This window comes from Pseudomonas sp. PS02290 (assembly GCF_029960075.1).
In the GTDB taxonomy this organism is placed as follows: Bacteria; Pseudomonadota; Gammaproteobacteria; order Pseudomonadales; family Pseudomonadaceae; genus Aquipseudomonas.
The window spans coordinates 112,022-167,659 of sequence record NZ_JASCOY010000002.1; the positions used below are offsets into that span (position 1 = coordinate 112,022).

General features: G+C 60.9%; 54 protein-coding genes and 1 other RNA gene (2 of these 55 only partly in view). 23 read left to right on the top strand and 32 right to left on the bottom strand.

Translation table 11 applies throughout. The features are described from left to right. The 3 genes from QMX88_RS02015 to gshA all read left to right on the top strand — a co-directional run. A protein-coding gene (locus QMX88_RS02015; protein WP_282365768.1) for a Tex family protein crosses the window boundary here: on the top strand, positions 1-274 show its end. It extends 2,051 nt beyond the left edge of the window; the window shows 274 of its 2,325 coding nt (coding positions 2,052-2,325); its start codon lies beyond the left edge, outside the window; its stop codon occupies positions 272-274. Then, positions 274-657 carry a PaaI family thioesterase gene (locus tag QMX88_RS02020; RefSeq protein ID WP_192171346.1) on the top strand — a complete coding sequence of 128 codons (384 nt, stop codon included), beginning with the start codon at positions 274-276 and terminating at the stop codon, positions 655-657. Before QMX88_RS02015 ends, QMX88_RS02020 begins: the two co-directional genes overlap by 1 nt. Before the next feature lie 197 nt (positions 658-854). Continuing rightward, positions 855-2,441: a glutamate--cysteine ligase gene (gshA, locus tag QMX88_RS02025; RefSeq protein WP_282365772.1), complete on the top strand. Its 1,587-nt coding sequence runs from the start codon at positions 855-857 to the stop codon at positions 2,439-2,441. A gap of 238 nt (positions 2,442-2,679) precedes the next feature. On the opposite strand, the gene argA is transcribed toward gshA, so the two are convergent. Together argA and argE are read right to left on the bottom strand one after the other, a co-directional pair. Then, positions 2,680-3,978, bottom strand: coding sequence for an amino-acid N-acetyltransferase (gene argA, locus QMX88_RS02030; RefSeq protein WP_192171348.1), 1,299 nt, complete (start codon positions 3,976-3,978; stop codon positions 2,680-2,682). Positions 3,979-4,127: 149 nt separating this feature from the next. Next, positions 4,128-5,276: an acetylornithine deacetylase gene (gene argE / locus QMX88_RS02035; protein ID WP_282365775.1), complete on the bottom strand. Its 1,149-nt coding sequence runs from the start codon at positions 5,274-5,276 to the stop codon at positions 4,128-4,130. Positions 5,277-5,442: 166 nt separating this feature from the next. Between argE and QMX88_RS02040 the strand changes: the two genes are divergently transcribed. Beyond that, on the top strand, positions 5,443-6,810 hold the full coding sequence (locus tag QMX88_RS02040) for a CYTH domain-containing protein (protein WP_282365777.1): 1,368 nt from the start codon (positions 5,443-5,445) through the stop codon (positions 6,808-6,810). 163 nt (positions 6,811-6,973) lie between these two features. Here QMX88_RS02040 and QMX88_RS02045 read toward each other — a convergent pair whose 3' ends face one another. Continuing rightward, entirely contained in the window at positions 6,974-7,444 is a 471-nt protein-coding gene (locus QMX88_RS02045) for an Lrp/AsnC family transcriptional regulator (RefSeq protein WP_192171351.1), read from the bottom strand. Positions 7,445-7,592: 148 nt separating this feature from the next. On the opposite strand from QMX88_RS02045, the gene QMX88_RS02050 reads away from it, so the two are divergent. Then, on the top strand, positions 7,593-7,940 hold the full coding sequence (locus QMX88_RS02050) for a hypothetical protein (protein ID WP_282365782.1): 348 nt from the start codon (positions 7,593-7,595) through the stop codon (positions 7,938-7,940). A 112-nt stretch (positions 7,941-8,052) separates the two neighbouring features. Next, complete coding sequence (locus QMX88_RS02055) at positions 8,053-9,837, top strand: GspE/PulE family protein (RefSeq protein WP_192171353.1); 1,785 nt, start codon at positions 8,053-8,055, stop codon at positions 9,835-9,837. On the opposite strand, the gene QMX88_RS02060 is transcribed toward QMX88_RS02055, so the two are convergent. After that, entirely contained in the window at positions 9,838-10,887 is a 1,050-nt protein-coding gene (locus QMX88_RS02060; RefSeq protein WP_282365785.1) for an L-idonate 5-dehydrogenase, read from the bottom strand. Positions 10,888-10,901: 14 nt separating this feature from the next. Beyond that, positions 10,902-11,672, bottom strand: a complete 771-nt coding sequence (locus QMX88_RS02065) for a glucose 1-dehydrogenase (protein ID WP_192171355.1) — start codon at positions 11,670-11,672, stop codon at positions 10,902-10,904. A 270-nt stretch (positions 11,673-11,942) separates the two neighbouring features. Between QMX88_RS02065 and QMX88_RS02070 the strand changes: the two genes are divergently transcribed. Further along, entirely contained in the window at positions 11,943-12,260 is a 318-nt protein-coding gene (locus tag QMX88_RS02070; RefSeq protein ID WP_065987516.1) for a DUF2388 domain-containing protein, read from the top strand. A gap of 97 nt (positions 12,261-12,357) precedes the next feature. Here QMX88_RS02070 and gcvH read toward each other — a convergent pair whose 3' ends face one another. The 8 genes from gcvH to QMX88_RS02110 form a co-directional block, all read right to left on the bottom strand. After that, on the bottom strand, positions 12,358-12,741 hold the full coding sequence (gene gcvH, locus QMX88_RS02075) for a glycine cleavage system protein GcvH (RefSeq protein ID WP_282365791.1): 384 nt from the start codon (positions 12,739-12,741) through the stop codon (positions 12,358-12,360). A gap of 66 nt (positions 12,742-12,807) precedes the next feature. Further along, a complete protein-coding gene (gcvT, locus tag QMX88_RS02080; protein WP_192171357.1) occupies positions 12,808-13,890 on the bottom strand; it encodes a glycine cleavage system aminomethyltransferase GcvT in 1,083 nt (360 codons plus the stop codon). Between the two features lie 154 nt (positions 13,891-14,044). Beyond that, positions 14,045-15,661, bottom strand: coding sequence for an ABC transporter permease (locus tag QMX88_RS02085; RefSeq protein ID WP_282365797.1), 1,617 nt, complete (start codon positions 15,659-15,661; stop codon positions 14,045-14,047). 201 nt (positions 15,662-15,862) lie between these two features. Next, positions 15,863-16,864 carry an extracellular solute-binding protein gene (locus QMX88_RS02090; RefSeq protein WP_192171359.1) on the bottom strand — a complete coding sequence of 334 codons (1,002 nt, stop codon included), beginning with the start codon at positions 16,862-16,864 and terminating at the stop codon, positions 15,863-15,865. Positions 16,865-17,133: 269 nt separating this feature from the next. Then, positions 17,134-18,354 (bottom strand): 2-octaprenyl-3-methyl-6-methoxy-1,4-benzoquinol hydroxylase, encoded by a 1,221-nt coding sequence (locus QMX88_RS02095; protein ID WP_282365799.1) that lies wholly within the window; start codon positions 18,352-18,354, stop codon positions 17,134-17,136. Between the two features lie 49 nt (positions 18,355-18,403). Next, complete coding sequence (gene ubiH, locus QMX88_RS02100; RefSeq protein WP_282365801.1) at positions 18,404-19,591, bottom strand: 2-octaprenyl-6-methoxyphenyl hydroxylase; 1,188 nt, start codon at positions 19,589-19,591, stop codon at positions 18,404-18,406. Then, on the bottom strand, positions 19,588-20,922 hold the full coding sequence (gene pepP, locus QMX88_RS02105; protein ID WP_074892586.1) for a Xaa-Pro aminopeptidase: 1,335 nt from the start codon (positions 20,920-20,922) through the stop codon (positions 19,588-19,590). The genes ubiH and pepP overlap by 4 nt, the downstream gene beginning before the upstream one ends. A gap of 80 nt (positions 20,923-21,002) precedes the next feature. Continuing rightward, positions 21,003-21,560 (bottom strand): YecA/YgfB family protein, encoded by a 558-nt coding sequence (locus QMX88_RS02110; RefSeq protein ID WP_282365803.1) that lies wholly within the window; start codon positions 21,558-21,560, stop codon positions 21,003-21,005. Positions 21,561-21,709: 149 nt separating this feature from the next. On the opposite strand from QMX88_RS02110, the gene QMX88_RS02115 reads away from it, so the two are divergent. From QMX88_RS02115 to QMX88_RS02130, 4 genes are all read left to right on the top strand, one after another. Next, on the top strand, positions 21,710-21,919 hold the full coding sequence (locus tag QMX88_RS02115; protein ID WP_037016503.1) for a TIGR02449 family protein: 210 nt from the start codon (positions 21,710-21,712) through the stop codon (positions 21,917-21,919). Continuing rightward, the gene (locus QMX88_RS02120; RefSeq protein ID WP_282365809.1) at positions 21,916-22,239 is read left to right on the top strand and encodes a cell division protein ZapA; all 324 of its coding nucleotides are present in this window, start codon (positions 21,916-21,918) and stop codon (positions 22,237-22,239) included. The genes QMX88_RS02115 and QMX88_RS02120 overlap by 4 nt, the downstream gene beginning before the upstream one ends. 31 nt (positions 22,240-22,270) lie before the next feature. Beyond that, positions 22,271-22,449: non-coding RNA, 6S RNA (ssrS, locus tag QMX88_RS02125), on the top strand. Between the two features lie 101 nt (positions 22,450-22,550). Next, a complete protein-coding gene (locus QMX88_RS02130) occupies positions 22,551-23,180 on the top strand; it encodes a 5-formyltetrahydrofolate cyclo-ligase (protein WP_282365810.1) in 630 nt (209 codons plus the stop codon). A 49-nt stretch (positions 23,181-23,229) separates the two neighbouring features. Here QMX88_RS02130 and QMX88_RS02135 read toward each other — a convergent pair whose 3' ends face one another. Next, positions 23,230-23,379: a hypothetical protein gene (locus QMX88_RS02135; RefSeq protein ID WP_282365811.1), complete on the bottom strand. Its 150-nt coding sequence runs from the start codon at positions 23,377-23,379 to the stop codon at positions 23,230-23,232. A 193-nt stretch (positions 23,380-23,572) separates the two neighbouring features. On the opposite strand from QMX88_RS02135, the gene QMX88_RS02140 reads away from it, so the two are divergent. Then, positions 23,573-24,022, top strand: a complete 450-nt coding sequence (locus QMX88_RS02140; protein WP_282365812.1) for an EVE domain-containing protein — start codon at positions 23,573-23,575, stop codon at positions 24,020-24,022. A 17-nt stretch (positions 24,023-24,039) separates the two neighbouring features. On the opposite strand, the gene QMX88_RS02145 is transcribed toward QMX88_RS02140, so the two are convergent. Next, on the bottom strand, positions 24,040-24,450 hold the full coding sequence (locus QMX88_RS02145) for a flagellar basal body-associated protein FliL (protein ID WP_192171367.1): 411 nt from the start codon (positions 24,448-24,450) through the stop codon (positions 24,040-24,042). A gap of 135 nt (positions 24,451-24,585) precedes the next feature. Here QMX88_RS02145 and QMX88_RS02150 point away from each other — a divergent pair, with 135 nt between their 5' ends. Further along, the gene (locus QMX88_RS02150; protein ID WP_282365813.1) at positions 24,586-25,563 is read left to right on the top strand and encodes an NADPH:quinone oxidoreductase family protein; all 978 of its coding nucleotides are present in this window, start codon (positions 24,586-24,588) and stop codon (positions 25,561-25,563) included. Between the two features lie 63 nt (positions 25,564-25,626). On the opposite strand, the gene QMX88_RS02155 is transcribed toward QMX88_RS02150, so the two are convergent. Next, complete coding sequence (locus QMX88_RS02155; protein ID WP_282365814.1) at positions 25,627-26,328, bottom strand: energy transducer TonB; 702 nt, start codon at positions 26,326-26,328, stop codon at positions 25,627-25,629. Positions 26,329-26,515: 187 nt separating this feature from the next. Here QMX88_RS02155 and QMX88_RS02160 point away from each other — a divergent pair, with 187 nt between their 5' ends. Beyond that, entirely contained in the window at positions 26,516-27,658 is a 1,143-nt protein-coding gene (locus QMX88_RS02160; protein ID WP_282365815.1) for an acyltransferase family protein, read from the top strand. Here QMX88_RS02160 and QMX88_RS02165 read toward each other — a convergent pair. Continuing rightward, positions 27,655-28,644: a hypothetical protein gene (locus tag QMX88_RS02165; protein ID WP_282365816.1), complete on the bottom strand. Its 990-nt coding sequence runs from the start codon at positions 28,642-28,644 to the stop codon at positions 27,655-27,657. The two genes, QMX88_RS02160 and QMX88_RS02165, sit on opposite strands and share 4 nt — an antisense overlap. A 217-nt stretch (positions 28,645-28,861) precedes the next feature. On the opposite strand from QMX88_RS02165, the gene glpT reads away from it, so the two are divergent. Next, positions 28,862-30,211 carry a glycerol-3-phosphate transporter gene (gene glpT / locus QMX88_RS02170; protein ID WP_282365818.1) on the top strand — a complete coding sequence of 450 codons (1,350 nt, stop codon included), beginning with the start codon at positions 28,862-28,864 and terminating at the stop codon, positions 30,209-30,211. 49 nt (positions 30,212-30,260) lie between these two features. Here the strand turns inward: glpT and QMX88_RS02175 are convergent, their stop codons facing one another. From QMX88_RS02175 to QMX88_RS02215, 9 genes are all read right to left on the bottom strand, one after another. Next, on the bottom strand, positions 30,261-30,530 hold the full coding sequence (locus QMX88_RS02175) for a type II toxin-antitoxin system RelE/ParE family toxin (protein WP_282365820.1): 270 nt from the start codon (positions 30,528-30,530) through the stop codon (positions 30,261-30,263). Then, complete coding sequence (gene relB, locus QMX88_RS02180; RefSeq protein WP_282365821.1) at positions 30,520-30,714, bottom strand: type II toxin-antitoxin system RelB family antitoxin; 195 nt, start codon at positions 30,712-30,714, stop codon at positions 30,520-30,522. Before relB ends, QMX88_RS02175 begins: the two co-directional genes overlap by 11 nt. Before the next feature lie 75 nt (positions 30,715-30,789). Then, positions 30,790-31,464, bottom strand: a complete 675-nt coding sequence (locus QMX88_RS02185) for a gamma-glutamylcyclotransferase (protein WP_282365928.1) — start codon at positions 31,462-31,464, stop codon at positions 30,790-30,792. Positions 31,465-31,675: 211 nt separating this feature from the next. Beyond that, on the bottom strand, positions 31,676-32,644 hold the full coding sequence (locus tag QMX88_RS02190) for a CDP-6-deoxy-delta-3,4-glucoseen reductase (RefSeq protein WP_282365823.1): 969 nt from the start codon (positions 32,642-32,644) through the stop codon (positions 31,676-31,678). Then, positions 32,644-34,110 carry a 4-hydroxy-3-polyprenylbenzoate decarboxylase gene (ubiD, locus tag QMX88_RS02195; RefSeq protein ID WP_122534102.1) on the bottom strand — a complete coding sequence of 489 codons (1,467 nt, stop codon included), beginning with the start codon at positions 34,108-34,110 and terminating at the stop codon, positions 32,644-32,646. The genes QMX88_RS02190 and ubiD overlap by 1 nt, the downstream gene beginning before the upstream one ends. 70 nt (positions 34,111-34,180) lie before the next feature. Continuing rightward, positions 34,181-36,139, bottom strand: coding sequence for an acyltransferase family protein (locus tag QMX88_RS02200; RefSeq protein WP_282365826.1), 1,959 nt, complete (start codon positions 36,137-36,139; stop codon positions 34,181-34,183). 96 nt (positions 36,140-36,235) lie between these two features. Beyond that, on the bottom strand, positions 36,236-37,495 hold the full coding sequence (gene rho / locus QMX88_RS02205) for a transcription termination factor Rho (protein ID WP_037016529.1): 1,260 nt from the start codon (positions 37,493-37,495) through the stop codon (positions 36,236-36,238). A gap of 228 nt (positions 37,496-37,723) precedes the next feature. Next, on the bottom strand, positions 37,724-38,053 hold the full coding sequence (gene trxA, locus QMX88_RS02210; RefSeq protein ID WP_192171377.1) for a thioredoxin TrxA: 330 nt from the start codon (positions 38,051-38,053) through the stop codon (positions 37,724-37,726). Between the two features lie 123 nt (positions 38,054-38,176). Further along, positions 38,177-38,881 carry a FadR/GntR family transcriptional regulator gene (locus tag QMX88_RS02215; RefSeq protein WP_192171484.1) on the bottom strand — a complete coding sequence of 235 codons (705 nt, stop codon included), beginning with the start codon at positions 38,879-38,881 and terminating at the stop codon, positions 38,177-38,179. Positions 38,882-39,147: 266 nt separating this feature from the next. Between QMX88_RS02215 and QMX88_RS02220 the strand changes: the two genes are divergently transcribed. From QMX88_RS02220 to ppx, 5 genes are all read left to right on the top strand, one after another. After that, positions 39,148-39,933: a transporter substrate-binding domain-containing protein gene (locus QMX88_RS02220; protein WP_282365830.1), complete on the top strand. Its 786-nt coding sequence runs from the start codon at positions 39,148-39,150 to the stop codon at positions 39,931-39,933. A gap of 23 nt (positions 39,934-39,956) precedes the next feature. Continuing rightward, positions 39,957-40,622: an amino acid ABC transporter permease gene (locus QMX88_RS02225; protein WP_282365832.1), complete on the top strand. Its 666-nt coding sequence runs from the start codon at positions 39,957-39,959 to the stop codon at positions 40,620-40,622. Then, positions 40,619-41,269 carry an amino acid ABC transporter permease gene (locus tag QMX88_RS02230; protein WP_282365931.1) on the top strand — a complete coding sequence of 217 codons (651 nt, stop codon included), beginning with the start codon at positions 40,619-40,621 and terminating at the stop codon, positions 41,267-41,269. The genes QMX88_RS02225 and QMX88_RS02230 overlap by 4 nt, the downstream gene beginning before the upstream one ends. Continuing rightward, positions 41,256-41,990 carry an amino acid ABC transporter ATP-binding protein gene (locus tag QMX88_RS02235; RefSeq protein WP_122534109.1) on the top strand — a complete coding sequence of 245 codons (735 nt, stop codon included), beginning with the start codon at positions 41,256-41,258 and terminating at the stop codon, positions 41,988-41,990. Before QMX88_RS02230 ends, QMX88_RS02235 begins: the two co-directional genes overlap by 14 nt. A gap of 347 nt (positions 41,991-42,337) precedes the next feature. After that, positions 42,338-43,840: an exopolyphosphatase gene (ppx, locus tag QMX88_RS02240; protein ID WP_265387608.1), complete on the top strand. Its 1,503-nt coding sequence runs from the start codon at positions 42,338-42,340 to the stop codon at positions 43,838-43,840. On the opposite strand, the gene ppk1 is transcribed toward ppx, so the two are convergent. Beyond that, a complete protein-coding gene (gene ppk1 / locus QMX88_RS02245; RefSeq protein WP_192171381.1) occupies positions 43,827-46,064 on the bottom strand; it encodes a polyphosphate kinase 1 in 2,238 nt (745 codons plus the stop codon). The two genes, ppx and ppk1, sit on opposite strands and share 14 nt — an antisense overlap. Positions 46,065-46,581: 517 nt before the next feature. Between ppk1 and QMX88_RS02250 the strand changes: the two genes are divergently transcribed. Continuing rightward, positions 46,582-47,211, top strand: coding sequence for a DedA family protein (locus QMX88_RS02250; protein ID WP_282365933.1), 630 nt, complete (start codon positions 46,582-46,584; stop codon positions 47,209-47,211). Between the two features lie 135 nt (positions 47,212-47,346). After that, on the top strand, positions 47,347-48,027 hold the full coding sequence (gene elbB, locus QMX88_RS02255) for an isoprenoid biosynthesis glyoxalase ElbB (protein WP_282365842.1): 681 nt from the start codon (positions 47,347-47,349) through the stop codon (positions 48,025-48,027). 42 nt (positions 48,028-48,069) lie between these two features. Here the strand turns inward: elbB and QMX88_RS02260 are convergent, their stop codons facing one another. The 4 genes from QMX88_RS02260 to QMX88_RS02275 form a co-directional block, all read right to left on the bottom strand. Further along, positions 48,070-48,552: a YaiI/YqxD family protein gene (locus tag QMX88_RS02260; protein WP_192171384.1), complete on the bottom strand. Its 483-nt coding sequence runs from the start codon at positions 48,550-48,552 to the stop codon at positions 48,070-48,072. Positions 48,553-48,579: 27 nt separating this feature from the next. Beyond that, positions 48,580-50,472, bottom strand: a complete 1,893-nt coding sequence (locus tag QMX88_RS02265) for a cytochrome c/FTR1 family iron permease (protein ID WP_282365845.1) — start codon at positions 50,470-50,472, stop codon at positions 48,580-48,582. Positions 50,473-51,565: 1,093 nt separating this feature from the next. Beyond that, the gene (locus QMX88_RS02270) at positions 51,566-52,192 is read right to left on the bottom strand and encodes a LysE family transporter (RefSeq protein WP_192171386.1); all 627 of its coding nucleotides are present in this window, start codon (positions 52,190-52,192) and stop codon (positions 51,566-51,568) included. Between the two features lie 140 nt (positions 52,193-52,332). Then, on the bottom strand, positions 52,333-54,243 hold the full coding sequence (locus tag QMX88_RS02275; protein ID WP_282365850.1) for an ATP-binding cassette domain-containing protein: 1,911 nt from the start codon (positions 54,241-54,243) through the stop codon (positions 52,333-52,335). Positions 54,244-54,289: 46 nt separating this feature from the next. Here QMX88_RS02275 and QMX88_RS02280 point away from each other — a divergent pair, with 46 nt between their 5' ends. Then, positions 54,290-54,757, top strand: coding sequence for a TIGR02444 family protein (locus QMX88_RS02280; RefSeq protein ID WP_282365851.1), 468 nt, complete (start codon positions 54,290-54,292; stop codon positions 54,755-54,757). Here QMX88_RS02280 and QMX88_RS02285 read toward each other — a convergent pair. After that, positions 54,754-55,638 carry the 3' portion of an AlgP family protein gene (locus QMX88_RS02285; RefSeq protein ID WP_282365853.1) on the bottom strand. The gene runs 132 nt beyond the window's last position, so 885 of the gene's 1,017 nt are visible here — the last part of the coding sequence; the start codon falls outside the window, past its right edge; its stop codon occupies positions 54,754-54,756. The two genes, QMX88_RS02280 and QMX88_RS02285, sit on opposite strands and share 4 nt — an antisense overlap.

The following is a 55,638-nucleotide window of genomic DNA, read 5'->3' on the forward strand; positions in this document are numbered from 1 at the left end:
GTTCATCAAGGACCCTCGCGAGGCGGTCAAAGCCGGCGACGTGGTGAAGGTCAAGGTGATGGAAGTGGACATCCCGCGCAAGCGCGTCGGTCTGTCGATGCGCATGAGCGACACGCCGGGCGAGAAAGTCGATGGCGCTCGCGGTGCCCGTCCGGGAGCAGCGCCGCGTCAGCAGCAAAGCAATGCCCCTCGCAAGGAAGCCTCGACCCCGGCGCCGAGCAATAACCCGATGGCGTCGCTGTTCGCCAACGCCAAGCAACTGAAGAAGCGCTGATGGATATCCCTGACGAACTGACCCAGAGCGCCTATTTCAAGACGCTCGGCTGCCGGGTAGTGAAACTGGACGAAGGCGTTGCCGTGGTGGCGTTGCCGCTGGAGCCACACCTGCGCAATCGCGGCAACGTCATGCATGGCGGCGCGCTGTTCAGCCTGGTCGACATCACCATGGGCCTGGCCTGCTCCAGCGCCCACGGCTTCGACAAGCAAAGCGTTACCGTGGAATGCAAAATCAATTACATGCGTGCCGTGGCCGAGGGCGAAGTCATCTGCACCAGCACGGTGCTGCATGCCGGACGCCGAACGCTGGTGGTCGAAGCTGACGTTCGCCAGAACGACAAGCTGGTTGCCAAAGCGCAGGGCACGTTCGCGATCGTCTAGCTGTCCGATAGCGTTATGAGTTAATTTCGGCACTGTTCAGCAGTGTCGAAATTTTCTGATTTCCGTGTAGGAACGATCAGCGACGGGCATCGGCGTTAGGGCCATCGACGAGGCGAAAACGCCAGTTCCTTTCTTCACCCTTGTAGACCGCCATATCGCCCCCATATAGGGCCGACTGACGCGTGAAGGATTCCAACTTGAGCGAACTTCTCAACCGCCGCCTGACTCTGCTTGGCGAGCACTCCAACCTCTCCCTTCTGGAGAAGTGCTTGCACGGCATCGAGCGTGAATGCCTGCGCGTTACGGGCGAAGGCCGGCTGGCGCAAACCCCGCACCCGGAAGCACTGGGCGCGGCGCTGACCAACGAGCAAATCACCACCGATTACTCCGAGTCGCTGCTGGAGTTCATCACTCCGGCCCTGGCCAACCCGGCTGACACGCTGGAAAGCCTGGATAAGATTCACCGCTTCGCGTACAGCAAACTGGGCAGCGAGTACATCTGGAGCCCTTCGATGCCGTGCCCGCTGCCGGCTGAGGCAGATATCCCGATCGCCTATTACGGCACGTCCAACATCGGCAAGCTCAAGTACGTGTACCGTCAGGGCCTGGCCTTGCGTTACGGCAAGACCATGCAGTGCATCGCCGGCATTCATTACAACTTCTCCTTGCCCGAAGCTATCTGGCCCGTGCTCAAGCAGGACGCGAAATTCGAAGGCGATGACCGCGATTTCCAATCCGAGAGCTACATCGGCCTGATCCGCAACTTCCGTCGTTACAGCTGGCTGCTGATGTACCTGTTCGGCGCGTCGCCGGCGCTGGACGCCAGCTTCCTGCGCGGCCGTTCCCATCAGCTTGAGCAGTTCGACGCCGAAACGCTGTACCTGCCTTACGCCACCAGCCTGCGGATGAGCGATCTGGGTTACCAGAGCAATGCCCAGGAGGACCTGACGCCTTGCTACAACGACTTGATCACGTACACCGACAGCCTTCGCCGTGCGGTGGCAACGCCCTACGCGCCTTATGTCGAAATCGGTACGCACAAGGATGGCGAGTGGATTCAGCTCAACACCAACGTGCTGCAGATCGAGAACGAGTACTACTCAACGATCCGCCCGAAACGCGTCACCTACTCAGGTGAGCGCCCGATTCAGGCGCTGGTCGCGCGCGGCGTGCAGTACGTGGAAGTCCGCTGCCTGGACATCAACCCGTTCCTGCCGGTGGGCATCGACCTTCAGCAATCGCGCTTCATTGATGCATTCATCCTGTACTGCGCGTTGCACGACAGCCCGCAATTGGCGAACAACGAGTGCGGCAACGCCAGCACGAACTTCCTGACCGTGGTCAAGGAAGGTCGTCGTCCCGGCCTGCAACTGAACCGCAACGACACTACGATCGACCTGAAAGTCTGGGCCAACGAGATGCTGGATACGATCAGGCCGATCTGTGAACTGCTCGACGCCAGCCAGGGCACGGATGAGCACGTCAAGTCGCTGGACGTTCAGCGCGCGAAAGTCGCGGACGCCTCTCTGACGCCTTCGGCACAAGTGCTGGCGGCGATGACCGAGCACAAGGAAGGCTTCACGGCTTTCTCGCTGCGCCAGTCGCAGGTTCACGCTGATCATTTCCGCAGCAATCCGCTGAGTGCCGAGGACCAGACGCATTTCGAGAGCAAGGCGCGTGAGTCCCTGGCTCAGCAGGCGGAACTGGAACAGACCGAAGAGAAAGTGGATTTCGATACGTTTGTGGGTGCGTATCAGGCGAGCATTCTGGCGATCAGCAACTGACGCCAGGCCCGTTGTAAACGGCGGGAGCTCGCTCTCATCAAACAACACCGCAGATGTGTCTGCCGGCGCACGAAATGGTGGGACGACCGAGGTGGCGCTCCACCTTGCTCGCGAAAGCGATGGCTCAGGCGAGAGAGATGTATCGCCTGACCTGGCCCCTTCGCGAGCAAGCTCGCTCCCACAGGGGTTCTATCGAACCGAAAATGCGCGTCAGGCTCCAGGTCCTGACGCGCTTCGCTTAGATCGCCTTCTCGAAAATCTTCGAATTACGCTGATAGTTGTACAGCGACGCACGGGCGCTCGGCAGGCGGTCAACGCTGCTGGCCTCGAAACCGCGCTCTTGGAACCAGTGCGCAGTACGCGTCGTAAGGACGAACAGGGTTTTCAGCCCCAGCGCCCGGGCGCGTTCTTCAATGCGCTCAAGCAGCTCATCGCCGCGCCCACCGTGGCGATACTCGGGGTTCACTGCCAGACACGCCAGCTCACCCGCTTCGGAATCGGCAATCGGATACAGCGCTGCGCAGGCGATGATCAGGCCCTCGCGCTCGACCACGCTGAACTGCTCGATTTCACGCTCCAGCACTTCCCGCGAACGACGCACGAGAATCCCCTGCTCTTCCAGCGGCGTGATGAGGTCCATCAGCCCGCCAACGTCGCCAATCGACGCTTCGCGCACCAGTTCGAATTGCTCCTGCGCCACCAGTGTGCCGCCGCCCGTGCGTGTAAATAGCTCGGAGAGCAGCGCGCCGTCTTCGGCGTAGCTGACAATGTGACTGCGCGCCACACCGCCGCGACAGGCCTGAGCCGCCGCATCCAGCAGCTCCGCCTGGTAGTTGCTGCCCAGGCGCTGAAGGTGCGCGGGAACCTGTTGCGGACGCAACTCACGGACCAATCGGCCCTGTTCGTCCAGCAAGCCTGACTCGGCGCCAAACAGCAGCAGCTTTTCCGCACCCAGATCAATGGCCGCGCGCGTCGCAACGTCTTCACAGGCCAGGTTGAAGATCTCGCCAGTGGGCGAATACCCCAACGGCGACAGCAGCACGATAGAGCGTTCGTCGAGCAGCCGGCTGATGCCCTTGCGGTCGATGCGGCGTACTTCGCCGGTGTGCTGGAAATCGACGCCTTCAAGGACGCCGATCGGACGCGCCGTGACAAAGTTGCCGCCCGTCACGCGCAACCGCGAGCCCTGCATCGGCGAGGCGGCCATGTCCATCGACAGACGCGCTTCGATGGCGATTCGCAGGGCGCCGACGGCGTCGATCACGCATTCGAGCGTGGCGAAATCGGTCACGCGCATGTCGTGATGGAAATGCGGCGTCAGGCCGCGCGCTTGCAGGCGGCTTTCGATCTGCGGGCGGGAGCCGTAAACCAGTACGAGGCGCACGCCAAGGCTGTGCAGCAAAACAAGGTCGTGGACGATGTTGCCGAAGTTCGGGTGCTCGACGCCATCGCCCGGAAGCATGACGACGAAGGTGCAATCCCGGTGGGCATTGATGTAAGGAGACGCGTGGCGGAGCCAATTGACGTAATCGGGCATATCCGAAAGGAGCCTGTAGTGGATGGACGAAGGGTAGAAACACTCAAGACGGCATGAGCTTTATCGTCGGAACAGGCATCGCAACACGCGTACTCTCCTTTTCGGATCATTCTTAGACAGGGCCTGACTCCAGCAGCACGTGGGCGCACTCAAGGGGTAGCCAGGCAGTAATGTTCGATCAATTGGCGTAACAGACGCACTGTAGGCTGCAAACGTGACATTTCAAGATATTCACCGGGCTGGTGCGCACAGGCAATGTCCCCGGGCCCCATCACGATGGTTTCGCAACCAAGGCGCTGAAGATAAGGCGCTTCGGTGCCAAATGCCACCGCTTCGGCCGTATGACCGGTCAGACGCTCTGCGATTCGCACCAGTTCCGCATCGGCGCTTTCTTCAAAGGGGGACACTTCCGAAAACAGCGGCGCATAGTCGATCTGCACCTGATGCAGCTCGGCGACGGGCTGCAGTTTCTGCCGAATCGCGGCACGCAGCACTTCAGGGTCCATGCCCGGCAGCGGGCGCAGGTCAAACTCCAGCGAGCACTGCCCGCAGATCCGGTTCGGGTTGTCGCCGCCATGGATGCAGCCGAAGTTCAGGGTCGGTTGCGGAACGCTGAACTGCGGATTGTGGTATTGCTCCTGCCACTGTCGGCGCAGGCCTTTCAGCTCGCCGATGGCGTCGTACATGGCTTCAAGGGCGCTGCGCCCAAGGCTCGGGTCCGAGGAGTGACCGCTGCGGCCGAGAATCTCTATGCGCTCCATCATCACGCCTTTGTGCAGGCGGACCGGCTTGAGACGGGTCGGCTCGCCAATAACTGCTGCGCGTCCCAGCACACCGCCCGCCGCCGCCAATGCCTTGGCTCCGGCCATTGAGCTTTCTTCGTCGCAGGTCGCGAGGATGATCAGCGGCTGCTTGAACGGCTGATCGAGCAGTGGCTGCAGCGCTTCGATGGCCAAGGCGAAGAAGCCCTTCATGTCGCAGCTGCCCAGTCCTACCCAGTTGCCGTCAACTTCGGTCAGCTTCAGTGGATCGGTCTTCCACAAAGCATCGTCGTAAGGAACCGTATCGCTGTGGCCCGCCAGCACCAACCCGCCGGGGCCGGTGCCGAAAGTGGCCAGCAGATTGAACTTGCCGGGGCTCACCTGCTGGATGTCGCAGGCAAAACCCAGGTCGCCCAACCAGCTTGCCAGCAGATCAATGACGGCGCGATTGGACTGGTCGAGCGCAGGCTGCGTACAGCTCACAGACGGCGCGGCGATCAGGGCAGCGAACTGGTCTTTCATGGACGGCAACGGCATAGGCGACTCCGGTGATGGGGTGCGACACGCGGACCATCATAGGTCGATTGCCCCGCATGAATAAACTGTCACGGTTGATGTCCTGTACACTGCACGGCCCACGCAGCTGTGTCGATTCCGGCTGCGACCCCTGTTATCAGCGATAGAGCGTTTGGATTCTCCGGCCATGCAGAAAGAAACCGAAATCAAACTCCGCGTCAGCCGCGAAACCCTCATAGCCCTGCGCGAGCACCCGTTGCTGAAGAAACGCAACAAGGGTGGCTGGGAGCGGTTGGAGCTGTTCAATCAGTACTTCGACACCCCCGAGCGTGAGCTGGCCCATGCCAAAGTTGCGCTGCGCCTGCGCCGCGACGGCGACGCCATCATTCAGACCCTCAAGACTCGCGGCCAGAGCGTCGCAGGCCTGTCCGAGCGTAACGAATACAACTGGGATGTGCCCAAAGCCAAGCTGGACCTGAAGAAGCTCGACGGCGAATGCTGGCCCGAGCAACTGGCGGATCTGGACAAGAAAACCATCAAACCGGTGTTCACCACTGATTTCGTCCGCGAAAAAGCGGAAATCGCTTGGGGCCGTGGCAAGTCCAAGGTGGTGATCGAGGCAGCGCTGGACCTGGGCAAGGTGGTCGCCGGCAAGCAGCAGGAAGAAATCTGCGAGCTGGAACTGGAATTGCGCGAGGGCGACCCTGCCGCGCTGCTGGAACTGGCCGCAGAGCTGGCCGAGAAACTGCCGCTGATGCCCTGCGATATCAGCAAGGCCGAACGTGGCTATCGTCTGTTCGACGCCAGCAGCTACTCCATCAAATTGCCAACGCCCGAGCTGCACGGCGAACTCTCGGTAGACGACGCGTTCAGCGCCATCGCCTGGTTCCTGCTCGGCAGCAGTCAGCGTCTGGCCGAGCAATACCGGTTCAACGGTCACTGGAGCCTGTTGCAGGAGTGGGTCGAAGTGCTCGCTGAACTGCGCGCGCTGGCCGGCAGCCTCGGTCAAGCCGCTCCGCGTGCCACGACCCATGACCTGCGTGCCGCGCTGGACGCCTTGCTGGAAGACTGGCGCACGCTGGTGCTCGCAGGCCAGGAAGATGGCGATGTACGCGCCGCTGCCCATGAGCAGTTCATCGAAGAGCTGCAGGACACCCGTTGGGGCCTGTTCTCGCTGACCACGTCGCGCTGGTTGATGGCGCGCAGCTGGACGGTCGAGCGCAACAACCGTGGCAATCGTCAGGGCCACGCAATGCTCAGCAGTTGGGTACCGCGTTTCCTCGGTGATGAGGCGACCGCGCTGAACCTGCCGCGCTACCAGCAGCAGCCGGAAGACCTGGCGGAGCAGTTGCCACGCATCGAGCGCATTCAGGTGTGGCTGCATTACGCCCGCCAGGCCCTCGACCTGCCTGAGCTGGATCGCTTGTACGGCGAGCTGAACAAGCTCGAACAACTGGCGCATCTGGACATCACCGATGAAATCCTCGATGCCCGCGTCCAGCAAACCATCACCGTCCTGCAAAGCCGGGCGTGGAAGACATTGTTGAAGTTGTAAGACGCCGTATGGATGGGACGGCTGGCGCGGTTGGCAGACCGGCTGACGCTGTTTCGTAGGAACGGCTTTAGCCGGGAAGAGGCCGGTTTGCACACCGTCAGCTTTATGGTGTACCCACCGACGCCTTCCCGGCTAAAGCCGGTCCCACTGGCGGATTGGCATCCTATCTGTTGATCGGCAAGCTCGTCGTCGATTTGATTTCCGACAGCGCCACTGTCGAATTCACTTCCTGAATCCCGGGCACCAGCGAGAGCTTTTCGAAGAAGAATCGCTCGTACGCTTCGATGTCCGGCGTGACGATGCGCAGCAAAAAGTCTACCGACCCCATCAGCACATAACACTCCAGCACTTCGGGAAAGCCTCGGATCGCTTCGGTGAATTCGGTGAAATTGGACCGACCGTGGGCGTTGAGTTTTACCTCGGCAAAAATCTGCGTGTTCAGGCCGATTTTCTTGCGATCCAGCAGTGTCACCTGCCGCCGAATCACGCCTTCATCCTTGAGCCTCTGAATGCGCCGCCAGCAAGGCGACTGCGACAGGCCGACCTGCTCGGCGATCTGCGCGCTGGACAGCGACGCATCCTCCTGCAGGAGCGCCAGAATCTTCCGATCATAGGCATCCAGCTCAATCCGCATAATCAATTCCCGAAATAAGATTGCTGAACATAGACAAGTCTCGATGAGACTAATACAGCCCGTCTTCGACCAGTAATTTCTTTTTCAGCGTGTAAAACTTTCTGCCATTCAACGCCATTGCAACGACGAGATTGTCAGGAGGTATCCCATGCCACATTTCGAAACCGTCAGCCCTGCTCCGTTTCGCCACGACGTCTGGTCGGTCAGCAACGCTCACTGCCTGTCGCGATACCAAATCCTTGCCGAAGCGGAAGCTGACGTACTCTGCCGGCTGCTCAACCTGTTCGCGATGCAGTACCTGATTCCCCAACAGGTCAGTGTGCTGCAGCGGGAAGGCATGCTGATGGTGAGCGTTGAGGTGGGTGGCATGACGTGGCACCGCGCTCAGGTGATTGGTGAAAAAATGCGCAACCTCGTCAACGTTTGCTCGGTCGAACTTGAACCCATGGGCGATTTGCACGTCGTAACCGAGGCCGTCTCACTCGCCGCCAGTTGAGTGCTCCGAAAATATTGGCAACGCTTCGCTACCGGCAGGGCGCAACAACTGGCACGCTTGGGACTACTCTTGCTCAACACCGAAGTAAGCCGTCTCGTACCAAGGAGCCCGCATGTCCGTCCTCGCCTCATCATCTCAGGACCGCTGGCTGGATCTGAACGAAGTACTGCGTGACCTCGTCGCCCAGGGATACCTCGATCAGGACAACGCCGAATATGCGCTCACGCTGCGCCGAGCCGCGCAGAATCTCCACGCCCACCCGCTCGAACTCATCGCCACCCAGCAGTTCGACAACCACAAGCGGCCCGGCAAGAAGCTCGACCTCGAAACCCTGACCGCCTGGCTGGCTGAGCAAGCCGGCCAGCCGTACCTGCGCATCGACCCTCTGAAGATCAACGTCGCCGCCGTGACCCCGTTGATGTCCTACGCCTTTGCACAGCGCCACAAGATTCTCGCGGTGGACGTTGATCGCGATGCGGTGACCATCGCCAGCGCGCAGCCTTACGTGAGTGCGTGGGAGGCCGACCTGACCCACGTACTGAAGATGCCGATCAAGCGCGTCGTCGCCAATCCTGTCGACGTGCAGAAACTGGCCGTCGAGTTTTATCGGTTGGCGAAATCGGTCAGCGGCGCAAGCGCCAGCGATCAGAAAATCAGCAACATGGGCAACTTCGAACAGTTGCTCAAGCTCGGCGCCAGCGATCAGGAGCCGGACGCCAACGACGCGCACATCGTCAATATCGTCGACTGGCTGTTCCAGTACGCGTACCAGCAGCGGGCGAGCGATATTCACATCGAGCCCCGCCGTGAAGCCGGTACCGTCCGTTTCCGCATCGACGGCGTGCTGCACAACGTTTATCAATTCCCGCCGCAAGTGGCGATGGCTGTCACCAGCCGTCTGAAAAGCCTGGGCCGGATGAACGTGGCCGAGAAGCGCAAGCCGCAGGACGGCCGGGTGAAGACCAAGACGCCTGACGGTGGCGAAGTGGAGCTGCGGCTGTCGACGCTGCCCACTGCCTTCGGCGAAAAAATGGTCATGCGGATTTTTGACCCGGAAGTGCTGCTCAAGGACTTCGACCAGCTCGGATTCTCCGGCGATGACCTGCGTCGCTGGGAGGGCATGACCCGCCAGCCCAACGGCATCATTCTGGTGACCGGCCCGACCGGTTCCGGCAAGACCACCACGCTGTACACGACGCTCAAGATGCTGGCGACTTCGGAAGTTAACCTCTGCACCATCGAGGACCCGATCGAGATGGTGGAGCCGGCGTTCAACCAGATGCAGGTGCAGCACAACATCGATCTGACCTTTGCCAGCGGCGTCCGCGCGCTGATGCGGCAAGACCCGGACATCATCATGATCGGCGAGATTCGCGACCTGGAAACCGCAGAAATGGCGATTCAGGCGGCGTTGACCGGTCACTTGGTGCTGTCGACGCTGCACACCAACGACGCGCCCAGCGCCATCAGCCGTCTGCTGGAGCTGGGCGTCCCGCATTATCTGCTCAAGGCGACGATCCTCGGCGTGATGGCGCAACGTCTGGTACGGACGCTGTGCCCGCACTGCAAGGCGCCGATCGAAATGGATGAGGTCGACTGGCAAACCCTGACGCGGCCTTGGCAGGCGCCCGTGCCAAGCGGCGCGCACCGGGCAGTGGGTTGCGCGGAATGCCGTGACACGGGTTATCGCGGGCGTGCGGGGGTGTACGAGATCATGCTGATGTCCGACGCCGTGAAGTCGCTGATCACGGCGGACCTGGACCTGACGGCGTTGCGTCGCCAGGGCTTCAAGGACGGCATGCGCAGCCTGCGGTTGTCCGGCGCGCAAAAGGTCGCGGCGGGGCTGACGACGGTTGAAGAGGTGCTACGCGTGACACCGCAGAGCGAGCAGCGTTAGTTACTGGTCCGGCACCCCGAAATCCAGCACGACTTTCATCGCTTGCTGCTTGTCCCCGGCCAGCTCGAACGCCTGGACCGCGTCCTGAAACGCGAGGGTGTGGGAGATCACCGGGGTCACGTCGATCACCTTGCGATTGAGCAAGTCCACCGCCTGGGCGAATTCGGGATGGAAGCGAAAGGTACCGCGCAGGTCGATTTCCTTGCCCACCACTAGGTTCAGCGGAATTGCCACATCGCCACCGAGCCCGACTGTCACCACAACCCCACGCGGTCGCATGCAGGTCAGGCCATCGCGCAGGGCTTGCGCACTGCCGGAGGCCTCGAACATCACGTCGAAATAACCCTTGTCGGCGGTATAGCGCGCCAGTGCTTCGGGCTCGTCGCGCAGATTGTGGGTTTCGCTGGCACCCATGCGGCGCGCGCAGGCCAACGCGCTGTCGCTCAGATCTGCGGCAATAATCTGCAACGCACCCGCCGCGCGCAGGCTGCCGATCAGCAAGTTGCCTATCGGGCCGCACCCGGTCACCAGGACGCCCTTGCCGAACACGCCGCCGGCGCGCTGGATCGCGTGAAGCCCGACCGACAGGGGCTCGGCCAGGGCGCCTTCAGCCAGCGTCGTGGTCGGCGCCAGCACATGGGCCTGGTTCGATTCGATCACCAAGTGCTCCCGGAAGGCGCCCTGAATGTGCGGAAACGGCATCGCGCTGCCGTAAAAACGCATGTTCAGGCAATGGTTGAGCAGGCCTTCGTGACAGTATTTGCAGTCTCCGCACGGCCGTGACGGCGACACGGAAATCCGTTGCCCGACGCTGAAAGCGCTCTGGGCGTCGCCGACTTCCTCGATGACTGCCGAAATTTCATGGCCAAGGACCATCGGCTCTTTCAGCCGAACGGCACCGAATCCGCCGTGCTGGTAGTAGTGAAGATCCGAGCCGCAGATACCGCCGCGAGCAACGCGAACACGCAACTGGCCGGCAGACAACGGCAACGCTTCGTTGCCGGGCTCGATACGCAGGTCTTTCGCGGCATGGCAGACAATCGCTTGCATGGTCATTCTCCGGATTACAGCGATGCCGTGATGGCACCGTCGACGTAAAGGATGTGGCCGTTGACGAAGCTGGCCGCGTCCGAGGCGAGAAACACCGCCGCGCCCGCCAGCTCCGACACTTCGCCCCAACGACGGCTCGGCGTGCGTTGCACCAGCCAGTCGCTGAATTCGGTGTTGGCCACCAGCGCAGCGTTGAGCTCGGTCTTGAAGTAGCCCGGCCCGATCCCGTTGACGTTGAGACCGAACGGGCCCCAGTCGATCGCCATGCCTTTGGTCAGCATCTTCAGCGCGCCCTTGCTCGCGGTATACGGCGCAATACCCGGTCGGCCCAGCTCGCTCTGCACCGAACAGATGTTGATGATGCGCCCGCGCCCACGGGGGATCATGCAGCGCGCGACGGCCTGACCCACGAAGAAGGCGCTGTCCAGGTTGGTACGCATCAGCTCGTGCCAGTCCGCCTCGGCGAACTCCGCCAGCGGCCCGCGCCGTTGGATGCCGGCGTTGTTGACCAGGATTTCCAGCGGCCCGACGCGTTCTTCGATTTCCTGAACCGCAACGGCGACCGCCTTGCTGTCCGTCACATCAAAACTCTGCGTGTGAACTGCATGCCCCTCCGCGATCAGGGCTTGAGCGGACGATTGCAGCGTCTCGGCGTTGCGGCCGTTGAGCACGACCGTGGCGCCTGCTTCGGCCAGACCCCGGGCAATCGCCAGACCGATGCCTGCGCTGGAGCCGGTGATCAGCGCCACCCTGCCGTCGAGACGAAAACTTTCCAGAACAGCCATGACGCCCTCCTATTGTTTTTGCGGCTTGAATCTCGATGGGCTGCGCCAGCTGTTGTTCCGATCAAACACAGAAGCCGCGCAGATTGCAGTCACCGTACTCTGCCCGATCAACTTCCCACCGTCATTAACCATGACCCTCCGAACGTTGATCAACGCCCGGACGAGACGACTTAGCAGGTCGTTGCGCTATGAAGCCCTGCGCATGGGGAACTAGAACGCGAGATGGCGTATCAAATCGTTTCAGAACAAACCAACATCGGAGTACCCGTCATGCGTCTTAAACTTGCTGTAGCCACGTTAGCTTTGCTTTCCCTGCCGGTCGGTTCAGCAATGGCCGACGGTTTTCTGCGGGACGTACTTTCGTCTGGTGCCACAACCGGTTCCACCTACCTCACCTTCCGGCACCACAAGCTGATCGTCGCTGCACAAGATGACGCTGGCAGCTTCGTCGCCAGCAACGGCGAAATCCGTGGCCCATACCTGGAAGCCGCCATGGATCAGGTGCGCAAGGACAACCCGGCCCTCAAGGCATCGGACATGGACCTGGCGAACGCCATCCTGGCGAAGAACCTGGTTGCCGAGCAATAAGTCAGACCTGTCGAGACGGGTTGGCCGCATAACGCCAATCTAGCTCCCAATAAAAAGCCGCTCACTTGAGCGGCTTTTTTGTGCCGGACCGATGGGCTTATTCGCCGATCAGTGCCTTGTAGCCGGCTGCATCAAGCAGCTTGCCCAGGTCCGCGGTATTGGCTGGCTTGACCTTGAAGATCCACGACGCGTATGGCGCCTCGTTCAATGCCTCTGGGCCATCAGCCAGCGCCTCGTTGACCTCGACGACTTCGCCCGCCACGGGCGAGTAGATGTCAGACGCAGCCTTTACCGACTCGACGACACCGGCCTGATCACCTGGGGCCGCGAAAACCTTACCCACCTCAGGCAGCTCGACGAACACCACGTCACCCAGCGCTTCCTGCGCATGATCGGAAATACCGACAACGATCAGATCACCCTCTTGCTTCGCCCACTCGTGGCTCTCGGCAAAACGCAGTTCGGCGGGAATAGTGCTCATGTTCTTATCCTCTCTACTTCATCAGGTCAGCGGAAAAACCCGCCAGGGATGGCTTTCAAATCAGGGTTATATCAGGGCCTTGCCGTGACGCACGAATGCGGGTCGAACCACTCGAACCGGGTACCACTTGCCCCGGATTTCCACCTCGGCACGGTCAGCGGTGGCCATCGGCACTCGCGCCAGCGCGATCGACTTGCTTAGCGTAGGAGAGAAACTACCACTGGTGATCTCTCCTTCGCCAACTTCCGCTATTCGGACGACCTGATGAGCGCGTAAAACGCCCCGCTCTTCGAGGACCAGCCCTACAAGTCTTGAGGAGATGCCTCGCGCGCGCTCTGCTTCGAGTGCTGCACGCCCGATGAACGTTCGGTCTTCAGGCGTCCACGCCACCGTCCAGGCCATGTTGGAAACCAGCGGCGAAACCTGCTCGTCGATTTCCTGACCGTACAGATTCATGCCCGCTTCCAGCCGCAGCGTATCGCGGGCGCCCAGACCGATAGGCGAGATGCCGGCACCGACCATGTCGTTGAAAAAACTGCAGGCTTCGGTGGCGGGCAGGATGATCTCCAGGCCGTCTTCACCGGTATAACCTGTGCGGGCAATGAACCAGCCGCCTTCCTGCTGGCCTTCGAAGGGTCTGAGGGTGTGGATGAGCGCGGTGCGTTCCTGATTGACCAGTTCGCCGATCTTCTGCCGGGCGTTTGGCCCCTGAATGGCGAGCATGGCCAGCTCCGAGCGATGCCTGACGCGCACGTCGTAGCCGGCAAGGTTGGCGTTCATCCAGGCCAGATCCTTGTCGCCGGTGGCGGCGTTGACCACCAGTCGATAACCCTCGTCGGTCAGGTAGACGATCATGTCGTCGACGATACCGCCGTGGGTGTCGAGCATCGCGCTGTAAAGCGCCTGCCCGGTCTGTTGCAACCTGCCGACGTCGTTGGCCAGCAGATGTTGCAGCCAAGGCTTGGCCTGGCTGCCGGATACATCGAGCACATGCATGTGCGACACGTCGAAAATCCCGCAATCCCGGCGCACCTGATGGTGCTCCTCGACCTGCGATCCGTAGTGCAAGGGCATGTCCCAACCACCAAAATCGACCAGCTTCGCGCCGAGCGCGAGGTGCAGGTCAAAGAGGGGCGTACGCTGTCCCATGGGTTTCTCCTTCCGGGCGTGGCGAAGACGCGGTCACTGGCAATCCCGCAAATCCCCCGTGAATTGGGGTTTGGAGCCGTTGCTAATTTGTGGAATTGTCTGACAGACCGAGTCGATTGCGGCGCATTGTAGCCGCAAGGTTGGGACCCCGCACCTAACCAATCGGCTTAGCCGAACGTCTGATCAAACCGATGACCGGGAGCAGCCCGACCAGTACCAACGTCAGTGCAGGCAGAGCCGCACGCGCCCACTCGCCTTCACTGGTCATTTCGAAGATGCGCACGGCCAGCGTGTCCCAGCCAAACGGGCGCATGAGCAGCGTGGCGGGCATTTCCTTGAGGACGTCGACGAAGACCAGCAGCGCAGCGCTCAAGGTACCGGGTATGAGCAGCGGCAGATAAATCCTGAAAAACAATCGTGGCCCACTGACCCCCAGACTGCGAGCGGCTTCGGGCAATGACGGGCGAATGCGCGACAGGCTGTTCTCGAGCGGCCCGTAGGCGACCGCAATGAAGCGCACCAGGTACGCAAGCACGAGCGCGCCCAGGCTGCCCAGCAAAAGCGGCCGGCCAGCACCGCCCATCCAGGTGGATAAGGGCACGACCAGTTCCCGGTCGAGATAACTGAACGCCAACATGATCGACACCGCCAGCACAGAGCCGGGCAGCGCGTAGCCGATGTTGGCGAGGCTGACGCCCGAGCGGATGGCGCGAGTGGGGGCGAGACGCCGGGCAAACACGAGAATCATCGCGACGCACACCGTGACCAGCGCAGCGATGCCGCCCAGATAAAGCGTGTGCAGGATCAACCCGGCGTAGCGCTCGTCGAGGTCGAAACGCCCGCGCTGCCAGACCCAGACAATCAACTGCAGCAGTGGCACCACAAACGCACAGGCCAACACCAGCCCACACCATGTGCTGGCGGCGGCGGCTTTCAGGCCGCGCAGGTGATACAGCGCCTTGCCCCTCGGGCGCTCGTTGCTCGGTCGGCTCGCTCCCCGTGCGCGATGTTCGCCGTACAGCAGGACCATGACGGCCAACAGCAGCAGGCTCGCCAGTTGCGCCGCGCTCGACAGGCTGAAGAAGCCGTACCAGGTTTTGTAGATGGCGGTGGTGAAGGTGTCGAAATTGAACACCGACACCGCGCCGAAATCCGCCAGGGTTTCCATCAACGCCAACGCGACCCCGGCACCGATCGCCGGCCGCGCCATGGGCAATGCCACGCGCCAGAACGCTTGCCACGGCGACTGCCCCAAAATGCGGGCGGCCTCCATCAAGCCTTTGCCCTGCGCCAGGAATGCCGTGCGCGCCAACAGATAGACGTAGGGGTAAAACACCAGCACCAGCACGATGATCACGCCACCGGTCGAGCGCACTCGCGGCAGACGCAGGCCGGAGCCGAACCACTCGCGCAACAGCGTCTGCACCGGGCCTGCGAAATCCAGCAATCCCACAAAGACAAACGCCAGCACATACGCCGGGATGGCAAACGGCAGCATCAGCGCCCAGTCGAGCCAGCGCCGCCCCGGGAACTCACACAGCGCCGTCAGCCACGCGAGACTCACGCCCAAGACCGTAACGCCCAGCCCGACGCCGAGCACCAGCGTCAGGGTGTTGCCCAGCAACCGTGGCATCTGGGTTTCCCAGAGGTGGGACCAGATCTGCTGATCGACGGTTTGCCAGGAGAGCATCAGCACGCTCAACGGCAGCAGCACCAGCGCGGCGATGGTGAAAACCAGGGGGTACCAGCGACGCTTGGGGGAATGGGCCAAAGGGGTTACTCATGAAGAGTTGCGGATTGACGAAGCCCTCGGTGGGAGCGACCGGGGTGGCGCTCCACCTTGCTCGCGAAGAGGCCGGCACATCCGCTAGATCTCCAGCGATTGAAATGCCGTCTTCGTGAGCAAGCTCACTCCCACAGGATCTTCACCAGGATGCAAAACCGGCGTGACCCGGGCGTCTTTCGTGAAAGATCAGTTCCAGCCAGCACGGTCCATCATGCGAATCGCTTCGGCCTGCCGCCGACCGGCCACTTCAACCGGGATTGTGTCCGCCTTGAATGCGCCCCAGCTCGCCACTTCTTCGGACGGTGCGACTTTCGGGTTGGCCGGGAATTCCTGGTTGGTGCCGGCGAATATCGTCTGGGCTTCGGGGCCCGTCATCCATTCCACCAACGCTTTGGCGGCGTCGGCATGGGGCGCGTACTTGGTCAGGCCAATGCCGGAAAGATTGACGTGCACGCCGCGATCCGACTGATTGGGCCAGAACAGGCGCACGGCAAGGTCCGGATTGTCCTTGTGCAAGCGACCGTAGTAGTAAGTATTGACGATGCCGACGTCGCATTGGCCGGCATTGATGGCTTCCAGCACCGCGATGTCATCGGAAAACACGTCGGTCGAGAGGTTGTTCACCCAGCCCCTGAGAATCTTTTCAGACGCCTCGGCGCCGTGGGTTTCGATCAGCGTGGCGGTCAGCGACTGGTTGTAGACCTTCTTGGCGGTACGCAGGCAAAGACGTCCTTCCCACTGTTTGTCGGCCAGCGCTTCGTAGGTGGTGAGTTCTTCAGGTTTGACGCGATCGGTGGAGTAGGCGATGGTCCGCGCGCGCAGGCTCAGGCCGGTCCAACTGTGGGTGGAAGAGCGGTATTGCGGGGGAATATTCGCGTCGATGACCGGCGAAGTGAACGGCTGCAGGATACCCATCTGTTCCGCTTGCCAGAGGTTGCCTGCGTCGACAGTGAGCAGCAGGTCAGCCGTTGCGTTCTGGCCCTCGGCCTTGATGCGCTGCATCAGCGGGGCTTCCTTGTCGGTGATGAACTTGACCTTCACACCGGTCTTGGCGGTGTAGGCATCGAACACCGGTTTGATCAGCTCATCGATTCGGGAGGAATACACCACCACTTCATCTGCGGCCTGGGCGGTGCTGCCGAGCACGGTTAATGCCAGGGCAGCCAAAAGACGCTTGCTCGCCTGCATGCAGGTTCTCCTGATTCGAGAGAGGGGAAAAACGAGGCGAAATGGTAGTGAATCGCATCTACCATCTCAACCGAAGTCAGGATTGAGCCGTTACCGGATGTTGCGGAGTGCCGGCGGTGAACCCTCTGAACGCGCGCGGTTTCAGTGGGACCGGCGTCAGCCGGGAGGAGGCCAGCTTCAACGCCATCAGATTCCCGGCGTAGCAAATGGCGCTTTCCCGGCTAAAGCCGGTCCCACAGTGAAGCGCGCGGACAGAAAGTGCTGTGCCGTCAGAGCTTCGCCAACTCGGGGAGGTCCCCGGTCAGCCCCAAGGCTTGGCGCACGAACAACGCCTTGGCTTCTGCCGAATGATCGACCATCTTCAGCCCGGCATTGCGCAACAAACGAACCGGCAGCGCATCGGCCTGGAACAGCCGCTCGAAGCCTTCCATCGCCGCCATCAACGCCAGGTTATGCGGCATGCGCCGACGCTCGTAACGGCTCAACACACGCTCATCGGCCAGACGCTCTCCGCGCTCGACCGCACCGCGCAGCACTTCGGCGAGCACCGCTGCGTCGAGAAAGCCCAGGTTGACGCCCTGCCCCGCCAATGGATGGATGGTGTGTGCGGCGTCGCCGATCAGCGCAAGGCCCGGCGCCACATAGCGCTTGGCATGGCGTTGCCGCAGCGGGACGCAAACCCGCGAATCAGCCGAGATCACCTGCCCGAGACAGCCTTCGAACGCATTCTCCAGCTCACGGCAGAAGCGTTCGTCATCGAGCTTCATCAACCGCTCGGATTGCTCCGGTGTCACCGACCAGACGATGGAGCACCAATGCTCACCCTCTCGGTCCAGCGGCAAAAAGGCCAGCGGGCCGTCGTCAGTAAAGCGCTGCCAGGCGGTTTTGCGGTGGGAATCCGCCGTGCGCACGCTCGTCACAATGGCGTGATGCAGGTAGTCCCATTCCCGCGTCGCGGTGCCCGTCATGCGCCGCACGGTCGAGTTGGCGCCATCGGCCGCGACCACCAGCGGCGCGCGCAATGTGCGGCCGTCGGACAGGGTCAGCAGCCAGTCATCGCCGGAGTGACGCATCTGCTCCAGACGCGCATCGGCCAACAAACCGATGTTGCTGTCATGCAAGCGTTCGACCAGCGCATCCTGCACCACGCGGTTTTCAACGATATGCCCAAGCACTTCGGCGTGAACGCTGGAGGCAGAAAAATGCACCTTGCCCGTGCCGCTGCCATCCCACACGTGCATGTCGCTGTAGGGGCTGACTCGCCGCGCAACGATGCCGTCCCAGACGCCTAGCCGCTCGAGAATGCGCTGACTGGCGATGGACAGCGCGCTGACCCGCGCCTCGAATGGCGCGTCGGCCACGAACGGCTTGACCGTCAGAGGACCACCATCCACCACGAGGATGTTCAGCCCACTGTCGCGCAGCGCCAGTGCAAGCGCGCTCCCCACCATTCCGGCCCCGACAATCAGCAGATCTGCGCGCGTTTCCATGCTTTAAATCGTTCTCGGTTGTGGCGAAGGCCACGGATGAATGGAGTGTTCAGACATCGCTTCGCGTTCCCAGGCCCATGGCCTGACGGGCGAACCAGCTCTTGGCGGACGGCAGCAGATCCAGGCCCAGGAGGCCCAAGTTGCGGCCTGCCGTGACGAGGGATTGCTGACTGCTGAACAGCCGGGTGACTTGATCCGAAAAGCCGACGGTCAGTTTTTGATCAACGCGCTGGCGCTCGCGGTAGGCCTGCAGCGTCGACAGCTCGCCCAGCGGCGCTTCGCTGGCGAGCAGTGATTCGGCCAGGGAGGCCGCATCACGCAGCGACAGGTTGAAGCCCTGCCCCGCAATTGGATGAAGACTGTGGGCCGCGTTGCCGAGCACCACCAGATGGGAGCGGATCTGCTCTTCGGCCTCGATCAACGCCAGCGGATAGCTATGCCGCGCACCCACTTGTTTCAGCGCACCCAAACGGTAGCCAAAGACGCCCTGCAGTTCTTCCAGAAAGCGTCGGTCGTCCAGCGCCATCAGCCGTTGAACGTCATTGCCGGTGCGCGTCCAGACCAGTGCGCAGCGGTTGTCCGGAAGCGGCAACAACGCCATGGGGCCATTTTCGGTAAACCGCTCGAAGGCCTCACCACCGTGTGGATCTCCCGGCGTGATGTTGGCAATGAGGGCGCTCTGATCGTACGGCGTGTTCCGCACGGCAATGCCCAACTGCTCGCGCAGGCTGGAGCGGCCGCCGTCGGCCAGCACCGCCAGATCGCAAGTGAGCTGAGTTTCGTCGTTCAGGGTCAGTTGGTAGCCATCGGGCAGCGCCTGCATGTGCGTGACCTCAGCCGGCACCCGCCAACTGATCACGTCCTTGTCCAGCGCCTGCCACAGGCATTGGCCAAGCCAGGCGTTTTCAACCACATAGCCCAGGGCCGGAACGCCTTCCTCCATCGAAGACAGGTGCGCAGCGCCGAACCGGCCTTTGTCGGAAACGTGAATTTTGAGAATGGGCTCGGCGCGGCGGCTGATCTGCTGCCACAGGCCCAGGCGCTCGTAGATCTGCCGCGCGCCGAAAGACAGCGCCGAAGAGCGCGCGTCATAGCTGGGCTGGTACGTGTCGCCAGGCGCAAACGGCTCGATCAGGACAATTTTCCAGCCCCGCGCCTTCGCCCCGGCTTGCAGGGCGAGAGCGAGGCTTGCGCCGACCAGCCCGCCGCCGACGATGGCCAGATTAAAGCGGCTCATGCGGCTTGGGTTCGCGCAGCGGCCATCAGGGCCTCAATGTCGGCAACGGTTTTTGGCACGTCGCCCGTCAGGATTTCACAGCCTTTTTTGGTCACCACGACGTCATCCTCGATTCGCACGCCAATCCCGCGCCACTTCTTGGCAACGGTCTGATTGTCCGGGGACACATAAATGCCGGGCTCGACCGTCAGCGCCATCCCGGCCTCCAGCACGCGCCACTCGCCGCCGACCTTGTATTCGCCGACATCGTGCACGTCCATGCCCAGCCAGTGTCCGGCGCGGTGCATGTAAAAAGCTTTGTACGCTTCGGCGGCAATCAGTTCATCCACCGCGCCTCGCAGCAGCCCGAGTTCAACCAAGCCTTCGGTGATAACCCGAACCGTCGCCTCGTGGGCCTGATTCCAGTGATTGCCGGGTTTGATCGCCGCAAACGCCGCTTCCTGGGATTTGAGCACCACCTCGTAAATCGCTTTCTGTTCGGCGGAGAACTTGCCGCTGACCGGGAAGGTACGGGTGATGTCACTGGCGTAGCAGTCGATCTCGCAACCGGCATCGATCAGCACCAGGTCGCCGTCTTTAAGCGGCGCGTCGTTCTCCTGATAGTGCAGGATGCAGGCGTTGCGCCCCGACGCGACGATGGAGCCATAGGCCGGCATCTTGGCGCCGCCCTTGCGGAATTCGTAATCAAGCTCCGCTTCCAGGCTGAACTCGTAGAGCCCGGCGCGACTGGCTTGCATCGCCCGCACGTGGGCCCGGGCCGAGATCTGCGCGGCCTCACGCATCACTTTCACTTCGGCCGCCGATTTATACAGGCGCATGTCGTGGAGCAGGTGATCCAGCGCAACGAATTCTTTCGGCGGCTGCGCACCCAGATGCGCCTTGGAGCGGATGACATTGATCCACTCCATCACATGTCGGTCGAATTCAGGATTGCTGCCCATGGACGAATACACCCGATCGCGACCCTCGATGAGGCCGGGCAGGATGTCGTCGATGTCGGTGATCGGGAAGGCGTCGTCGGCGCCATACTCGCGCATCGCGCCGTCCTGACCCGCGCGCAGGCCGTCCCACAACTCGCGCTCGGGATTGCGCTCGCGGCAGAACAGGACGTACTCACCGTACTCGCGGCCGGGGATCAGCACGATCACCGCTTCGGGCTCGGGGAAGCCGCTCAGGTACTGAAAGTCGCTGTCCTGGCGGTACACATGTTCAACGTCCCGGTTCCGAATGGCCACAGCCGCCGCTGGCAGAATGGCGATGCTGTTGGGCTCCATCTGCTCCATCAACGCCTTGCGGCGGCGGGCATATTCGGCTTTCGGGATATGAATCATGGGCAAGTGCGGTACTCCGGGAGGTGCGCTTCGGCCACCGCCGCGCAGGGCGGCATGGCCGAAGCAGCGATGACGCGCTGTCAGTGCAAAGACGGCTTGGCTTCGTCTTCGGCGTCGGTTTTCTGGTTGAACTCGGTGAACAGCAGCAACGGCGCAACGCGCAGGTATTCCATCACTTCCATGTAGTCGCTCTCACCGTCTTCGGACTCGTCGAGCGCATCGTGGACTTGAGCGATGGCAGCCAGATCTTGCAGCACTTCCCTGGCATCATCGCTCAGCGACTGACCACCGACCCGGGCAAAGCCGCTGAGGAAACCCTGGCACCACTGGGCCATGGCGGCGGTGCGCGTAGCCAGAGGCTCATCATCGCCGGGCAACAGCAACACGACGGTCATGTCGTCGCCGGTCAGTTCGCTTTTGACCATTGCCTGCAGGCCGATCAGGGCCTGGCGCACTTTGTCGTCAGGCTCTGTTTCCAGCAGCAGGTGAGCGTCGGCCAGCCACTCCTCAGCATCAAAGCCTGCGCCGGCGCAACTGCGACCGAGCAAAAGGCCGTGCAATTCGGCAGGCGATACGTGATGACCACTGCTGGTAAGCAGGGTGGCGAAGCCGTTGTACGGGGAATTCTGAATAGGCATGGGCAACTAGGCGCCAGGCGGCGCAATGTCTAGAATGAAGGCCTTGTATCGTAGCACCGGCAGACGCGCCCAAGCTATCAGGCGATGTCCGGGGCGAATCCAGACGCCAGCGCCTGCACCACTCATCTGAAAGTAATCAGTGGAAAACAATGGAAGACAACGACCTGCAAGCGCTGATGGCTCGACTGGAGTTATTGATCAATCGTGTCGAGCAACTAAAAAGTCAAAACGGACTCCTATTAGCTCAGGAAAAATCCTGGCGCGAGGAACGCGCTCAACTCATTGAAAAAAACGAAATCGCCCGGCAAAAGGTCGAGTCCATGATTTCGCGCCTCAAGGCCCTGGAGCAAGACTCATGAGTAATGGCAACAGCATCACCGTGCAAATCCTCGACAAAGAATATTCGATCATCTGCCCGCAAGAGGAGCGCACCAATCTGGTCAGCGCCGCGCGTTATCTGGACGGCAAAATGCGCGAGATCCGCAGCAGCGGCAAAGTCATCGGCGCCGACCGTATTGCGGTGATGGCCGCACTGAACATTACCCATGACCTTCTGCACAAACAGGAACTACCACCCGCAAAGGCCCAGACAAATGGTGCCAATAGCGAGCAGGTTCGCGATTTGCTGGACCGTGTAGACCTGGTCCTTGCCACGGATTCGGATAAAGCACAAGGCTGATTGTTCGGACATGATTCGGTATACTTGCCACCGCTCCCTGGAGTGCTTGCCAGTCGGTCATGTCCCTGAGCCGATACGCACAACCACGGGGGTTGCACGTTGGGGTTGGTGTGCATGTCCGCTCGACGGAAAGCCTTAAAACCTCCTGCAATCTCCACCTTGAACTTTCGGGTTCAAGGGCTACACCGACAGCGGTTCGTCGGGGAGTCTCGAACCTTCTACCCATCGCCAGGCGTCCCGTCTGGCGGTGGGCATCGTGAATCTGCCTGATTACACGACATCATCTTCCAAAGCCTTACGGACCCGCCAGCATGACCTCATCCGGCGCCGCTCCCCTCCCAGATCCTTCAAGCCTCACTCGCCCACAGTTGCGTCGGCTGCTTCGCCATAATCGTCGCGCGCTCAGCCCGGCAGAACAGCGACAGGCGGCGCAGGGTGTGTACCGTCAACTTGCGCAAAACCCTCTGTTTCGCCGCGCCCGGCACGTTTCTCTCTATCTTCCGATGGACGGTGAGATCGACCCGCGCCTGCTGCTTCGTGCCGCTCAAAAACGCGGCAAGGCCACCTACCTGCCAGTGCTGAGCGCCTGGCCGCGAACGAAAATGGTGTTCCAGCGCGTGCATCCAGGGGAGAAGTTCAAGCCGAACCGGTTCCGCATCCCCGAGCCACGCATCAATGCCAAGCGACAGCGCAAGATCTGGACACTGGACCTGGTGTTGATGCCACTCGTGGGATTCGATCCGCAAGGCGGACGTCTTGGCATGGGTGGCGGCTTTTATGACCGCAGCCTGGCTTATCTCGCGCGTCGTAAAACCTGGCGCAAGCCGGTGCTGCTGGGACTGGCCCATGAGTGTCAGAAAGTCGCGAAGCTGGTGGTCGCCAGTTGGGATGTTCCGCTGGCAGGAACGGTGACGGATAAGCGCTGGTATGTGGCGGGGTGAATTGTCAGCAAGGCGCGCTCCTGAGAGGAAAGCGCGCTGCGAAAGCGGTTTAGCGGCGGGACATTGGCTGCTGTTGCTGAGTGATTTCAACCGGCGCGTCTGCCTTGGCGGCCCACAGACTTTGCGCGTAACCGGTGGTGACGATTCCCAAGCCGAACAAAATTGCCAAAACCCACAGTACATCCGGCTTGCGTCGCATTCATCGTCCCCTTTGTAACGAATCAGAATCTAAAATCGATAACGTTTAAACAGGCTGCCAGATCGTGCAGCCCTTAAAATGCCGGCATTCTGCGGCAACGTGACGCAACACGCAAATACTGACGCCAGCCGACTGTCGGGTTGTCATCAAAACGTAGGACAACTTTCCCAACACCTGTTCAGGAGCCTTGTAAATGGCCTATTGGCTGATGAAATCCGAGCCCGACGAGCTCTCGATCAGCGGGCTTAAAAAGCTCGGTCAGACACGCTGGGACGGTGTCCGCAACTATCAGGCGCGGAACTTTCTACGCGCGATGGCCGTGGGTGATCAGTTCTTTTTCTACCATTCCAGCTGCCCCGAGCCCGGGATCGCCGGCATTGGAGAAATCGTTAAGTCCGCGTACCCCGATCCCACCGCGCTGGACGAGAAAAGCCACTACTTCGATGCCAAAGCCACCGAGGAGAAAAATCCCTGGAGCGCCCTTGATGTGGCTTTCGTCGAGGCATTTCCGAAGGTGCTGGGACTGGGATTTCTGAAGCAGCAAGCTGCCCTTGAGCAATTGCCACTGGTGCAGAAAGGCAGCCGCTTGTCCGTCATGCCAGTGACGGACGAACAATGGGCCGCCGTACTGGGCCTGCGCTGAGTTCAGAATGCCGCGATTTACTGGGCGATAAAGTTATTGAACAGCAGGTCATCAACGACGGGCTTGCCGGTTTCCTGGGTCAATACCTGCTGGGTCTGCTTCAGCGCTTCCTGACGCAGTTTTTCCTTGGCATCGACGTTGCCCATGCTGTCTACCGTTTGCTGAGTGAACAACGCCACCAACTGGTTGCGAATCAGCGGCTCGTTCTGCTTCACCAGTTTCTGCGCTTCGGCGCCGGTCACGCGCAAGGCGACGTCGGCCTTGTAGACGTGCAGCTTCGGGCTACCGTCCAGCGCGTAGTTGCCCACGAAGGGTGGCGTCAACGCCACGTAGGAAACCTTGTTTGGATCTTCTTTCTCGCCGCCCTCTTCGGCCAGCGCTACAACCGGCATCGACAATGCCATCAACATAACAATCCACGCTTTCACAGTCCGCTCCTCAATCCGTTTTGCCGCATAGCTTACTTCAGCTTATGCACGCCTATCAGGCCGGGCCATGCTCATTGACCCCACAACCTCGCTACCTGTACTTATCGGCCATCCCCGAAAAAGGAATAGCCCTCGATGAAAGCCGTGCTGTGTAAAGCCTTCGGTCCCGCTGCAGATCTGGTGCTGGAGGAAATTCCCAGCCCGGAGCCGAAGAAAAACGAGATTCTTCTGGACGTGCACGCTGCCGGGGTCAACTTCCCGGACACGCTGATTATCGAAGGCAAATACCAGTTCAAGCCGCCTTTTCCGTTTTCGCCCGGAGGTGAAGCGTCGGGCGTCGTGACGGCTGTCGGCGAAAAGGTCAGCCATGTTCGTGTCGGTGACCGGGTGATGGCGCTGACCGGCTGGGGCAGCTTCGCCGAACAGATCGCCGTGGCCGGTTACAACGTCCTGCCCATCCCCGAAACGATGGACTTCACCACCGCTGCTGCTTTCAGCATGACGTACGGCACCTCCATGCACGCCCTTAAACAGCGCGCCAATCTGCAGGCAGGCGAAACGCTCCTCGTCCTCGGCGCATCGGGGGGCGTCGGCCTCGCCGCGGTTGAGATCGGCAAAGCCATGGGCGCTCGCGTGATCGCCGCCGCCAGCAGCGCAGACAAGCTTGAGGTCGCCAAAACCGCAGGCGCCGACGAGTTGATCAATTACAGCGAAAGCAATCTGAAGGATGAAATCAAACGCCTCACCAGCGGCAACGGCGTCGATGTGATCTATGACCCTGTGGGCGGTGACCTTTTTGATCAAGCCGTTCGCGGCATCGCCTGGAACGGCCGATTGCTGGTGGTCGGCTTCGCCAGTGGCCGTATTCCCGAACTGCCGGTCAATCTCGCGCTGTTGAAAGGTGCCTCGGTTGTAGGCGTGTTCTGGGGCTCATTTGCCCAACGCCAGCCGCAAGACAATGCGGCGAATTTCCAGCAACTGTTCACCTGGTTCAGCGAAGGCAAGTTGAAGCCGCTGGTGTCGAAGATTTACCCGCTGGAGCAAGCCGGGGAAGCGATTGAATCGCTGGCGCAGAGAAAAGCGGTGGGCAAGGTGGTGGTTAGCGTCAGGTAGCGTGCATTGGGATCGACCTGTTCTGAAGAAACGGAACTCACTTTGCGCAGTTCTCTGCACGGCTCACAGCATCCTCCTCACTTGATCAGGCGACACGTCCTTGTAACGCAGTTCCGGAGTCGCCCGGCAGCGCTGAATGATCCCCGGAACTGCATCTGCCAGCGCATCCCCCAGCGCGAACCTTTGCTCGTCGGCCAGCTTTCTGTAAGTCGCCACCCTCGCGAGCACACTGTAGGTGTGCCGGAACACGCTCATCTCCACCTGCTCAAGATCAGACGAGTTTTGCTGGAAGTCTTCGAAGCGGTTGTTGAATTTCGCGCAGGACAGGTGGCGCAGACTCCGATGCAGCCAAGGCACGGCGGCATTTCCTTCACGCGGGTGGACGAAGTAATGCTCCTGACGCAGCGGAATGACTGCCGGACGCTGCTCACTGACGACCCAGGGTTTTACGCGCCACGTTGGCACCACGTTTACGACGGCGAGGGAAAACAGAGGATGCGAGCTGTCCAGCACCTCAGGCTCGGAAACCCGTCCATCATGGTGCGCCACTAGGTCGTAGACGACCCACCCGGATATTCCCGATTTTGAAAGCGAATACGGCCAGGCAGGCGCCCTGCGGTAATCAAACTCCACACTCTGCTCATCTGCACGGGCGCCGATACATACAGCGAACATCAGCCATAAAACCCACTTGCTCATCACTGCCATCACCTGCGCGCTTCTTCCAGTCTGCCTCCTGCGCGGGTGCAAAAGGCTGGCGCGCATTTTGTGCGCTTGTCTCCGGCGGCAATAGCTAATGACTTCCCAGGGCTGCGTAGGATCGGTCCCAAAATCAACACGCCGCTAAACAACCCGCGACGGCGCCTGATGTGTTCCGTATATTTCACGGCCGATACATACCGAACACGAGTCATTCGGTATCGACTCCCATACGAACTGCGGACCCGTGTTGATGACCGTCACTCTGCTTTTGATCACGTTGTACGCGCTGTCGATCGCGATATTTTGCTTCGCCACCCGGCGACTGCCGATCCTCTCCAGAGACGCGCTCCATCGCGTTTCGTCGCTGGACGGGCTGCGAGGCGTGCTCGCAACCGCAGTCATTGTTCACCACTTCATGGTCAGTTATTACTGGCACGTCAACGGCGTTTGGGAAACCACGGACAGCCGCGTGCTGAACAACATGGGCACGGTACCGGTGTCGTTGTTCTTCATGATCACGGGCTATTTGTTTACCGCGAAGATCTACCGAAGCGAGCCGAAATGGCGTCAGATTCTGTCGTCACGGGTACGGCGAATCTTCCCGATGTACCTCTTCAGCGTCGCGCTGATTACGGCCATCGCGCTGTACCAGTCCGCAGGCATCAGTGCGCCGGTCATGGCCACGATCAAGGCGCTCGGGCGATGGGTGATTTTCATCGGCAGCCCCCTCAGTGGTTTTCCGGACACCGTGCGTATCAACGCCTCGGTGCAGTGGACGCTGCTCTATGAAGCGGTCTTCTACCTGTCGCTGCCGGTGCTGTATTGCCTGCTTCGACGCAAGCTCCCCGGCATGGCCGTCGTGGTCGCGCTGATTGCGCTGGCGTGCCTGTGGGGCGAGTACCACCATCATTTTCACAACCGGTTCATCAAACTGTTTGCTGTCGGCATCGCGGTGGCGGTCTTTGAAGACCGGATGCGCCAGTGGAAAATCAACTTCACGGGCGTACGCTGCACGTTGGTAGCGGTCGCGATACTGCTGATCTGCTTGAAGCTCAAATCGTATTCAACGCTGCAAATGCTGATCCTCGGCATTCCATTTGCGCTGTTCGTACTCGGCAACAGCTTGCACGGGGTGCTAGAGATTCGAGGGTTGAAGATTCTGGGCGAAGCGAGCTTCAGCATTTACCTGCTGCACGGCATCGTCATCTACAGCGTGTTCAGCCTGCTGGGCGCGTACGACTTCGCAATGCCGGACCCGCTCAGCTACGCGCTGTACTTACCGTTGATCATCCTGCTGACCAGCAGCATCAGCGTCGCAACGTACTGGTGCATCGAGCACCCGTTCCTGCGTAAGCCTTCGCCGAGCGCCAAAGCAACCCTGCCGAATGCTTAAGGCTCGGTAACGGGTGACCGGTGCGGGCTAGCCGGGGGCGGACTGAACACCTCGTTCGCCCAACTGGCCATGCTGTACCGCTGCACGACTTCTTCGGGCGGGTCCACGTATTCCCCGTTAATGAAAGCGTCAGGGATAACGGGGTGATCGCTGTCGATGATCAGGATGTTGCGCGGATCGTAGAAGTCGTAATCCGCCACCGATGGATTGTTGGTGATCATTTTCTTGCGGTAGAGCAGCGCCTCAAAAAAACGGAAGCTCAAACCCGCGTGGCCCGGCCGGACGATGTCGATCAGGATTTCCGAACGCCTGACGTATTCGGCCGTTTCATCAATGTCCATGCGCTGGCGGAAGAAGGTCAGTAATGGACTGGCTCCGGGCACTGGTTTGCTCTGCACCAGAAATTTGCAGGTGGTGGTGTAGCCCAGCTGTTCAAACGCTTGAGCCACTCGGCCAAGCACATCAACGCGGTGCTTGCCGCCCATCACGACGAACGCCTTGAAGTCGGACGTCGTTTTGAAATCGGCGTGCTCTTCGTAGATGTAGTTGTAGAGCTTGCGCAGCTGGTACTCGCGGGCATCGGCACTGTCGAAGGTGTAGACCTTGTCAAAGGTCGCCAGTTGATCGAGCGGCATGGACAGCCGTGCGATTCCGTCTGACAAGTACGCAATGGTCAACTTCGCGGCGGACTGCGCCAGCTGGACCAGACCCTGATCCAGCTGGCTCGGGTTCACCACCAGCAATGCATCGACGCTCCCTGCTGCCCGGATCGCATCCCGAGCACGCCGAATAATCAGGTACTTCTTCAGCCATCGCCGCATCTTTCCCGGAAGCCAGAACAGCTCCTTCCCGCCTTGGGTCAGGTCAATGAACACCACGTCGTTCGACTTGCCGAGAAAGTGGCTGAGCCGGCCAAGGTATCCGCCGACATCGCGGCACAGAATGATGATCTTTTGATTCCGAATCCCAAGCGGGGGTGACTGCATGTCGGTTTGCCAATCGTGAGCCCATGAGCGCGCACTTTACCTGTCCCACGCATTGAAACCCACCTGCGCGCAGCACTGCACAAACGCGATGTTCGCAAAGGAATTCCCTCCCGCCCCGCATTTACGCCCTTTTTATCCGATGAGAAGCCTTCCTATTTTCTGTAACGAAAATGTAATATTCGGATTCGCATAACAAAAAAATAAATGGAGTGTCCCGATGTTTGCCTTTTTCCGTCCTGCCGCGCATCAGGCTCCGCTGCCTGCGGAGCGTGTCGACTCCACCTACCGCCGCCTTCGCTGGCAGATTTTCGCCGGCATCTTCTTCGGCTACGCCGGCTACTATTTGCTGCGCAAGAACTTCTCGCTGGCCATGCCCTACCTGATCGATGAGGGATATACCCGCGGTCAACTGGGGCTGGCGATCTCGGCGATCGCCATTGCGTACGGCCTTTCGAAGTTCCTCATGGGGCTGGTGTCGGATCGCTCCAACCCGCGTTACTTCCTGCCTTTCGGATTGGTGATTTCCGCGCTGGTGATGTTCGTGTTCGGATTCGCACCCTGGGCGACGTCCAGCGTGACGATCATGTTCATTCTGCTGTTCATCAACGGATGGGCCCAGGGCATGGGCTGGCCGCCGAGCGGACGCACGATGGTGCACTGGTGGTCGCAGAAGGAACGTGGCGGCGTCGTGTCGGTGTGGAACGTGGCGCACAACGTCGGCGGCGGCTTGATCGGCCCGCTTTTCCTGCTCGGACTCGGCTGGACCAACGACTGGCACGCCGCATTTTATGTGCCTGCGGCGGTTGCCCTGTTTGTCGCTCTCTTCGCCTTCGTCACCATGCGTGATACCCCGCAGTCCGTGGGCTTGCCGCCGGTCGAGGAATACAAGAACGACTACCCGGAAGGCTACGACGCGAGCCACGAAGAGGAATTCACCGCCAAAGAGATCTTCGTCAAATACGTCCTGCGCAACAAAATGCTCTGGTACATCGCGCTGGCCAACGTGTTCGTTTACCTGCTGCGTTACGGCGTGCTGGACTGGGCGCCAACGTACTTGAAAGAAGCCAAGCACTTCGACGTCGACAAAACGTCGTGGGCCTACTTCTTCTATGAGTGGGCAGGTATTCCGGGCACGTTGCTGTGCGGCTGGATGTCCGACAAGATCTTCCGTGGCAACCGTGGCCTGACCGGCATCGTATTCATGGCAATGGTGACCGTTGCGACGCTGGTCTACTGGCTCAATCCGCCCGGCAACCCCACCGTCGACATGATTGCGCTGGTCTCGATCGGCTTTCTGATCTACGGCCCGGTCATGCTGGTCGGCTTGCAGGCCCTTGAGCTGGCACCGAAGAAAGCAGCCGGCACGGCAGCGGGATTCACTGGCCTGTTCGGGTATCTCGGTGGTTCGGTCGCCGCCAGCGCCCTGATGGGCTACACAGTCGACCACTTCGGCTGGGACGGCGGCTTCGTGCTGCTGGTGTCCGCTTGCATCCTCGCGATAGCGTTCCTGGTGCCGACGCTGCGCCATACGCGGGTGGCGAGCCAGTCGCGAGAGGAAATGGCTTAAGTCTCAAACGGAAAAGGCTTGGTCAGTGCGCTGATCAAGCCACGTCTGTTCAAGGGAATTGCTGGCGAGCGTGAAGGACGCTCAGGATCTCGATCCGATCTGTTAGTCGGTAAATAACCAGGTAATTGGGGTGGACAATGATTTCGCGGGTATTGAGCACGCGACCTAAGCGGTAAAGGTAAGGATGCTCAGGCAGTGCTGAAGTAGCTCTCTCAATTTCAGCATAAAGCTCCTCCGCCGCTTGTGGATTTCGCTCATCAATATACTCAAGTATCTCCCACAGATCGGCGACTGCCTCCGGGCGCCAATCAACGATCATCGCTACGCTTGTCGCGCTTGGCGGCCAGTCTCGCTTTCAGTTTTGCCATGACTTCATCATGCGCGACGTTAGGTCGTGGGTCATCTACCGAAGCCTGCACCTTGGCACGGAGCCAAGCGTCGTAGCGCGCAGCCTGCTCTTCTGATTCGAACTCCGACACAAGCGGAGAAAGCCGAGCACTCATGATTAACTCCTCAGGGGGTTTCGATGCAGTCTAGCGTCTCGCGCGCAAGCCTGACCGGAAGATCGTGACCAAATGCTATATCGCCAACAACACCGGTTTACACCGCTTGAACCGCGCTTCCAGGCTCAGGTCCGGCATGGCGTGGGTGCGCAGTGCGTGGATGGTTTGTTCGACGTATTCCCACGTGGTCCCGTATCGCCCGCTGGCATTGGCCAGCACTTGGGTGAGCACGCTGTCGGGCAGGTTGCCGGCGTAACTGGGCAAATGCCGCTCCAGCACAAATCCCAAAGCCTGCACCTTGCTGCCGTCTTCAAGTCGGCAGTTGAGCCAGTGTGGGCGGTAGGACGGGAACGGCATTTCTCTCTGCCACAACGCCAGCAGCGATTCGTCAATATTGTCTTCGGGCAATCGGTAGGCGAATCCGCTGCAGGAGCCGCCTCGATCCAGACCGAAGACCAGGCCCGGCTGCTCGGGGGTGCCGCGATGTTCATGGGACCAGAGATAGAGGCCGCGATGATAGCCGTGGACCCGACCGCGCTGACGCTCGACGGCGCTGCACTCGGGCCGCCAGATCAATGATCCGTACGCGAACAACCAGATCGGGCCGCCCTGGTGACGGCTCATCGTGGCGTGGATGGAGGCAAGCAGCTGTTCTCGGGTGAGCTTCGGCCCAAGATCGATGACCGGCGGGTAGGACAACCCCAGGCCGTCATGGACAGCTCCCGCCAGGATATTGATTTGATTCCCCATCTGGTTCCCCCCACCGGCAAGGCTGACGCCGGTGCAACGCTGAACACTCATGAAACGGGTCTGGCAACAACGAATGAACAATCAGACGGCATCGCAGGCAGTGTGACGTTGTGACTCGGCCACCGGCGCATGGGTCACGCCGGAAAAACCGATATCTGACAAACAGCCATGCAATACACTGTCCACATCCAGCTCGGCGAGTGGCTGCGCTTCAGGGCCTCGGCGCGTAAGCGAAAACATCGGCACGCATCTGATGCGCATCCATGCCAGCCAGCACCAGCGCATCAAGGGTCGAATAGACCATCGCCGGTGAACCGCTGGCGTACACATAAAGCGACTTCAGATCGCTGAAGTCCTCGCAGACCGCCTCGTGCAGCATGCCGCAGCGCCCTTCCCAACCGCACAGATCACTGACGACCCTGTGCAGGAAAAGGTTGGGCAGCGTCTGCCATTCATCCCAATGCCTGAGCTGATAGAAATCTTCCGGACGGCGCATTCCCCAATACACATGCACCGGATATGGAAAGCCTTTTGAGCGGCAATGCTCGATCAGGCTGTGCATCTGCCCCATACCGGTGCCTGCCGCGATCAATACCAGCGGGCCATCGGGCAGTTCGCCCAAGTGAGTATCACCAAAGGGCAGGTCAACTCGCGCCATGCCATCGCGCTGCAACTGCTTGATCAGATTTTGCGCACTGGCCTCGCGGGCGAGCACGTGAAATTCCAGATCTCGCCCGCTCTCCGGCGCCGAGGCCATGGAGAATGCCGATTTCTCGCCATCGTCCCGATGGATCATAAGGTACTGACCAGCGTGATAACGCGGCGGTTTGCCCGCAGGCGCACGGAGCATCACGCGCCAGACATCGCCGCCGACTTCCACACATTCGCTGACCTGGCAGGCGAACGTGCGCACCGGCAACTCGCCGAGCGCCAGCACACTGTCCCACAGCACGACGCAGTCTTCCTGCGGCACCGCCAGGCACGTATAGATTTCGCCGTGGTTGCGGATCTCTCCGCCCTGCTCGACGCTGCCTTCGACCAGCAGCGCGGAACAGATGTGGCAATTGCCGTTGCGACAGCTTTGAGGGCATTCGTAGCCCAGACGCTGAGCGGCGTCGAGGATCCGCTCGCCCGGCAATGTCTCGATGACCGCGCCCGATGGCTGCAAGGTTACACGCATCAATCAATTCCCAGCTGAGTCCAGATTTCATCGATCCGGCGGGTCACCGCTTCGTCCTTGACGATAGCGCGACCCCATTCACGGGTGGTTTCGCCCGGCCATTTATGCGTGGCATCGAGCCCCATTTTCGAACCCAGGCCGGAGACCGGCGAGGCGAAATCGAGGTAGTCGATTGGCGTGTTGTCGATCATCACCGTGTCGCGCTTGGGGTCCATGCGCGTGGTGATCGCCCAGATGACGTCATTCCAGTCACGGGCATTGATGTCGTCGTCGGTGACGATAACGAACTTGGTGTACATAAACTGTCGCAGAAACGACCAGACGCCCAACATCACGCGCTTGGCATGGCCGGGATACTGTTTCTTGATCGTCACAACCGCCATGCGGTACGAGCAACCCTCGGGCGGCAGGTAGAAGTCGACGATCTCGGGGAACTGCTTCTGCAGGATCGGCACGAACACTTCATTCAGCGCGACGCCCAGAATGGCGGGCTCGTCAGGCGGCCGACCCGTGTAGGTGCTGTGGTAAATCGGCTTGATGCGGTGGGTGATGCGCTCGACCGTGAAGACGGGGAAGCTGTCGACCTCGTTGTAGTAGCCGGTGTGGTCGCCGTACGGACCCTCATCGGCCATTTCGCCGGGATGAATCACGCCTTCGAGGACAATCTCTGCACTGGCCGGGACCTGGAGGTCGTTGCCACGGCACTTGATCAATTCGGTACGGTTGCCACGCAGCAGGCCGGCGAATGCGTATTCGGACAGGCTGTCAGGCACCGGCGTCACGGCGCCGAGGATAGTAGCGGGATCTGCGCCCAAGGCCACCGAGACCGGGAATGGTTGACCCGGGTGTTTGTCGCACCAGTCCTTGAAATCCAGCGCGCCGCCGCGGTGGCTAAGCCAGCGCATGATCACCTTGTTGCGGCCGATCACCTGCTGGCGGTAGATACCCAGATTCTGCCGTTCCTTGTTAGGCCCGCGAGTGACCGTCAGGCCCCATGTGATCAGCGGGCCCACATCGCCGGGCCAGCAGGTCTGTACCGGCAGCATGCCGAGGTCGACGTCGTCGCCTTCGATCACGATCTCCTGACACGGGGCGTCCTTGACGACTTTCGGCGCCATGGCGATGACTTTTCTGAAGATGGGCAGCTTGGACCAGGCGTCTTTCAGGCCCTTGGGCGGCTCGGGCTCCTTGAGAAAGGCCAGCAGCTTGCCAATTTCCCGCAGCTCGGACACCGATTCGGCGCCCATGCCCATGGCCACCCGCTCAGGCGTGCCAAACAGATTGCCGAGCACCGGAATGTCGAAACCCGTCGGCTTTTCGAACAGCAGCGCTGGCCCCTTGGCGCGCAGGGTCCGGTCGCAGATTTCGGTCATTTCCAGTACAGGGGAAATAGGCACCTGAATGCGTTTCAACTCTCCGCGCTGCTCAAGCTGCTGCACGAAATCCCGTAGATCCTTGAATTTCATTAACCCGGCCACTCACCAAATAGATGCACATCCTACCTGCTCTGACCGCAGACGGCAGCTTGTGTCCAACTCAAATGCGCGGTGTTGCGCGGAATACCGGCGCGAACAGCGGCTGCATCTTCTCGCCGCCCAGATCCGACAGGTGATCCTCGTCCTTGTACAGCGAACGCCCGTCAACTTCGGCACGGCACAGGCCGCCCTCACACAGCAGCGGTTTTGGATCAATCAGGTGAACGCCCGCATCCGCTTGGCTGAGGGTGGCGAACAGCTGATTGATGAACGCCTGTCGCGCATCGAGCTCCGTCGCCGGCCGCCCAACCTCTGCCGCCGAACGCCCGACCCGCGCCAGGCTGCTCAATCTCTCGATGGTGCCCTTGCGCTGCTGCGGCACTTCCTTGAACAACCAGACCTGGGCGCCGGCTGCACGCAATTCGGCGATCTGCGCTTTCAACGCATCGGCAAAATACGCTTCGTTTTGAGCAATGGATTCCCGTTTCAGCAGCACGTTGCTCTTGTTGCCGTCTTCCAGCCCGTAGATGTACAGGCTCCAGCGCGCGGCCAAGGTGACATCGGGAATTTGCTGCATTCGAACGCGCTCGACGTTCAGCGCATTGAAATCCTGACAGCGCTTACTGGTTGCGGTGCTGACAAGGGGCGGGCATCCACTCATGCTCGCCAGCCAGACAGGCATGTGCGCTCGCTCGGCCGCGATTCTGACGCCAGGCCACAAAGCCGCTGCATGACTGTCGCCCCAGATGAGATGGGACGGCGCGGCGTCGGCACTGCCACCCGCTCGACAGAGCTTGTCCAGACCCTTGCTGTGCTTTGATCCGAGCAGGAAACAGTCCATCTGACCGGCGTTCCATTCCTGAGACAGCGCATAGGCACGCGCCTGACCCGACATCCGTTGCGGCACGCCATCACTGGAGCGCACCGCCTGCCCTACCAGCGCCAGCACGGCCAGGGTCAGCAGGCCGCCAATCAGCACCTGCTTGCGGCCGGCCAGTAAGCGGCGCTCACGGAACGGGAGCTCGATGAAGCGCCAGCTCAGCCAGGCCAGCGCGCCGGCCAGAAGAATCCAGCCGACCGCTTCCAGGTCGGAAATGCCGTCGGCGGAAATCGCATTGGCGTAGACATGGATAGGCCAATGCCACAGGTACAGCGAGTAGGAGATGAGACCGATCGCCACCAGCGGTTTGATGCTCAGCAAACGCCCGACCCATGACGCGGGATGACCGTTGGCCCAGATCATCGCAGTCGTGCCCAGCACCGGCAGCAGCGCCGCCCAGCCGGGGAACTGAGTGGTTTTGTCAAAGCTCAGCATCGCCAGCACGACCGCCGCAAAGCCGCTCAGGCTGATCGTCTGGTACACCCAGCTCGGCAGTGGGCGTTTAGGCGCAGGCGCGACGGCCAGCATCGCACCGCACAGCAGCTCCCATGCACGCATCGGCAGTAGAAAGAACGCGGCCTCGGGCTTGTGCTTGATCGCCCAGATGTTCAGCCCGAACGACAGCACCAGCAAGCCGAGCAGCAACCAGCGCCAGTGCCGCACGTACCGCGTCGCCAACACCATCAGCAGCGGGAAGAAAATGTAGTACTGCTCCTCCACCGCCAGCGACCAGGTGTGAAGCAGCGGTTTGAAATCTGACGCGGAATCGAAGTAGCCGTCCTGCCGCATGAACAGCAGGTTGGACATGAACATCGACTGATACCGCACTTCCCGGCCCAGCTCGGCGTAGTCCTTGGGCGTCAGCAATATCCAGCCAAACGCCAGCGTGGCCAGCACGACAACGGTCACGGCGGGGACGATACGCCGCGCGCGACGAGCCCAGAAATCAACGAAGCTGAATCGCCCAGCGCTGATCTCACGGAAAATGATGGACGTGATCAGGTACCCGGAGATGACGAAGAACACATCGACGCCGACGAAGCCGCCGCTCAGTCCAAGACCGAAGTGAAACAACAGCACCGGGACCACGGCCAGGGCCCGCAGCCCATCGATATCACGGCGATTGCCAAACGTGTGCATGACGCTCCTTGTCTACGGGAGGGGTCTACGGAAAAGGGCAAAAAAAATGGTGTCCGGAAGGACACCATTTTTCTACGGTCGGTTCAGCGCAGGGTGTTACTTGCGCTTCATCGACAGGAAGAACTCATCGTTGGTCTTGGTCTGTTTCAGCTTGTCGATCAAGAACTCGATGGCGGCGACTTCATCCATAGGATGCAGCAGCTTGCGCAGGATCCACATGCGCTGCAACTCGTCGTCGGCCGTCAGCAACTCTTCGCGGCGTGTGCCGGAACGGTTGATGTTGATGGCCGGGAAGACGCGCTTCTCTGCGATCTTGCGATCCAGAGGCAGCTCCATGTTGCCGGTACCCTTGAATTCTTCGTAGATCACTTCATCCATCTTCGAGCCGGTTTCAACCAGCGCGGTGGCGATGATGGTCAGCGAGCCGCCTTCTTCGATGTTACGTGCCGCACCGAAGAAACGCTTTGGCTTCTCGAGGGCGTGCGCATCGACACCACCGGTCAGGACCTTGCCGGAGCTCGGAATGACGGTGTTGTAGGCGCGAGCCAGACGGGTGATGGAGTCAAGCAGGATGACCACGTCTTTCTTGTGCTCGACCAGGCGCTTGGCCTTTTCGATCACCATTTCGGCGACCTGCACGTGACGGGTCGGTGGCTCATCGAAAGTGGAAGCAACCACTTCGCCGCGCACGGTGCGCTGCATTTCGGTTACTTCTTCAGGACGCTCATCGATCAGCAGAACGATCAGATGGACTTCAGGGTTGTTACGCGTGATGTTCGACGCGATGTTCTGCAGCATGATGGTCTTGCCCGCCTTTGGCGGAGCAACGATCAGGCCGCGCTGGCCTTTACCGATCGGGGCACACAGATCGATAACGCGACCGGTGAGGTCTTCGGTGGAACCGTTACCGGCTTCCATCTTCATGCGAATGGTCGGGAACAGCGGCGTCAGGTTTTCGAACAGAATCTTGTTCTTCGCGTTTTCTGGACGGTCGAAGTTGATGGTGTCGACCTTGAGCAGTGCGAAGTAACGCTCGCCTTCCTTTGGCGGACGGATCTTGCCGACAATGGTGTCGCCCGTGCGCAGGTTGAAGCGGCGGATCTGGCTCGGCGAGACGTAAATGTCGTCTGGGCCGGCGAGGTAGGAGGCGTCTGCAGAACGAAGGAAGCCGAAGCCATCCTGGAGGATCTCCAGCACGCCGTCACCCGAGATTTCCTCGCCGCTCTTCGCGTGCTTCTTCAGCAGGGAGAAAATCACGTCCTGCTTGCGCGAACGGGCCATATTTTCTATGCCCATCTGTTCGGCCATTTCGAGCAGATCGGTAATAGGCTTTTGCTTGAGTTCAGTCAGGTTCATATAGGAATGACGTAATCATGTATGGAGGGGGAAATTAAGCTTTTGGCTTAATGAGGCCGCGCCGCAGAGAAGGCGACAGGATCGCGTGCAAATCGAAAGGAGACGGTCGGCGACGGCTAGCAGGGGGCAACGGAGAAGCCGTTGCGGGGCCGAATGTACCACTTGATTTTCTAAGCGTCTAGTACGACGCCAGAAAAAAACCCCGCGATTTGCGGGGCTTTAACGTCATCAGATATTGGCGTCGAGGAACGCTTGCAGCTGGGACTTGGACAGTGCGCCGACCTTGGTCGCGGCGACTTCGCCGTCCTTGAACAGCATCAGAGTCGGAATACCACGGACGCCGTGCTTGGCCGGTGTTTCCTGGTTGTCGTCGATGTTCAGCTTGGCAATGGTCAGCTTGCCATCGTAATGAGTAGCGATGTCATCCAGAACCGGGGCAATCATCTTGCACGGGCCACACCATTCAGCCCAGTAATCGACCAGTACAGGGCCGCTGGCCTTCAGGACATCGGCTTCGAAGCTCGCATCGCTGACATGCTTGATCAGGTCGTTACTCATGAGATTTCTCCGAGGTCATAGGCAAAAAAACGTGGGCCATCATAACTGTGTCACGCGGTGACAGGAAGCCGAGGTTGATTGTCTCTTGCTATGACTCGACAGGGTTGCCTCAATCGACGGAGCTCAGCCGGAGGGTGCGACGAACACAATGCCGGTGCGTAACGCCGCGCCGCGGATGTGCTCCTGCATGGCTTTCTGCGCCGGGCCAGACGCGTTTCGCGCCAACGCCCGGAGGATCTTGCGGTGCTCCTGCCAGGTCTCCATCGCCCTGCCCGCCCGGATAAATGGCAGCTTCTGGCTTTCCAGAAAAATATCGGCGCTGCTGGTGATGATCCCCAGAATCGCCTGATTGCCACTGGCGACAAGGATGCGTCGATGAAAATCGAAGTCGAGCCGGGCTGCGCACTCAAAGTCCCCGGCCTTGAGCTCAAGCCGCATCGCCTCGACGTTGTCTTCCAGTACATCGCGCTCGTCGGCCGTCAACGTCACTGCCGCAAGCCCGGCTGCAAAACCCTCCAGGGCGTAGCGCAACTGAAACGTCTCTGCGGGCGAGGCGTGCGCTGCATACGGCCAGGAAAATCCACTCGTGCTCCGTTGTGGTTCAGAAATCGCCTGCACGAAGACGCCCTTGCCGGGCTGCACACTGACCAGTCCCAGAGCGCTCAACGATGACAATGCTTCGCGCAACGAAGCGCGACTGACGCCCAGACGAATCGCCAGATCCCGCTGGGATGGCAGGCTGTCGCCGGGCACATAGCCCTGCTCGGCGATCAATTTGCGGATCGCCTGGAAGGCGGCTTCAGGCACTGCGACAGGGCTCGGATGCATAGCGATCAAGGTGTGGAAACCGTAGGAAAAATCCCTTGTATCGCCATCGGAGGTATCCGGCAAGTGACGCCCAAGCGAGGGGCGCCGGGCCTTTCAGGCGCGCCAAAGCAGGGCACCTCGTCAACTAACTGTTCAGACCAGTTAGACCGGATCAGGCCTGCGGCCCGCATTCCATGGTCGCAAACAAGCGGCTGGCATGGGCTGTGCACTGGTGCTTGGCCATCACTCGGGCTTCGCCTACACATTGATCGATTCGGAGACACCCCATGACCCAGCGTTACAGCGCCCTGCTCGCCGCCCTGTTTGCCAGCCTCATGCTCGGCCAGGCCCCCGCCCACGCTAATGGTCTGGATGATGTAACCGCCCGCGGCACGTTGAAAGTCGCTGTGCCGCAAGACTTCCCGCCCTTTGGCTCGGTCGGCCCCGACATGAAGCCGCGCGGCCTGGACATCGATACCGCGCAACTGATCGCCAACCAGCTGAAGGTCAAGCTTGAGCTGACGCCGGTCAACAGCACCAATCGCATCCCTTACCTGACCACTGGCAAGGTTGACCTGGTCATCTCCAGCCTTGGCAAAAACCCGGACCGCGAAAAGGTCATCGATTTCTCCCGCGCTTACGCACCGTTCTACCTCGCGGTATTCGGCCCGCCTGAAGACGCGATCAAAACCGTGGAAGACCTGAAAGGCAAAACCATCAGCGTGACCCGTGGCGCCATCGAGGACATCGAACTGACCGCCGTCGCACCGAAGGAAGCCACGATCAAACGCTTCGAAGACAACAACTCGACCATCGCGGCTTATCTGGCCAAGCAGACCGACCTGATCGCCAGCGGCAACGTGGTCATGGTCGCCATCAGCGAGAAGAATCCCAAGCGCATTCCGGAGCTGAAAGTGAAGCTCAAGGACTCGCCGGTCTACGTGGGCGTGAACAAAGGTCAGCCTGAGTTGCTCGCCAAAGTGAACGAGATCCTCGAAGCGGCGAAGAAAGACGGCGCGCTGGAGAAGAACGCGCAGACCTGGCTCAAGCAGCCACTGCCTGCCGACCTCTGATCATCGACTGCCGAGGCGCTTAAATGGCTTATCAGTTCGACTTTATCCCGGTCCTGCAAAACACTGACCTGCTCCTGCGCGGCGCGCTGTTCACCTTGGAACTGACGGCCATCGGCACCCTGCTCGGCGTCAGCGTCGGCATCGTCGGGGCGATTGTCAGGGCGTGGAAAATTCAGCCGTTCTCGGCCATTTTCGGTGTCTACGTCGAGCTGATCCGCAACACGCCGTTTCTGGTGCAGCTGTTTTTCATTTTCTTCGGGCTGCCGTCCCTGGGGCTGCAGATATCCGAGTGGCAGGCCGCCGTGCTGGCGATGGTCATCAACCTCGGCGCCTATTCGACGGAAATCATCCGCGCGGGTGTGCAGGCCATTCCGCGCGGCCAGATCGAAGCGTCGGCCGCGCTGGCAATGACGCGCCTCGAGACCTTCCGCCACGTCGTGCTGGTCCCGGCACTGGGCAAGGTCTGGCCGGCGTTGAGCAGCCAGATCATCATCGTAATGCTCGGCTCGGCGGTCTGTTCGCAGATCGCAACGGAGGAGCTGAGCTTTGCGGCGAACTTCATTCAGTCGCGCAACTTCCGCGCGTTTGAGACGTACATCATTACCACGCTGATCTACCTGTGCATGGCGCTGCTGGTGCGTCAGTTGCTGGCGTGGATCGGCCGACGTTACATCGCGAGGAGCCGCTGATGGATTTCACCCTCTGGGACGTCGTGCGCAACTTGCTGACCGGGCTGCAATGGACACTGGTGTTGTCGCTGGTGGCATTCATCGGCGGCGGCGTGATCGGGTTGCTGGTGATGACCCTGCGCATCTCCGAGAAGGCAATGCCCCGCCGGCTCGCGCGCTGCTATATCGAGCTGTTTCAAGGCACGCCGTTGTTGATGCAGCTGTTTCTGGTGTTCTTCGGCGTCGCGCTGATGGGCATCGACATTTCGCCCTGGTTCGCGGCGGCGCTGGCGTTGACGCTGTTCACCAGCGCGTACCTGGCTGAGATCTGGCGGGGCTGCGTGGAGTCGATTTCCAACGGCCAATGGGAAGCTTCGGCGAGCCTGGCGCTGACGCCCTTCGAGCAACTGCGCTACGTGATTCTGCCCCAGGCATTGCGCATCGCGGTGGCGCCGACGGTGGGGTTCTCCGTGCAAGTGGTCAAAGGCACGGCCGTCACGTCGATCATCGGCTTCACGGAGCTGACCAAAACCGGCGGCATGCTCGCCAATGCCACGTTCCAGCCTTTCATGGTCTACGGCTTCGTTGCCTTGGGCTACTTCATGCTTTGCTATCCGTTGTCGCTCAGCGCGCGCTACCTGGAAAGGAGACTTCATGCCTCTGCTTAGAATTTCCGCCCTGCACAAGTATTACGGCGACCACCATGTGCTCAAGGGCATCGACCTCAGCGTCGAGGAAGGCCAGGTCGTGGCGATCATCGGGCGCAGCGGTTCGGGCAAAAGCACACTGCTGCGCACGCTCAACGGGCTGGAGTCGATCAATGACGGCGTGATCGAAGTCGACGGCGAATACCTCGATGCAGCGCGGGCTGACCTGCGCAGTCTGAGACAGAAAGTCGGCATGGTCTTTCAGCAATTCAACCTGTTTCCTCACCTGACGGTGGGCGAGAACGTGATGCTTGCGCCGCAGGTGGTGAAGAAGGTTTCCAAAGCCGAAGCGACCAGGCTGGCGAAGGAAATGCTCAATCGCGTGGGCCTGGGCGAGAAATTCGACGCCTTCCCTGACCGGCTGTCCGGTGGTCAGCAGCAGCGCGTGGCGATTGCGCGTGCGCTGGCGATGTCGCCCAAAGTGCTGCTGTGCGACGAAATCACCTCGGCGCTCGACCCGGAACTGGTCAACGAGGTACTCGCCGTTGTTCGCGAGCTGGCCAAGGACGGCATGACGCTGATCATGGTGACCCACGAAATGCGCTTCGCCCGGGAAGTGGGTGACAAGCTGGTGTTCATGCACCAGGGCAAGGTGCATGAGGTGGGCGACCCGAAAGAGTTGATGGCCAACCCGAAAACGCCCGAACTGGCAAATTTCATTGGGTCAGTCGAGCAGGCTTGAGCCCGAGTGCAGCACCGGCTTTCGCTCAAATCGTAGGACCGGCTTTAGCGGGAAGGCGTCAGCTGCCATACCGTACAACTGATGGTGTACACACCGGCCTCTTCCCGGCTAAAGCCGGTCCCACTAAAACACCGCGTGCATCCTGTGGGGGCTGGCTTCGGCTCAAATTGTAGGACCGGCTTTAGCCGGGAAGGCGTCACGTGTCACACCGCAACATTGATGGCGCACAATCAGGCCCCTTCCCGGCTGAAGCCGGTCCTGCTAATACCGCGCAAATACGTTGCCGGTTTGGCGACGGTGATGGATCGTGGCACGATGTCGGAGTTATCGACCGAGATCTTTTGACCATGCCGCTATCCACAGCCAAAAACCTCTCGCTGATCGCCGCGATCGACCTGGGCTCCAACAGCTTCCATATGGTTGTCGCCAAAGCCAATCAGGGCGAAATTCGCATCCTCGAGCGGCTCGGTGAGAAAGTGCAGCTGGCCGCGGGGATCGATGACGACCGCCGCCTCAGCGAAGAATCCATGCAGCGCGGGCTCGACTGCCTCAAGCGTTTCGCCCAGCTGATCAACGGTATGCCGCCCGGCGCCGTGCGCATCGTCGGCACCAACGCCCTGCGCGAAGCCCGCAATCGCAACGAATTCATTCACCGCGCCGAAGAAATCCTCGGCCATCCGGTCGAGGTCATCTCCGGCCGTGAAGAAGCGCGCCTGATTTACTTGGGCGTCTCCCACACCCTGGCCGACACGCCCGGCAAACGCCTGGTCGCCGACATTGGCGGCGGCAGCACCGAGTTCATCATCGGCCAGCGCTTCGAGCCGCTGCTGCGCGAAAGCCTGCAGATGGGCTGCGTCAGCTTCACTCAGCGTTATTTCAAGGACGGCAAGATCACCCCGGCGCGCTATGCCCAGGCTTACACCGCGGCGCGGCTGGAAATCATGAGCATCGAGCACGCACTGCATCGCCTGACCTGGGATGAAGCAATCGGCTCGTCCGGGACCATTCGCGCCATCGGCCTGGCGCTGAAAGCCGGCGGCCACGGTAATGGCGAGGTCAACGCGGAAGGCTTGGCCTGGCTCAAGCGCAAGCTGATGAAGCTGGGCGAAGTGGACAAGATCGATTTCGAAGGCCTCAAGCCTGATCGTCGGGCAATCTTCCCGGCGGGCCTCGCAATCCTCGAAGCCATCTTCGACGCCCTCGACCTCAAGCGCATGGACCACTGCGAAGGCGCCTTGCGGGAAGGCGTGCTCTACGATCTGCTCGGCCGTCATCATCACGAAGACGTGCGCGAACGCACCCTCAGCTCGCTGATGGAACGCTACCATGTTGATCTGGAGCAAGCCGCTCGTGTCGAGCGCAAGGCGCTGTCGGCGCTGGAGCAAGTGGCGAAGGCGTGGGAGCTTGAGGACAATTCGTACCGCGAGTTACTGAGCTGGGCCGCCAAAGTGCATGAAGTGGGCCTGGACATCGCCCACTACCACTACCACAAGCATGGCGCGTACCTGATCGAGCACTCGGACCTGGCCGGCTTTTCCCGCGAGGACCAGCAAATGCTTGGCCTGCTAGTGCGCGGTCACCGCCGTAATATTCCCAAGGACAAGTTTGCCGAGTTCGGCAACGAAGGCGTGAAGCTGATTCGTCTGTGCGTGCTGCTGCGTTTCGCGATTCTGTTTCACCACATTCGCGGCACCCAAGAGATGCCGCAGCCTGTGCTGACTGCCAACGATAACCACCTGGACATCGTGTTCCCGGATGGCTGGCTGGAAAACAACCAGCTGACTCAGGCCGACTTCGCGCTCGAAGCGGAGTGGCTGACCCGAGTCGGCATCATCCTCAACGTACGCTAAGGACCGGGTTGCTGAGTTTTTCCAACAGGCTCGCCTGCACATTGCGGGCGTTCTGGTTGCCGGTCGGGGTGCTGCGAATGTAGCGCCCGTCCGGCTGCAGCAGCCAGCTATGGGTGTTGTCGGTCAGGTACCCTTCCAGCTCTTTCTTCACACGCAAGATCAGCTTCTTGCCTTCCACCGGGAAGCAAGTCTCGACGCGTTTGTCGAGGTTGCGCTCCATCCAGTCGGCACTGGACAGAAACATCTGCTCGTCCCCGCCATTCAAGAAGTAGAACACCCGTGTGTGCTCAAGGAAGCGCCCGATGATCGAGCGCACCTGAATGTTGTGGGACACGCCCGGCACGCCAGGACGCAGGCAGCACATGCCGCGCACGACGAGGTCGATCTTGACCCCGGTCTGGCTGGCCTTGTATAGCGCGCGAATGATCTTCGGATCGGTCAACGAGTTGAACTTGGCGATGATGTGCGCAGGCTTGCCCTCGGACGCGAACTGCGTCTCCCGGCCAATCATGTCCAGCATGCCTTTCTTCAGGGTGAACGGCGCGTGCAGCAGCTTCTTCATGCGCAGCGTCTTACCCATGCCGATCAACTGGCTGAACAGCTTGCCGACGTCTTCGCACAACGCATCGTCCGAGGTCAGCAGGCTGTAGTCGGTATAGAGACGCGCGTTACCGGCGTGATAGTTGCCGGTGCCCAAATGCGCGTAGCGCACAATCTCACCAGCTTCACGGCGCAGGATCAGCATCATCTTGGCGTGGGTCTTGTAGCCGACCACGCCGTAGATCACGACGGCGCCGGCCGCTTGCAGGCGGCTCGCCAGTTGCAGGTTCGACTCTTCGTCAAAACGCGCACGCAGCTCGATAACCGCAGTGACTTCCTTGCCGTTGCGCGCGGCATCCACCAGCGCATCGACGATTTCAGAGTTGGCGCCGCTGCGGTACAGCGTCTGCCGCACGGCCAGCACGTGAGGGTCTTTCGCGGCCTGGCGCAGCAGATCGACGACCGGGGTGAAGGACTCGAACGGGTGCAGCAGCAGGATGTCCTGCTTGCTGATCACGTTGAAAATGTTTTCGCTGTTCTGCAGCAGCTTCGGAATCGCCGGGGTGAACGGCATGTACTGCAGCTCGGGGTGACTGTCCAGACCCGTGATGCTGAACAACCGCGTCAGGTTCACCGGGCCATTGACCTGATACAGCTCGGTCTCGCTCAGGTTGAACTGCTTGAGCAGGTAGTCCGACAGCAGTTTCGGGCAGGTATCCGCCACTTCCAGACGCACTGCGTCACCGTAACGACGGGAGAACAGCTCGCCACGCAGCGCGCGGGCAAGGTCTTCGACGTCTTCGGAGTCAAGGGCCAGGTCGGCGTTACGGGTCAGACGGAACTGGTAGCAGCCCTTGACCTTCATGCCCTGGAACAGATCATCGGCGTGGGCGTGAATCATCGACGACAGGAACACATAGTTGTCGCCCGGGCCGCCTACGTCTTCCGGCACCTTGATGATGCGCGGCAACAGACGCGGTGCCGGGATGATCGCCAGACCCGAATCGCGGCCAAAGGCGTCAATGCCTTCCAGCTCGACGATGAAGTTCAGCGACTTGTTCACCAGCAGCGGGAACGGGTGCGTCGGGTCCAGGCCGATCGGCGTGATGATCGGGGCGATCTCGTCACGGAAATAACGGCGCACCCAGGCCTTGATCTTGGCGTTCCAGTTGCGACGGCGAATGAAGCGCACCTGATGCTTCTCCAGCTCCGGCAACAGGATGTCGTTGAGAATGGCGTACTGGCGATCCACGTGGCCGTGGACCAGCTCGCTGATGCGCGCCAGCGCCTGGTGAGGCTGGAGACCATCAGCGCCGGCCTGTTCGCGAGCAAAGGTGATTTGCTTCTTGAGCCCGGCAACGCGGATTTCGAAGAATTCGTCGAGGTTGCTGGAGAAGATCAGCAGAAACTTGAGCCGCTCAAGCAACGGATAGGACTCGTCGAGCGCCTGTTCCAACACGCGGATGTTGAACTGCAGCTGCGACAGCTCCCGATGGATGTAGAGACTGCTGTCATCCAGATTGGGCACCGCGATGACATGCGGGGCTGGATGATGCGGTTCCAGCGCGGGGACCACTTCAATGGTCGGCTCGACCACGGCAGTGACCTCTTGGTTGACGGGCGGCTGATTGACAGGCTGAGGGTCAAGCTCGACTGCGGCTTCGGTAGATCCTTCGGTGCTCATGAATAATCCTGTAAGGCAATTGGCCTTGTAACAGTTGGGCCGCGCATACGGCCGATGTCGGAATGCCGCTTGCGCCACAACAGTGGTGACGTACAGCGTGGGACAACGGTCACGCCCAAGGCGTGGCGGTTCTGAAGATGTTTGCAGCCTGAATCGATGTCGTGCTGCGAGGCGACCGGCGTCAGGCTCGATGCTGTGAGCGGTTTGACTCTCCACGCTACGGATTTCTCCGTACGGTGCAAGCCCTGACCTGCAAACATTCGGGTGGTGCCAGGTAGAAGGCACGTGCAAGGAGGGGCTCCGAGCCCATCCAGACGGGCAAGCGTGACATTTATAAGCGGCGATTATGACACTCGCGTGACAGGTGTAATTGCGACGTAACGTGTGCGATACAAACCCCCTCTCCAAGCGAATAATCGCTTCGGGATGTAGGAAACTTTAACGCGGTGACACATTTGCATACTTTCCTGAATGACTTGGGCGCGTTAGGCTGCGCGTTCATTTCGCCAGCACCTAAATAATGCTCCAGCATTTTTTACAAGAATTTGGCTACTTCGCCCTTTTCCTCGGGACCTTTTTTGAAGGCGAGACCATTCTGGTGCTCGCCGGCTTTCTTGCGTTCCGCGGATACATGGATATCAATCTGGTCGTGGTGGTTGCCTTTTTCGGCAGCTACGCAGGCGACCAGCTCTGGTATTTCATGGGGCGCAAGCATGGCCGCAAGCTCCTGGCGCGCAAGCCACGCTGGCAGTTGATGGGCGACCGTGCGCTGGAGCATATCCGCCGCCACCCCGACATCTGGGTGCTGAGCTTCCGCTTTGTGTATGGCTTGCGCACGGTCATGCCGGTTGCCATCGGCCTGTCCGGTTATCCACCGGGGCGCTACCTGTTGCTCAACGGTATCGGCGCGGCGGTGTGGGCAGCGGCATTGGGCGCAGCGGCGTACAAGTTCGGCTCGGTGCTCGAAGGCCTGCTGGGCAACGTCAAGAAATACGAGCTGTGGGTGCTTGGGGCCCTGCTGGTGATTGGCGTGCTGCTGTGGATCCGCCGGCGCATCAAAAACGCACGTATCGCCCGAGAAGAGAAGCTGGCCATCGCGGCCAATGCCGAAGCCAACGTAGAAGCCAGGAACACCCCCGACGAGTAAATCCTCGGCGCATGCCGATGAATCCGGAGACATTCGCTGACGGCGTTGTCCTAGGTTCATGGCTTGCGACAATCAGCGCAATGCTGACCTGCGTAACCGGTGACTGACCGGAGCGCCCGAGAGAGGAACACGCGAATGACCAAAAAAGTGGCCGTTATTCTTTCTGGCTGTGGCGTTTACGACGGCGCGGAAATCCACGAAAGCGTGCTGACGCTACTGCGCCTCGATCAACGTGGCGCCTCAGTGAAGTGCTTCGCACCGAATATCCCTCAGCACCACGTTATCAATCACCTGACCGGCGAAGAGATGCCCGAGTCGCGTAACGTGCTGATCGAATCAGCCCGCATCGCCCGTGGCGCCATCGAAGACATTCGCGAAGCCGACGTCACCGAGTTCGATGCGCTGATCATCCCCGGCGGCTTCGGTGCGGCGAAAAACCTGTCGAACTTCTCTACCCAAGGCGCTGGCTGCAAGGTCCAGGCAGAAGTGCTGGCGATGGCCGAAGCGTTCGCCGCAGCCGGCAAACCTATCGGGCTTATCTGTGTTTCGCCTGCGCTGGCCGCCAAAATCTATGGGCCGGGCGTGACCTGCACGATCGGCAACGACGCCGATACCGCTGCAGCGATCACCCGAATGGGCGGCACCCATCTGGACTGTGAGGTGACGGAAATCGTCGAGGACAAGGACCGCAAGTTGGTGAGCACGCCGGCTTACATGGTCGCCAAGTCCATCGGCGACGCAGCGTCCGGGATCAACAAGCTGGTGGATCGGGTGCTGGAGCTGGTGCAGGAAAACGAGGATCGCCTCCCGGACTGATGCTGGAAAAGGGGCTGGAAGCGGATTGATCGCTCGCCAGCCCTACGGGTTCTCGCCTGCAGGCGGCGAGGGATACTCGCGAGCCAGCCGCGTCAGTATCCGGTCGAGGCAGTTGGCGAAGGCCTGTTTCTCCCGCTCGCCGTAAGCGCCCTGTCCGCCACTGGCCTGCCCTTGCTCCCGCAGATCCGTGAAGAGGTTACGCATCGCCAGGCGCTGACCCATGTTCTGCGCATCGAACTCCTTGCCCCGGGGATCGAGCGCTGCAACGCCCTTCTTGACCAGCCGATCAGCCAACGGCACATCGCTGCAGATCACCAGCTCGCCCGGCACGGCGTGCTCCACCAGATAGTCGTCAGCCGCATCCGGCCCGCTGGGCACCACGATCAACTTCACCAGGGTGAGGCTCGGCTTGATCTGGCTCTGCCCTGCCACCAGCACCACCTCATACTTGCGCTTGAGGGCGAACTTGATGACGAGGTCCTTGGCGGCCTTGGGACAGGCGTCGGCATCGATCCAGACGCGCATAAGCGACTCCAATTCCAGAAAATGAATTTATGCGGCGACCGCCCGACGCTTCTCGGCTATCCGGCTGCGGCCATACAGCACCACAATCGCCAACAGCGCTATGGCTTGCGCGCCGAGGGAATAAGCGTCGGCGTGAATGCCCAGCCAGTCGAATTCGAAGAACGGCACCGGACGCGTCCCGAAAATCCCGGCTTCCTGCAATGCCTTGACGCCATGGCCGGCGAACACCACCGACAGCGCACACAGCAGCGCGGCATTGATGCCGAAGAACAGCGTCAGCGGCAGCTTCGCCGAACCCCGCAGGATCACCCAAGCCAGGCCGACAAGCAGCACCAGCGCCGTGGCGCCCCCGGCCAATACGGCGTTGTGGCCGGCAGAGCCTGCCTGCAGCCACAGGGTTTCATAGAACAGAATGACTTCGAACAGCTCGCGGTAGACCGAGAAGAACGCCAGCACTGCAAAACCGAAACGGCCACCGCCGCCGACCAGACTGCTCTTGATGTAATCCTGCCAGGCGGCGGCATGACGCCGGTCGTGCATCCACACACCCAGCCACAGCACCATGACGCTGGCGAACAGCGCCGTCGCGCCTTCCAGCAACTCGCGCTGCGAACCACTCACATCGATGACGTACGCTGCCAGCGCCCACGTGCCCAAGCCTGCCAGCAACGCCAGCCCCCAACCGACGTTGACGCTGCGCACCGCTGATTGCTGACCGGTGTTGCGCAGGAACGCGAGAATGGCGGCGAGCACAAGAATCGCTTCCAGTCCTTCGCGCAGCAGGATCAGCAGACCGGAGATGAAGCTCAATGAGGTGCTCAGGCCATCGCTGCCAAGCAGATCGGCCGATTCCTTGAGCTTGACCTTGGCATCAGCGAGTTTCTGCGCCGCTTGGGCTGCGGGCAGGCCATCCTGAAGCGACTGCCGGTAGGCCATGAGCGCTTTTTCGGTGTCCTTGCGCACGGTGGCATCGACGTTGTCGAGTGAGCTTTCGACCAGCTCGAAACCCTCCAGATACGCCGCGACGGATAGGTCATATGCCTGCTCGCGATCACCGGATTGGTAAGCGGCCAAACTTTTGTCCAGAGTTGCGCTGGTGTAATCGAGCAACTGAGCCGGGCCGCGCTGAACCTGAGGCGGCTGCGCGCGCTGGGCACGGAAGCTGGCAGCGGCTTGCGGCCCATCGCTGGCACCGACTTCAGCCGGTGTCTGCCGCGCCAGATCGGCGAGGTTGTAGGGTTTTTCCTGCTTCGCAACGGAATCCGCACTGAAGCCTGCGATGTAAGTCGCGACGTCCCAACGCTGACGGTCATCCAGCTGGTCCGCGAAGGCAGGCATTTCAGTGCCTTCAATGCCCAGACCGAGGGTGTTGTAGAGGTCGTAGAGACTCAGGCGGTCCAGCCGCGCTGAGTCACGCAGGTTGGATGGCGGTGGTGAAAGGCCAATCCCGGCGGGGCCATCGCCTGCGCCCGCGTCGCCGTGGCACACCGAACAATACTGCGCGTACAAGGGCGCGCCACGTGCGGGATCCGGGGTGATCACCGGCGCCTGACTGACTTCGTATGCCACGGCCAGCTTCGCGCCGAGCTGACGCGCCTGACGAGCCACCTGCGCGCCGTCCTGCTTCAGGTTGACCGCATTCAACAGCGCCGTGACGCCCTGCTCCAGCTCTGCGCGCTCCGGCTTTGCCGGCAGCGTTGCGATCGTGCCCTGCAGCGCCGCGAGAAACTCCACCTGCTCGCGGTACTCCGCGTCATCCACGACCTTGCCATCCGCGACCGTCGCCGGGTAGTCCGCCCCGACGTAATCGAGCAGATGCAAAGCCTGAGCCGCGTCCTCGGCAGGCGCTGCGCAGGCCCCGACGCTGAACACGCTCAACAGCACGAGGCTCAGGCAGGTCAATAAGCGGGAGCGGAACATGAGGGTGGATCTCAAATAGGAATGCGAAGGGTTGCCATTGTTCATGTTAGGCGCTGAGGACTCAAGCGCTGCGTTAATGGCTTTGACTCAGTTTCAGGACCGGCTTTAGCCGGGAAGACGTCAGTCCCGTTTTAACCATGTTGTCTGACACACCGCCTTCGCGAGCAAGCTCACTCCTACAATTTCGTGTGCGCGCCCGACGTCCGCGCTGGACGCAAATCCCCTGTAGGAGCAATCGGAGGTTACGACGGACGCGAACGCGGTGGGCCTGTGACGTCAGCGGTGACTGACACTCCGCGTTCGCGAGCAAGCTCACTCCTACAACTTCGTGTGCGCGCCCGACCTCCGCGCTGGACGCAAATCCCCTGTAGGAGCAATCGGAGGTTACGACGGACGCGAAGGCGGTGGGCCTGTGGACATCAACGGTGACTGACACTCCGCTTTCGCGAGCAAGCTCACTCCTACAACTTCGTGTGCGCACCCGACTTCCGCGCTGGACGCAAATCCCCTGTAGGAGCAATCGAAGGTTGCGACGGTCGCGAACGCGGTGGGCCTGCGACGTCAACGGTGGCTGACACACCGCGTTCGCGAGCAAGCTCACTCCTACAATTTCGTGTGCGCGCCCGACCTCCGCGCTGGACGCAAATCCCCTGTAGGAGCAATCGGAGGTTACGACGGACGCGAAGGCGGTGGGCCTGTGGACATAAACGGTGACTGACACTCAGCCTTCGCGAGCAAGCTCACTCCTACAATTTCGTGTGCGCGCCCGACATCCGCGCTGGACGCAAATCCCTGTAGGAGCAATCGGAGGTTACGACGGTAGCGAACGCGGTGGGCCTGTGGATATCAACGGTGACTGACACTCCGCGTTCGCGAGCAAGCCTTGTCATTTCCACTGGACGAACGCGATGCTTTTAGTGGGACCGGCTTTAGCCGGGAAGGCGTCATGTGCCACACCGCGAGAATGGGAGTGCTGCCTTTGGCCGCTTCCCGGCTGAAGCCAGTCCTACGATTGAGGGTGTAAGCCGGTTTCCCAGCCCAGCACAGCCAGTGAGACCGGCCGTGACTAACTGTGAGACGGGCTGTTGCCGAATCAGGCCCGATGCAAGGTGGCGAGAAACGCCGCTGCACTGACGAACAATCCGGCAAAGGTGCGGTTCATCCGGCGTTGCTGCTTGGGGGTTTTAAGGGCGCGGAGCACTTTCGAGGCCAGGCCGGTGTAGCCCGCCATGACGATCAGATCCACGCAGACCATGGTTGCGGCGATGATCAGGTATTGCGGCAGCAGCGGCAGGTGCGTGTCGATGAACTGCGGCAGGATCGCCAGGATGAACACCAGCGCCTTCGGGTTGCTGATGTTCACCAGAAAGCCACGGGCCATGAGCACCAACGGCTTGCCCACCGGGCGTACAGCTGACTCATCCGCCAGATCGCTTGGCAGCGCACGCCACTGCTTGATGCCCAGATACACCAGGTAGGCGACGCCAAACCACTTGATCAGAGTGAATGCCAGCGCCGAAGTGGCCAGAACCGCGCCAAGCCCTACGGCGACCACAGCAATCTGCACGACAAGGGCGATCTGCAGGCCGAGCGCGTTCCAGTATCCACGCCAGAAGCCGTATTGCAGTCCGCTGGACATCGAGGCAATAGCGCCCGCGCCAGGAGACAGGCTGATAACCCAGCAAGCGGCGAAGAACCCCAACCATGTTTCGAGCGACATTACACACCTCAGCCAACCAATACCTGCGTCTAAGCTAGTGTTTCCAGGCCTTTAAACGCCAGTCATTTCTGACTGTTGCGGCGACTTGCCAGACAGCTGTTCCGGTCGCCTGCGTCATATGGCCAACGCAGGTGACGCCATCAGGACAACGCTTCCAGCTCAGCCTGCATCGACTCCAGCAATTCCAGTGCTTCCATCCAGGCTTCTTCAAGCTCGGACTCACGGGATTTCAGCTTGGCCTGATCGGCCAGCAGGTCGCGCAATTTGTCTTTGTTGGCCGCTTCGTAGATACCGCTGTCGCCCAGGGCGACTTCGATCTTCGCCAGTTTCTCGTGCAACGTGCCGAGCTCTTTTTCAAGCTTGTCGGCTTCGCGCTTATGCGGGGCGAGTTGCTGGCGCAATGCGGCGGCCTGCTGTCGCTGGGCTTTCTTGTCAGTCTTGTCGACATTGACGGGCGTATTGCTGGCCGGTGCATTGCGCAGGCGATAGTCCACCAGCCAACGGGCATAGTCATCCAGGTCGCCATCGAACTCCTGAACCAGGCCATCGGCGACGAGGAGGAAGTTGTCCGTCGTGCTCTTGAGCAAATGCCGGTCGTGAGACACCACCAGCACCGCGCCACTGAACTCCTGAAGCGCCATGGTCAGGGCCAGGCGCATTTCCAGATCCAGGTGGTTGGTCGGTTCGTCGAGCAGCAGCAGGTTGGGTTTATCCCAGGCAATCAGGGCCAATGCCAGCCGCGCTTTTTCGCCGCCGGAGAAATTCAGCACCGGCTCGTCGAGGCGCGCACCACGGAAGTCGAAACCGCCGAGGAAATCCCGCAGCGCCTGCTCGCGTTCGGTGGGCGCAATGCGTTGCAGGTGCAGCAGTGGACTGGCCTTGGCGTCCAGCGAGTCAAGCTGATGCTGGGCGAAATAGCCGACCACCGTGTTTTCGCCACGCACCATGCGCCCGCTCAATGGCTCGAGTTCGCCTGCGAGGTTTTTGATCAGCGTGGATTTACCGGCCCCGTTCGGGCCCAGCAAGCCGATGCGTGCGCCCGGCGTCAGTTGCAGTTTGACCTTCTGCAGGATGGCTTTGTCGCCGTAGCCCAGTCGCGCGTCAGACAGATCCATCAGCGGGCTGGAGATCTTGGTCGATTCGCGGAAGGTGAAGTCGAACGGAGAATCGACGTGGGCCGCCGACAGCTCTTCCATTCGCTCAAGCGCCTTGATCCGGCTCTGGGCCTGCTTGGCCTTGGTAGCCTGGGCCTTGAAGCGCGTGATGAATTTCTCCATGTGCGCGCGCTGGGCCTGTTGCTTGTCGTAGGCCTGTTGTTGCTGGGCCAGACGTTCGGCACGGGCGCGCTCGAACGCGCTGTAACCGCCGCGATAAAGCGTGATCTTTTTCTGCTCGACGTGGGCAACATGATCGACGACCGCATCCAGAAAATCGCGGTCGTGGGAGATCAGCAGCAGCGTGCCCTGGTAGCTCTTGAGCCAGTCTTCGAGCCAGAGAATGGCATCGAGATCCAGGTGGTTGGTCGGTTCATCGAGCAGCAACAGGTCCGAAGGACACATCAAAGCCTGCGCCAGGTTAAGACGCATCCGCCAGCCACCGGAAAAATCGCTGACCTGGCGCTCCATCTGCTCGTTGGTAAAGCCCAAACCTGCCAGCAACTTGCGCGCCCGCGCGTCGGCCGTGTAGCCATCGGCACTGTCGAGCTCCGAATGCAGACGTGCTTGCGCGGCGCCGTCCTGGGCGGACTCGGCAGCTGCGAGGTCATGCTGCACCTGACGCAGACGCAGATCGCCGTCGAGCACATAATCCACCGCCACACGATCGAGGGTATCGACCTCCTGACGCATGTGGGCGATACGCCAATCGGCGGGCAGCAGGCAGTCGCCGTTGTCGGGGGTCAATTCACCCCGAAGCAGTGCGAACAGGCTGGATTTACCGGCGCCATTGGCGCCGATCAGGCCGGCTTTCTGGCCGGCGTGCAGGGTCAGCTCGGCGTCTTCTAGCAGACGTTGCGGACCACGCTGTAAGGTAAGGCTTTGAAGTCTGATCATAATGGCGGCGGAGTCTACCAGCTTCGCCCAAAACAGGTAGATGACGATGCTTTCGGACCTATGGAGTTTCACCCTCGATTTCTATGCTCGCCCAGGCGTTGAGCAGGCATGTCTCACCCTGCAGGCCAGTGGCGCCAATGTCTGCGCGCTGCTGTGCGGCGTCTGGATGGACCGGCGTGGTGTGCAGTTCGACTCAGAGCGGGCGCGACAAATCGGACAATTGGCCGACCCGTGGCACGAGAAGGTGGTGGGGCCATTGAGGGATGTTCGGACACGCTGGAAGGCCGACGCGGCTGAAGACGAAGAGCTGAAGGCGTTACGCGACAGACTGAAAACCCTGGAGCTCGACGCCGAGCGTGAACTGCTGGTGCGTCTGCAACGGCTGACCAAAGACTGGCCTGAGCGAGATACTGAACCTACAGGCGTTTGGCTGGGAGCGCTGGCGGGAGGCGCTGCTCAAGCCAGTCCCGACGCGTTGCAGATTCTGCTTCGCGCCGGAACCGATATCGCTTAGGACGCGCTGTTCGAGGTCGAATCAGCAGCTGGCGCGGCCGGGGCGGCTGGCGCAGCGGACGCTGCCGGAGCAGCAGGTGCTGGCTTGGCGGCTGCGGAGACAGCAGGCTTGACGGCCGGTTTTGCTGCAGCCTTCGCTGCAACTGGCTTGGCAGTGGCAGGTTTCGACGCTGCTGGCTTGGCAACCGGGCTCGCTTTCGCGGCAGGCTTGGCGGCTACTTTGCTCGCAGCAGGCTTGGCAGCGGCACTGGCGGCCGGCTTTGCAGCAGGCGCTTTAGCCGGAGCAGGTTTGGCAGCGGCCTTTACGGCAGCCGGCTTGGCAGCGGTAGTCTTGGCGGCAGGCTTGGCGGCCGACTTCGCGGCAGCCGCAGTTTTAGCGACTGGCTTGCTTGCGGCGCTGACAGCTGGCTTGGCAGCGGGCGCCTTGCTAGCAGCTGGCTTGGCGGCGACGGTTTTCGCAGTCACTTTGGCAACAGTTTTTTCAGCGACGGCTTTGACTGCAGTTTTAGCGGCAGGCTTGGCGGGGGCCGCTTTAGCAGCAGGTTTTGCAGGTGTTTTTGCAGGAACAGGCTTGGCGGCAGGCTTGGCAGCCGCTTGCACCGGGGCTTTTGCAGCGCGATCGTTCAGCGCTTTGCCAACGGCTTCCTTCACGCGGCCAATGCCTTGGGCCAGCTTCAGGCTTTCCTGAGCATCACGCTTGAGGTTGAGGATATAGCTGCGGGTTTCGGTCTGACGATCTTTCAACGCGTCGAGCAACGACTCGAGCTCGGACACGCTGTCTTTGGCCTTGCCTTGCGCCTTGGCTTTACCGGCGGCAGCAGCGTCCTGCAATTTGGTGCGCGACTTGTGCAGCTTTTCCTGCGCCTTGCCACGTTGTTTCTC

Excerpts from the sequence above, each read along its gene's own strand:
- pepP (WP_074892586.1), bottom strand. The coding sequence starts at position 20,922 with ATGATTCATATCCCGAAAGCCGAATATGCCCGCCGCCGCAAGGCGTTG.
- QMX88_RS02090 (WP_192171359.1), bottom strand. The coding sequence starts at position 16,864 with ATGCAGGCGAGCAAGCGTCTTTTGGCTGCCCTGGCATTAACCGTGCTC.
- QMX88_RS02235 (WP_122534109.1), top strand. The coding sequence starts at position 41,256 with ATGCCTCTGCTTAGAATTTCCGCCCTGCACAAGTATTACGGCGACCAC.
- gcvH (WP_282365791.1), bottom strand. The coding sequence starts at position 12,741 with ATGAGCACTATTCCCGCCGAACTGCGTTTTGCCGAGAGCCACGAGTGG.
- QMX88_RS02160 (WP_282365815.1), top strand. The coding sequence starts at position 26,516 with ATGACCGTCACTCTGCTTTTGATCACGTTGTACGCGCTGTCGATCGCG.
- QMX88_RS02135 (WP_282365811.1), bottom strand. The coding sequence starts at position 23,379 with ATGCGACGCAAGCCGGATGTACTGTGGGTTTTGGCAATTTTGTTCGGC.
- QMX88_RS02175 (WP_282365820.1), bottom strand. The coding sequence starts at position 30,530 with ATGATCGTTGATTGGCGCCCGGAGGCAGTCGCCGATCTGTGGGAGATA.
- elbB (WP_282365842.1), top strand. The coding sequence starts at position 47,347 with ATGACCAAAAAAGTGGCCGTTATTCTTTCTGGCTGTGGCGTTTACGAC.
- QMX88_RS02185 (WP_282365928.1), bottom strand. The coding sequence starts at position 31,464 with ATGGGGAATCAAATCAATATCCTGGCGGGAGCTGTCCATGACGGCCTG.
- QMX88_RS02215 (WP_192171484.1), bottom strand. The coding sequence starts at position 38,881 with ATGCATCCGAGCCCTGTCGCAGTGCCTGAAGCCGCCTTCCAGGCGATC.
- ubiH (WP_282365801.1), bottom strand. The coding sequence starts at position 19,591 with ATGAGCCGCTTTAATCTGGCCATCGTCGGCGGCGGGCTGGTCGGCGCA.
- QMX88_RS02270 (WP_192171386.1), bottom strand. The coding sequence starts at position 52,192 with ATGTCGCTCGAAACATGGTTGGGGTTCTTCGCCGCTTGCTGGGTTATC.
- QMX88_RS02115 (WP_037016503.1), top strand. The coding sequence starts at position 21,710 with ATGGAAGACAACGACCTGCAAGCGCTGATGGCTCGACTGGAGTTATTG.
- trxA (WP_192171377.1), bottom strand. The coding sequence starts at position 38,053 with ATGAGTAACGACCTGATCAAGCATGTCAGCGATGCGAGCTTCGAAGCC.
- QMX88_RS02260 (WP_192171384.1), bottom strand. The coding sequence starts at position 48,552 with ATGCGCGTCTGGATCGATGCCGACGCCTGTCCCAAGGCCGCCAAGGAC.
- QMX88_RS02065 (WP_192171355.1), bottom strand. The coding sequence starts at position 11,672 with ATGGCTGTTCTGGAAAGTTTTCGTCTCGACGGCAGGGTGGCGCTGATC.
- QMX88_RS02150 (WP_282365813.1), top strand. The coding sequence starts at position 24,586 with ATGAAAGCCGTGCTGTGTAAAGCCTTCGGTCCCGCTGCAGATCTGGTG.
- QMX88_RS02040 (WP_282365777.1), top strand. The coding sequence starts at position 5,443 with ATGCAGAAAGAAACCGAAATCAAACTCCGCGTCAGCCGCGAAACCCTC.
- QMX88_RS02265 (WP_282365845.1), bottom strand. The coding sequence starts at position 50,472 with ATGTTCCGCTCCCGCTTATTGACCTGCCTGAGCCTCGTGCTGTTGAGC.
- QMX88_RS02275 (WP_282365850.1), bottom strand. The coding sequence starts at position 54,243 with ATGATCAGACTTCAAAGCCTTACCTTACAGCGTGGTCCGCAACGTCTG.
- QMX88_RS02020 (WP_192171346.1), top strand. The coding sequence starts at position 274 with ATGGATATCCCTGACGAACTGACCCAGAGCGCCTATTTCAAGACGCTC.
- QMX88_RS02155 (WP_282365814.1), bottom strand. The coding sequence starts at position 26,328 with ATGCGCGCCAGCCTTTTGCACCCGCGCAGGAGGCAGACTGGAAGAAGC.
- QMX88_RS02140 (WP_282365812.1), top strand. The coding sequence starts at position 23,573 with ATGGCCTATTGGCTGATGAAATCCGAGCCCGACGAGCTCTCGATCAGC.
- gcvT (WP_192171357.1), bottom strand. The coding sequence starts at position 13,890 with ATGGGACAGCGTACGCCCCTCTTTGACCTGCACCTCGCGCTCGGCGCG.
- relB (WP_282365821.1), bottom strand. The coding sequence starts at position 30,714 with ATGAGTGCTCGGCTTTCTCCGCTTGTGTCGGAGTTCGAATCAGAAGAG.
- QMX88_RS02225 (WP_282365832.1), top strand. The coding sequence starts at position 39,957 with ATGGCTTATCAGTTCGACTTTATCCCGGTCCTGCAAAACACTGACCTG.
- argE (WP_282365775.1), bottom strand. The coding sequence starts at position 5,276 with ATGCCGTTGCCGTCCATGAAAGACCAGTTCGCTGCCCTGATCGCCGCG.
- QMX88_RS02060 (WP_282365785.1), bottom strand. The coding sequence starts at position 10,887 with ATGCAAGCGATTGTCTGCCATGCCGCGAAAGACCTGCGTATCGAGCCC.
- QMX88_RS02190 (WP_282365823.1), bottom strand. The coding sequence starts at position 32,644 with ATGCGTGTAACCTTGCAGCCATCGGGCGCGGTCATCGAGACATTGCCG.
- QMX88_RS02095 (WP_282365799.1), bottom strand. The coding sequence starts at position 18,354 with ATGGAAACGCGCGCAGATCTGCTGATTGTCGGGGCCGGAATGGTGGGG.
- ppk1 (WP_192171381.1), bottom strand. The coding sequence starts at position 46,064 with ATGAGCACCGAAGGATCTACCGAAGCCGCAGTCGAGCTTGACCCTCAG.
- ubiD (WP_122534102.1), bottom strand. The coding sequence starts at position 34,110 with ATGAAATTCAAGGATCTACGGGATTTCGTGCAGCAGCTTGAGCAGCGC.
- ppx (WP_265387608.1), top strand. The coding sequence starts at position 42,338 with ATGCCGCTATCCACAGCCAAAAACCTCTCGCTGATCGCCGCGATCGAC.
- QMX88_RS02130 (WP_282365810.1), top strand. The coding sequence starts at position 22,551 with ATGACCTCATCCGGCGCCGCTCCCCTCCCAGATCCTTCAAGCCTCACT.
- rho (WP_037016529.1), bottom strand. The coding sequence starts at position 37,495 with ATGAACCTGACTGAACTCAAGCAAAAGCCTATTACCGATCTGCTCGAA.
- QMX88_RS02120 (WP_282365809.1), top strand. The coding sequence starts at position 21,916 with ATGAGTAATGGCAACAGCATCACCGTGCAAATCCTCGACAAAGAATAT.
- QMX88_RS02200 (WP_282365826.1), bottom strand. The coding sequence starts at position 36,139 with ATGCACACGTTTGGCAATCGCCGTGATATCGATGGGCTGCGGGCCCTG.
- QMX88_RS02220 (WP_282365830.1), top strand. The coding sequence starts at position 39,148 with ATGACCCAGCGTTACAGCGCCCTGCTCGCCGCCCTGTTTGCCAGCCTC.
- QMX88_RS02110 (WP_282365803.1), bottom strand. The coding sequence starts at position 21,560 with ATGCCTATTCAGAATTCCCCGTACAACGGCTTCGCCACCCTGCTTACC.
- QMX88_RS02280 (WP_282365851.1), top strand. The coding sequence starts at position 54,290 with ATGCTTTCGGACCTATGGAGTTTCACCCTCGATTTCTATGCTCGCCCA.
- QMX88_RS02055 (WP_192171353.1), top strand. The coding sequence starts at position 8,053 with ATGTCCGTCCTCGCCTCATCATCTCAGGACCGCTGGCTGGATCTGAAC.
- QMX88_RS02045 (WP_192171351.1), bottom strand. The coding sequence starts at position 7,444 with ATGCGGATTGAGCTGGATGCCTATGATCGGAAGATTCTGGCGCTCCTG.
- glpT (WP_282365818.1), top strand. The coding sequence starts at position 28,862 with ATGTTTGCCTTTTTCCGTCCTGCCGCGCATCAGGCTCCGCTGCCTGCG.
- QMX88_RS02165 (WP_282365816.1), bottom strand. The coding sequence starts at position 28,644 with ATGCAGTCACCCCCGCTTGGGATTCGGAATCAAAAGATCATCATTCTG.
- QMX88_RS02070 (WP_065987516.1), top strand. The coding sequence starts at position 11,943 with ATGCGTCTTAAACTTGCTGTAGCCACGTTAGCTTTGCTTTCCCTGCCG.
- argA (WP_192171348.1), bottom strand. The coding sequence starts at position 3,978 with ATGCCCGATTACGTCAATTGGCTCCGCCACGCGTCTCCTTACATCAAT.
- QMX88_RS02050 (WP_282365782.1), top strand. The coding sequence starts at position 7,593 with ATGCCACATTTCGAAACCGTCAGCCCTGCTCCGTTTCGCCACGACGTC.